The 54,338-nt window shown below is 69.2% G+C and carries 60 protein-coding genes (1 of these 60 running past the window's edge); 33 read left to right on the forward strand and 27 right to left on the reverse strand.

Annotated features, from left to right (window positions below; all coding sequences use genetic code 11):
- The 6 genes from AC1DXV_RS02810 to lepB form a co-directional block, all read right to left on the reverse strand.
- Positions 1-203 (reverse strand): hypothetical protein (locus AC1DXV_RS02810; protein ID WP_477932381.1); only part of this gene is annotated, 203 nt, incomplete at its 3' end.
- 18 nt (positions 204-221) lie between these two features.
- Positions 222-1,670, reverse strand: coding sequence for an MFS transporter (locus AC1DXV_RS02815; RefSeq protein ID WP_477932383.1), 1,449 nt, complete (start codon positions 1,668-1,670; stop codon positions 222-224).
- 55 nt (positions 1,671-1,725) lie between these two features.
- On the reverse strand, positions 1,726-2,208 hold the full coding sequence (locus AC1DXV_RS02820) for a MarR family winged helix-turn-helix transcriptional regulator (protein WP_477932385.1): 483 nt from the start codon (positions 2,206-2,208) through the stop codon (positions 1,726-1,728).
- A gap of 124 nt (positions 2,209-2,332) precedes the next feature.
- Complete coding sequence (dut, locus tag AC1DXV_RS02825; protein WP_477932387.1) at positions 2,333-2,782, reverse strand: dUTP diphosphatase; 450 nt, start codon at positions 2,780-2,782, stop codon at positions 2,333-2,335.
- Complete coding sequence (gene coaBC, locus AC1DXV_RS02830; RefSeq protein ID WP_477932389.1) at positions 2,779-4,020, reverse strand: bifunctional phosphopantothenoylcysteine decarboxylase/phosphopantothenate--cysteine ligase CoaBC; 1,242 nt, start codon at positions 4,018-4,020, stop codon at positions 2,779-2,781. The genes dut and coaBC overlap by 4 nt, the downstream gene beginning before the upstream one ends.
- Entirely contained in the window at positions 4,017-4,838 is an 822-nt protein-coding gene (lepB, locus tag AC1DXV_RS02835; RefSeq protein WP_477932391.1) for a signal peptidase I, read from the reverse strand. The genes coaBC and lepB overlap by 4 nt, the downstream gene beginning before the upstream one ends.
- A gap of 188 nt (positions 4,839-5,026) precedes the next feature.
- On the opposite strand from lepB, the gene egtD reads away from it, so the two are divergent.
- Positions 5,027-6,097, forward strand: coding sequence for an L-histidine N(alpha)-methyltransferase (gene egtD, locus AC1DXV_RS02840; protein WP_477932393.1), 1,071 nt, complete (start codon positions 5,027-5,029; stop codon positions 6,095-6,097).
- Between the two features lie 17 nt (positions 6,098-6,114).
- On the opposite strand, the gene AC1DXV_RS02845 is transcribed toward egtD, so the two are convergent.
- From AC1DXV_RS02845 to AC1DXV_RS02855, 3 genes are read right to left on the reverse strand one after another with little or no spacing between them, the layout of a single operon-like run.
- On the reverse strand, positions 6,115-6,516 hold the full coding sequence (locus AC1DXV_RS02845; protein ID WP_477869911.1) for a c-type cytochrome: 402 nt from the start codon (positions 6,514-6,516) through the stop codon (positions 6,115-6,117).
- Positions 6,513-6,851 (reverse strand): cupredoxin domain-containing protein, encoded by a 339-nt coding sequence (locus AC1DXV_RS02850; protein ID WP_477869910.1) that lies wholly within the window; start codon positions 6,849-6,851, stop codon positions 6,513-6,515. Before AC1DXV_RS02850 ends, AC1DXV_RS02845 begins: the two co-directional genes overlap by 4 nt.
- A gap of 17 nt (positions 6,852-6,868) precedes the next feature.
- On the reverse strand, positions 6,869-7,909 hold the full coding sequence (locus AC1DXV_RS02855; protein ID WP_477869909.1) for a cytochrome-c peroxidase: 1,041 nt from the start codon (positions 7,907-7,909) through the stop codon (positions 6,869-6,871).
- A gap of 252 nt (positions 7,910-8,161) precedes the next feature.
- Here AC1DXV_RS02855 and AC1DXV_RS02860 point away from each other — a divergent pair, with 252 nt between their 5' ends.
- The 4 genes from AC1DXV_RS02860 (at position 8,162) to AC1DXV_RS02875 (ending at position 14,311) form a co-directional block, all read left to right on the forward strand.
- Positions 8,162-10,246 (forward strand): methyl-accepting chemotaxis protein, encoded by a 2,085-nt coding sequence (locus tag AC1DXV_RS02860; RefSeq protein WP_477932395.1) that lies wholly within the window; start codon positions 8,162-8,164, stop codon positions 10,244-10,246.
- The gene (locus tag AC1DXV_RS02865; protein ID WP_477871863.1) at positions 10,243-11,466 is read left to right on the forward strand and encodes a sensor histidine kinase; all 1,224 of its coding nucleotides are present in this window, start codon (positions 10,243-10,245) and stop codon (positions 11,464-11,466) included. The genes AC1DXV_RS02860 and AC1DXV_RS02865 overlap by 4 nt, the downstream gene beginning before the upstream one ends.
- Before the next feature lie 215 nt (positions 11,467-11,681).
- Positions 11,682-12,122, forward strand: coding sequence for a YfiR family protein (locus AC1DXV_RS02870; protein WP_477871861.1), 441 nt, complete (start codon positions 11,682-11,684; stop codon positions 12,120-12,122).
- The gene (locus tag AC1DXV_RS02875) at positions 12,122-14,311 is read left to right on the forward strand and encodes an ATP-binding protein (RefSeq protein ID WP_477932397.1); all 2,190 of its coding nucleotides are present in this window, start codon (positions 12,122-12,124) and stop codon (positions 14,309-14,311) included. The genes AC1DXV_RS02870 and AC1DXV_RS02875 overlap by 1 nt, the downstream gene beginning before the upstream one ends.
- Before the next feature lie 47 nt (positions 14,312-14,358).
- On the opposite strand, the gene AC1DXV_RS02880 is transcribed toward AC1DXV_RS02875, so the two are convergent.
- On the reverse strand, positions 14,359-14,529 hold the full coding sequence (locus tag AC1DXV_RS02880) for a hypothetical protein (RefSeq protein ID WP_477873062.1): 171 nt from the start codon (positions 14,527-14,529) through the stop codon (positions 14,359-14,361).
- Positions 14,530-14,599: 70 nt separating this feature from the next.
- Between AC1DXV_RS02880 and AC1DXV_RS02885 the strand changes: the two genes are divergently transcribed.
- Positions 14,600-15,067 (forward strand): hypothetical protein, encoded by a 468-nt coding sequence (locus AC1DXV_RS02885; RefSeq protein ID WP_477932399.1) that lies wholly within the window; start codon positions 14,600-14,602, stop codon positions 15,065-15,067.
- Between the two features lie 83 nt (positions 15,068-15,150).
- The gene (locus AC1DXV_RS02890; protein WP_477867834.1) at positions 15,151-15,822 is read left to right on the forward strand and encodes a response regulator transcription factor; all 672 of its coding nucleotides are present in this window, start codon (positions 15,151-15,153) and stop codon (positions 15,820-15,822) included.
- On the opposite strand, the gene AC1DXV_RS02895 is transcribed toward AC1DXV_RS02890, so the two are convergent.
- The 4 genes from AC1DXV_RS02895 to AC1DXV_RS02910 all read right to left on the reverse strand — a co-directional run bounded on the left by AC1DXV_RS02895 (position 15,819) and on the right by AC1DXV_RS02910 (position 20,309).
- Complete coding sequence (locus AC1DXV_RS02895; RefSeq protein ID WP_477932401.1) at positions 15,819-17,435, reverse strand: response regulator; 1,617 nt, start codon at positions 17,433-17,435, stop codon at positions 15,819-15,821. The two genes, AC1DXV_RS02890 and AC1DXV_RS02895, sit on opposite strands and share 4 nt — an antisense overlap.
- Entirely contained in the window at positions 17,432-17,890 is a 459-nt protein-coding gene (locus tag AC1DXV_RS02900; RefSeq protein ID WP_477867838.1) for a response regulator, read from the reverse strand. The genes AC1DXV_RS02895 and AC1DXV_RS02900 overlap by 4 nt, the downstream gene beginning before the upstream one ends.
- A gap of 97 nt (positions 17,891-17,987) precedes the next feature.
- Entirely contained in the window at positions 17,988-19,289 is a 1,302-nt protein-coding gene (locus AC1DXV_RS02905) for a DUF4397 domain-containing protein (RefSeq protein ID WP_477867840.1), read from the reverse strand.
- Between the two features lie 30 nt (positions 19,290-19,319).
- Positions 19,320-20,309, reverse strand: a complete 990-nt coding sequence (locus AC1DXV_RS02910; protein WP_477932403.1) for a tRNA dihydrouridine synthase — start codon at positions 20,307-20,309, stop codon at positions 19,320-19,322.
- Here AC1DXV_RS02910 and AC1DXV_RS02915 point away from each other — a divergent pair.
- A complete protein-coding gene (locus tag AC1DXV_RS02915; protein WP_477932405.1) occupies positions 20,233-22,368 on the forward strand; it encodes a response regulator in 2,136 nt (711 codons plus the stop codon). The two genes, AC1DXV_RS02910 and AC1DXV_RS02915, sit on opposite strands and share 77 nt — an antisense overlap.
- Here the strand turns inward: AC1DXV_RS02915 and AC1DXV_RS02920 are convergent.
- The gene (locus AC1DXV_RS02920; protein ID WP_477932407.1) at positions 22,283-22,951 is read right to left on the reverse strand and encodes an N-acyl amino acid synthase FeeM domain-containing protein; all 669 of its coding nucleotides are present in this window, start codon (positions 22,949-22,951) and stop codon (positions 22,283-22,285) included. The two genes, AC1DXV_RS02915 and AC1DXV_RS02920, sit on opposite strands and share 86 nt — an antisense overlap.
- Positions 22,952-23,168: 217 nt before the next feature.
- On the opposite strand from AC1DXV_RS02920, the gene AC1DXV_RS02925 reads away from it, so the two are divergent.
- Positions 23,169-23,603 carry an FKBP-type peptidyl-prolyl cis-trans isomerase gene (locus AC1DXV_RS02925; RefSeq protein ID WP_082004684.1) on the forward strand — a complete coding sequence of 145 codons (435 nt, stop codon included), beginning with the start codon at positions 23,169-23,171 and terminating at the stop codon, positions 23,601-23,603.
- Between the two features lie 50 nt (positions 23,604-23,653).
- On the opposite strand, the gene AC1DXV_RS02930 is transcribed toward AC1DXV_RS02925, so the two are convergent.
- The 5 genes from AC1DXV_RS02930 to AC1DXV_RS02950 all read right to left on the reverse strand — a co-directional run bounded on the left by AC1DXV_RS02930 (position 23,654) and on the right by AC1DXV_RS02950 (position 26,199).
- A complete protein-coding gene (locus tag AC1DXV_RS02930) occupies positions 23,654-23,863 on the reverse strand; it encodes a hypothetical protein (protein ID WP_047511430.1) in 210 nt (69 codons plus the stop codon).
- Between the two features lie 311 nt (positions 23,864-24,174).
- Positions 24,175-24,357 (reverse strand): hypothetical protein, encoded by a 183-nt coding sequence (locus AC1DXV_RS02935; RefSeq protein WP_477871669.1) that lies wholly within the window; start codon positions 24,355-24,357, stop codon positions 24,175-24,177.
- A gap of 147 nt (positions 24,358-24,504) precedes the next feature.
- A complete protein-coding gene (locus tag AC1DXV_RS02940; protein ID WP_477871671.1) occupies positions 24,505-24,804 on the reverse strand; it encodes a flagellar basal body protein in 300 nt (99 codons plus the stop codon).
- A 67-nt stretch (positions 24,805-24,871) separates the two neighbouring features.
- The gene (locus AC1DXV_RS02945; protein ID WP_477871673.1) at positions 24,872-25,219 is read right to left on the reverse strand and encodes a GFA family protein; all 348 of its coding nucleotides are present in this window, start codon (positions 25,217-25,219) and stop codon (positions 24,872-24,874) included.
- Between the two features lie 14 nt (positions 25,220-25,233).
- Positions 25,234-26,199 carry a threo-3-hydroxy-L-aspartate ammonia-lyase gene (locus tag AC1DXV_RS02950; RefSeq protein ID WP_477932409.1) on the reverse strand — a complete coding sequence of 322 codons (966 nt, stop codon included), beginning with the start codon at positions 26,197-26,199 and terminating at the stop codon, positions 25,234-25,236.
- A 167-nt stretch (positions 26,200-26,366) separates the two neighbouring features.
- On the opposite strand from AC1DXV_RS02950, the gene AC1DXV_RS02955 reads away from it, so the two are divergent.
- The 8 genes from AC1DXV_RS02955 (at position 26,367) to AC1DXV_RS02990 (ending at position 32,566) form a co-directional block, all read left to right on the forward strand.
- Positions 26,367-26,954: a LysE family translocator gene (locus AC1DXV_RS02955; protein ID WP_477932411.1), complete on the forward strand. Its 588-nt coding sequence runs from the start codon at positions 26,367-26,369 to the stop codon at positions 26,952-26,954.
- Positions 26,955-26,968: 14 nt separating this feature from the next.
- A complete protein-coding gene (locus AC1DXV_RS02960; protein ID WP_477932413.1) occupies positions 26,969-28,405 on the forward strand; it encodes an aminotransferase-like domain-containing protein in 1,437 nt (478 codons plus the stop codon).
- Between the two features lie 35 nt (positions 28,406-28,440).
- A complete protein-coding gene (gene dbpA / locus AC1DXV_RS02965; protein WP_477932415.1) occupies positions 28,441-29,859 on the forward strand; it encodes an ATP-dependent RNA helicase DbpA in 1,419 nt (472 codons plus the stop codon).
- Complete coding sequence (locus AC1DXV_RS02970) at positions 29,856-30,179, forward strand: 2Fe-2S iron-sulfur cluster-binding protein (protein ID WP_477870821.1); 324 nt, start codon at positions 29,856-29,858, stop codon at positions 30,177-30,179. Before dbpA ends, AC1DXV_RS02970 begins: the two co-directional genes overlap by 4 nt.
- A gap of 7 nt (positions 30,180-30,186) precedes the next feature.
- Entirely contained in the window at positions 30,187-30,672 is a 486-nt protein-coding gene (locus tag AC1DXV_RS02975) for a DUF2127 domain-containing protein (RefSeq protein ID WP_477870819.1), read from the forward strand.
- Between the two features lie 131 nt (positions 30,673-30,803).
- Positions 30,804-31,010 (forward strand): hypothetical protein, encoded by a 207-nt coding sequence (locus AC1DXV_RS02980; protein WP_477870817.1) that lies wholly within the window; start codon positions 30,804-30,806, stop codon positions 31,008-31,010.
- A gap of 58 nt (positions 31,011-31,068) precedes the next feature.
- Positions 31,069-31,995 (forward strand): peptidylprolyl isomerase, encoded by a 927-nt coding sequence (locus tag AC1DXV_RS02985; protein ID WP_477932417.1) that lies wholly within the window; start codon positions 31,069-31,071, stop codon positions 31,993-31,995.
- Positions 31,996-32,041: 46 nt separating this feature from the next.
- Positions 32,042-32,566, forward strand: coding sequence for a hypothetical protein (locus AC1DXV_RS02990; protein WP_477873734.1), 525 nt, complete (start codon positions 32,042-32,044; stop codon positions 32,564-32,566).
- A 9-nt stretch (positions 32,567-32,575) separates the two neighbouring features.
- On the opposite strand, the gene AC1DXV_RS02995 is transcribed toward AC1DXV_RS02990, so the two are convergent.
- On the reverse strand, positions 32,576-34,432 hold the full coding sequence (locus AC1DXV_RS02995; RefSeq protein WP_477932443.1) for an ABC transporter ATP-binding protein: 1,857 nt from the start codon (positions 34,430-34,432) through the stop codon (positions 32,576-32,578).
- 932 nt (positions 34,433-35,364) lie between these two features.
- On the opposite strand from AC1DXV_RS02995, the gene AC1DXV_RS03000 reads away from it, so the two are divergent.
- Complete coding sequence (locus tag AC1DXV_RS03000; RefSeq protein ID WP_477932419.1) at positions 35,365-35,643, forward strand: hypothetical protein; 279 nt, start codon at positions 35,365-35,367, stop codon at positions 35,641-35,643.
- Between the two features lie 1,188 nt (positions 35,644-36,831).
- Here AC1DXV_RS03000 and AC1DXV_RS03005 read toward each other — a convergent pair.
- Positions 36,832-37,302 carry a BON domain-containing protein gene (locus AC1DXV_RS03005; RefSeq protein ID WP_477870811.1) on the reverse strand — a complete coding sequence of 157 codons (471 nt, stop codon included), beginning with the start codon at positions 37,300-37,302 and terminating at the stop codon, positions 36,832-36,834.
- Positions 37,303-37,557: 255 nt separating this feature from the next.
- Between AC1DXV_RS03005 and AC1DXV_RS03010 the strand changes: the two genes are divergently transcribed.
- The 3 genes from AC1DXV_RS03010 (at position 37,558) to AC1DXV_RS03020 (ending at position 39,859) form a co-directional block, all read left to right on the forward strand.
- Complete coding sequence (locus AC1DXV_RS03010; RefSeq protein ID WP_477932421.1) at positions 37,558-38,877, forward strand: PQQ-dependent sugar dehydrogenase; 1,320 nt, start codon at positions 37,558-37,560, stop codon at positions 38,875-38,877.
- Between the two features lie 70 nt (positions 38,878-38,947).
- Complete coding sequence (locus tag AC1DXV_RS03015) at positions 38,948-39,544, forward strand: YqhG/Tai3 family protein (RefSeq protein ID WP_477932423.1); 597 nt, start codon at positions 38,948-38,950, stop codon at positions 39,542-39,544.
- 84 nt (positions 39,545-39,628) lie between these two features.
- Entirely contained in the window at positions 39,629-39,859 is a 231-nt protein-coding gene (locus AC1DXV_RS03020; protein ID WP_477872256.1) for a DUF1161 domain-containing protein, read from the forward strand.
- 22 nt (positions 39,860-39,881) lie between these two features.
- On the opposite strand, the gene AC1DXV_RS03025 is transcribed toward AC1DXV_RS03020, so the two are convergent.
- A complete protein-coding gene (locus AC1DXV_RS03025) occupies positions 39,882-40,496 on the reverse strand; it encodes a nucleoside/nucleotide kinase family protein (protein ID WP_477932424.1) in 615 nt (204 codons plus the stop codon).
- 19 nt (positions 40,497-40,515) lie between these two features.
- Between AC1DXV_RS03025 and AC1DXV_RS03030 the strand changes: the two genes are divergently transcribed.
- The 7 genes from AC1DXV_RS03030 (at position 40,516) to AC1DXV_RS03060 (ending at position 48,757) form a co-directional block, all read left to right on the forward strand.
- Complete coding sequence (locus AC1DXV_RS03030) at positions 40,516-41,145, forward strand: pseudouridine synthase (protein ID WP_477872252.1); 630 nt, start codon at positions 40,516-40,518, stop codon at positions 41,143-41,145.
- Between the two features lie 20 nt (positions 41,146-41,165).
- Positions 41,166-41,747: a flavin reductase family protein gene (locus tag AC1DXV_RS03035; RefSeq protein WP_477932426.1), complete on the forward strand. Its 582-nt coding sequence runs from the start codon at positions 41,166-41,168 to the stop codon at positions 41,745-41,747.
- A gap of 28 nt (positions 41,748-41,775) precedes the next feature.
- A complete protein-coding gene (locus AC1DXV_RS03040) occupies positions 41,776-42,231 on the forward strand; it encodes a YybH family protein (protein WP_477932428.1) in 456 nt (151 codons plus the stop codon).
- A gap of 27 nt (positions 42,232-42,258) precedes the next feature.
- On the forward strand, positions 42,259-43,485 hold the full coding sequence (locus AC1DXV_RS03045; protein ID WP_477932430.1) for an MFS transporter: 1,227 nt from the start codon (positions 42,259-42,261) through the stop codon (positions 43,483-43,485).
- A 45-nt stretch (positions 43,486-43,530) separates the two neighbouring features.
- A complete protein-coding gene (locus AC1DXV_RS03050) occupies positions 43,531-43,749 on the forward strand; it encodes a hypothetical protein (protein WP_477871190.1) in 219 nt (72 codons plus the stop codon).
- A gap of 118 nt (positions 43,750-43,867) precedes the next feature.
- A complete protein-coding gene (locus AC1DXV_RS03055; protein WP_477932432.1) occupies positions 43,868-47,029 on the forward strand; it encodes an NAD(P)-binding protein in 3,162 nt (1,053 codons plus the stop codon).
- Between the two features lie 48 nt (positions 47,030-47,077).
- Positions 47,078-48,757: a GGDEF domain-containing protein gene (locus AC1DXV_RS03060; protein ID WP_477932434.1), complete on the forward strand. Its 1,680-nt coding sequence runs from the start codon at positions 47,078-47,080 to the stop codon at positions 48,755-48,757.
- Here the strand turns inward: AC1DXV_RS03060 and rsgA are convergent.
- Positions 48,738-49,832 (reverse strand): ribosome small subunit-dependent GTPase A, encoded by a 1,095-nt coding sequence (gene rsgA, locus AC1DXV_RS03065; protein ID WP_477873796.1) that lies wholly within the window; start codon positions 49,830-49,832, stop codon positions 48,738-48,740. The two genes, AC1DXV_RS03060 and rsgA, sit on opposite strands and share 20 nt — an antisense overlap.
- A 365-nt stretch (positions 49,833-50,197) precedes the next feature.
- On the opposite strand from rsgA, the gene AC1DXV_RS03070 reads away from it, so the two are divergent.
- Positions 50,198-50,956 (forward strand): SDR family NAD(P)-dependent oxidoreductase, encoded by a 759-nt coding sequence (locus tag AC1DXV_RS03070; RefSeq protein ID WP_477932436.1) that lies wholly within the window; start codon positions 50,198-50,200, stop codon positions 50,954-50,956.
- Positions 50,957-50,962: 6 nt separating this feature from the next.
- Here AC1DXV_RS03070 and AC1DXV_RS03075 read toward each other — a convergent pair whose 3' ends face one another.
- From AC1DXV_RS03075 to AC1DXV_RS03085, 3 genes are all read right to left on the reverse strand, one after another.
- Positions 50,963-51,232: a hypothetical protein gene (locus AC1DXV_RS03075; protein ID WP_477873819.1), complete on the reverse strand. Its 270-nt coding sequence runs from the start codon at positions 51,230-51,232 to the stop codon at positions 50,963-50,965.
- Positions 51,233-51,340: 108 nt separating this feature from the next.
- On the reverse strand, positions 51,341-51,616 hold the full coding sequence (locus tag AC1DXV_RS03080; RefSeq protein WP_477873818.1) for a hypothetical protein: 276 nt from the start codon (positions 51,614-51,616) through the stop codon (positions 51,341-51,343).
- A gap of 155 nt (positions 51,617-51,771) precedes the next feature.
- Positions 51,772-52,527 (reverse strand): 2OG-Fe dioxygenase family protein, encoded by a 756-nt coding sequence (locus tag AC1DXV_RS03085; RefSeq protein WP_477932438.1) that lies wholly within the window; start codon positions 52,525-52,527, stop codon positions 51,772-51,774.
- An 89-nt stretch (positions 52,528-52,616) separates the two neighbouring features.
- Between AC1DXV_RS03085 and trhA the strand changes: the two genes are divergently transcribed.
- From trhA to AC1DXV_RS03105, 4 genes are all read left to right on the forward strand, one after another.
- Positions 52,617-53,231, forward strand: a complete 615-nt coding sequence (trhA, locus tag AC1DXV_RS03090; RefSeq protein WP_047511377.1) for a PAQR family membrane homeostasis protein TrhA — start codon at positions 52,617-52,619, stop codon at positions 53,229-53,231.
- The gene (locus AC1DXV_RS03095; protein ID WP_477866405.1) at positions 53,228-53,731 is read left to right on the forward strand and encodes a cupin domain-containing protein; all 504 of its coding nucleotides are present in this window, start codon (positions 53,228-53,230) and stop codon (positions 53,729-53,731) included. The genes trhA and AC1DXV_RS03095 overlap by 4 nt, the downstream gene beginning before the upstream one ends.
- A complete protein-coding gene (locus AC1DXV_RS03100; protein ID WP_047588810.1) occupies positions 53,728-53,988 on the forward strand; it encodes a VF530 family protein in 261 nt (86 codons plus the stop codon). The genes AC1DXV_RS03095 and AC1DXV_RS03100 overlap by 4 nt, the downstream gene beginning before the upstream one ends.
- Before the next feature lie 182 nt (positions 53,989-54,170).
- Positions 54,171-54,338 carry the 5' portion of a porin family protein gene (locus AC1DXV_RS03105; RefSeq protein ID WP_477866407.1) on the forward strand. The gene runs 384 nt beyond the window's last position, so the window shows 168 of its 552 coding nt (coding positions 1-168); it begins with the start codon at positions 54,171-54,173; its stop codon lies off the right edge, out of view.

Below are 54,338 nucleotides of genomic sequence, written 5' to 3' on the forward strand. Positions count from 1 at the left end.
CTGCCGGTCGCCTCGAGCGTGACCTCGTAGTCGCGCTGCTGCGCGCGCACGGTGCTGACGCTGACCGGCGCGCCGGACGCGGCGGCCGACGGCGCACCGGCCGCTGCACCGCCTTCGCCCTTGCCACGCATGGCCACGCCGTAGCCGACGCCCGCCGCCACCACCACCGCGGCGATCACCCAACCCACCAAGCTCTTGTTCATGGACTGCCCGTCGTCAAGTCATTCGGAAAAATCGGTCCGGCCCTCGGGCCCGGGATGGAAGCGCAGCGCCGGCACCCGGCTGGCGGCCCAGGCGGCCAGCGCGCACACGGCGGCGGCACAGCCGAAGGCGACCACGAAGGCGAAGCGCAGCGCCTCCTGTGCATGCGGATCCTGCGCTGCGTGCAGCGCGTCGCTGCTCCCCATCAACCCGAAGATCAGCGCGCCGAACGCGCTCGCGCCGATCGAGGAACCGAGCGTGCGTGCCAGCGACATCGTGGCCGCCGCGGCACCCAGCCGCGCCGGGCCGGAGGCGGTCTGGGTCACGATCTGCATCACCGACATCACGCTGCCCAGGCCGAGCCCGGTGGTGAATCCGAGGGCGACCAGCGTGCGCTTGTCGGGCGGCAGCAAGGCCATGCCGAGCAGGCTGCAACCCGCCAGCAGCAGCCCGCCCACCGGCAGCGCCGTCGGGCGGCCGGTCCAGAGGATCAGCCGCGACGTGAAGGTGGCGCCACCGACGATGCCGGCCGTCAGCGGCAGCAGCAGCAGGCCGGCCTCGGCGGCATCGGAGTGCAGCGACAGCTGCAGGTAGATCGGCAGGTAGAACACCATCGCGAACATCGCCGATGCGAAGCCGACCACCGTGAGCGCCGCGTAGCGCACCGGCGGCAGCCGCAGCAGGTCGATCGGCAGGAAGGGCCGCGCCGCCAGCCGCTCGACGCGCAGCAGCACGGCCCACAGCGCGACGATCGCCACCAGCAGCGCGCCGCTGGCCGCCGACACCCAGCCGAAGCGGTGCCCGGCCGACGACAGCCAGAACAGGCTCAGCGCCATCGCCACCGCGAACAGCAGCATGCCCTGCACGTCCGGCGGCCCGGCGCGGGGGTGCGGCACGTCGTCGGCCCGCAGCGCATGCAGCCGCCACAGCGCCAGCGCGCACAGCGGCAGGTTGACCAGGAACAGCCAGCGCCAGCTGGCGTGGTGCACCACCAGCCCGCCGATCACCGGGCCACCGACGCTGGCCAGCGTGAAGACGATCGCGAAATAGCCCTGGCTGCGCGCCCGCCGCTGCGGCGAGACGACCTCGCCGATCAGCGCCTGCGACAGCGTCATCAGGCCGCCGCCGCCCAGCCCCTGCAGCGTGCGCGCGGCCACCAGCCACCACAGGCCGGTCGCCAGGCCGCAGCCCAGCGAGCCGAGCGCGAACAGCAGCGTGGCCAGCGACAGCAGCTTGCGCCGCCCGAACTGGTCGCCCAGCTGGCCGTACAGCGGCACCACGATCACCGAGGCCAGCAGGTACGAGACGGCCAGCCAGGAGGTGTCGCGCAGGCCGCCGAACTCGCGGCTGATGACCGGCGTCGCGGTGGCCAGCAACGTCTGGTCGACGGCGGCCAGGAACATCGGCAGCATCACCGCGCCGAACAGGCGGCGGAAGCGGCGGCGGCCCTCGGCGATGCGCTGGGCCACCTGCCCGGAAGTCGGCGCAGAGCCTGGCGCGGCACGTTCCGCGGGCGATCCTGTGTCAATCATGGACGAACCTCGCCTTGAGGATCGCCAGACCCTGCATCACGAGCGCCAGTTCCGCCGGCGTCGCGTCGGACAGCGTGTTCGCGAGGTCGGCCCGGGCGCCACGGCGGATGTCGTCGAGCAGCGCCTTGCCTGCGGCGCTCAGCCGCAGCTCGGTGCGGCGGCGGTCGGCCGCGGCGGTGCTCGGCGAGACGTAGCCGCCGCGCACCAGCCGGTCGACCATCGCCGACGCGGTGGCGAGCGTCACGCCGAGGAAGCCGGCGACATCGCTGATCGAGCAGCCGGCATGGCGGCCGATGAAGCCCAGGCAGCGGAACTGCGGCACCGAGAGCCCGTCGTCCAGGCTGCCGCGCATGCCCATGCGGATGGCGTTCATCACGTCGGGCACGACGCTCAGCACCTCGGCCGCGACGCGGCTGGCGTCGGGCGCCGGGGGAGGCGAATCTGGCTTGGCTGGAGATCTGGAAAGAGAGGCCACGGCGGGACGCTGCCTTCGCAGGACTTGTGGAGATGCTTAGCCTATCAAAGCATTTCGACAAGTTTATTGCGGGTCGGTAAACGCACCGCCGGCCGCCGCGAGGATTTCACGGCGCCACGAAAGATCAATGCTTGCCGGTCGAGCCGAAGCCCCCTGCCCCGCGGTCGGACACACCGAATTCCTCGACCACCCGGAAGCTCGCCTGCACCACCGGCACGATCACCAGCTGCGCGATGCGCTCCATCGGCGCGATCGTGAACGCCGCCTGGCCACGGTTCCAGCAGCTCACCATCAACTGGCCCTGGTAGTCGGAATCGATCAGGCCGACCAGGTTGCCGAGCACGATGCCGTGCTTGTGGCCCAACCCCGAGCGCGGCAGGATGATCGCTGCCAGCCCCGGATCGGCGACGTGGATCGCGAGGCCGGTGGGAATCAGCTGCGTCTGGCCGGGTTCGAGCACCAGGGGCGCGTCGAGGCAGGCACGCAGGTCGAGGCCGGCGCTGCCGGGGGTCGCGTACGCGGGCAGTTGCTCGGCCATGCGGGGGTCGAGCACCTTCAGGTCGATCGGGGTCATGCGGGTCGGGAGGTTGAAGCGGAAGAAGACAGCCGGGCCGCGATCTCCTGCACCAGCGTGCGCGCGAGCGTCAGCTTGTCGGCATGCGGCAGCTGGCGTTCGCCCTGCGCATCGACCAGCAGCAGCGCGTTGTCGTCGCGCCCGAAGGTGGCCGGGCCGAGGTTGCCGACGACCAGCGGCACGTTCTTGCGCTGGAGCTTTTCGCGGGCGTGCTTGGACAGATCGTGGCTCTCGGCCGCGAAGCCGACGCAGAACGGCCGGTCCGGCAGCTTCGCGACGGCCGCCAGGATGTCGGCGTTCTCGGTCAGCTCGAAGGTCGGCGCGACCTTGCTGCCGTTCTTCTTGATCTTGTGGTCCGACAGCGACGCCGGCCGCCAGTCGGCCACCGCCGCGGTCGCGACGAACACGCTGTGCTGCGCCGCCTGCGGCAGCACGGCGTCGTACATCTGCTGCGCCGTCTGCACGTCGATGCGGCGCACGCCGCGCGGCGTCGGCAGGTGCACCGGGCCGGCGATCAGCGTCACCTCGGCGCCCGCCTCGTGCGCCGCGCGGGCGATCGCGAAGCCCATCTTGCCGCTGGAGCGGTTGGTGATGCCGCGCACCGGATCGATCGGCTCGAAGGTCGGCCCGGCGGTGATCAGCAGGCGCTGCCCGGCCAGCCGCTTCGGCGCGAAGAACGAGACCACGTCCTCCAGCAGCTCCAGCGGTTCGAGCATGCGGCCATCGCCGATCTCGCCGCAGGCCTGGTCGCCGTTGCCGGGGCCGAGCACGGTGGCGCCGTCGGCGCGCAGCTGGGCGATGTTGCGCTGCGTCGCCGGGTGCGCCCACATCTCGCGGTTCATCGCCGGCGCCACCAGCAGCGGGCAGCGCTCGATMGGCCGTGCGAGGCACAGCAGGCTCAGCAGGTCGTCGGCGCGCCCCTGCACCAGCCGCGCGATGAAATCGGCGCTGGCCGGCGCGATCAGCACGGCATCGGCCTCGCGCGTCAGGTTGATGTGGGCCATGTTGTTGGCCTCGCGCGCATCCCACTGGCTGGTGAACACCGGGCGGGTCGACAGCGCCTGCATCGTGACCGGCGTGATGAACTGTTCGGCCGCCTCGGTCATCACGACCTGCACCGAGGCGCCGGCCTTCACCAGCGCGCGCGTCAGCTCGGCGGCCTTGTAGCAGGCGATGCCGCCGGTCAGGCCGAGCACGATGCGCTTGCCCTGCAGATCAGTCGAAGTCGCAGTGCTCACAGCGGTGTCCAGAAACGAGACATGTCGGAGAGATTGAACAGCACGCGCACCGCCTTGCCGTAGACCTCGGCGTGCGGCAGGAAGCCCCAGCGGCGCGAGTCTTCCGAGTTGTCGCGGTTGTCGCCCAGCATCAGGTACTGGCCGGCCGGAACCGTGCAGTGCCACGCGCCGCGGCGCTCGTTGACGCAGTGCTGGCCGAGCTCGGGCTGCTGCAGGTCGAGCGCCATGCTGCCGAGCACGAACGGGTTGACCTTGATCAGGTGGTCGCGCCCGGGCAACGATTCCTTCTGCAGCCACTGCCCGCGGTCTTCCTCGCGCACGCCGGGCTCGCTGCCGTCGCTGACCGGCTCGACCTCGAACGGCGCGCCGTTGATGCTGACCGCGCCGTCCTGGAATCGCACCAGGTCGCCGGGCATGCCGATCAGCCGCTTCACGTAGAACTCGGAGACGTTGCGCGGAAAGCGGAACACGACGACGTCACCGCGCTGCGGCTTGCCGAACTCGATCGCGGTGTTGGTGAACGGCAGGCGCGGGCCGTAGGCCAGGTGGTTGACGAGCAGGTAGTCGCCCACGCGCAGCGTCGGCTCCATCGAGCCGGACGGCACCTTCGGCCAGTCGGCCACCGCGACGCGGCAGGTGAACATCAGCGCCACCACGAAGAACAGCTCGGCGCCGAAGCTGACCCACAGCGGCTTGCGCACCGGGGCGGGCAGGTCAGCCGGAAGACGTGCGAGGCGGCGCCTCCAGGCGAACCAGCAGGCGCCGCTGGCCAGGCTCAGCAGGCACAGCACTTCGTTGATGGAAAAACCGATCTGCATCGAGGGCGCTTTCCGGGTGGATGTTCACGGGTTTCACACGGGCAAGGGCCCGGCGGGGATTATGGCTGCGCCGCGCGCCCCTCCCGGGCGCCGGATTCCTACACCTCGACGGCTGTAAGTCCTACGTCCCTCGGTCGACAACGTTTACCGGCATCCGGCAAGATGCCCCCCATCCCGAGGAGACCTGCATGGACCCGTTGTTGGCATTGCGCAATACCACTGGCACCCCCACTGGCACCCGAGAGGCCTCCCCCGCCGGCTCGAGCCGCCGCCCCACGCTCGTCGGTCTGCCCGGCCGCCCGGTGGCGCCGCTGCAGCCGCAGTTCATGCAGAACAAGCTGCCGCCCGAGACGGCCACGCTGGCCGAAGTGACGGCCGGCCTGCTGAAGGCACGCGCCGAGGTCGCGCCCAAATACTTCTACGACAGCCTGGGCTCGCACCTGTTCGAGGCGATCACCGAGCTGCCGGAGTACTACCCGACGCGCACCGAGGCCGCCATCTTCGACCTGCACGGCCGCGAGATGGCCGAAGCCATCGGCACCGGCATGACGCTGATCGACCTGGGCGCCGGCAACTGCGCGAAAGCGGTGCGGCTGTTCCCCGAGTTCCGGCCGTCGCGCTACGTCGCGATCGACATCTCGGTCGACTTCCTGCGCGAGGCGCTGGCCGGCGTGCAGCGCGCGCACCCGGCGCTGAACGTCACCGGCCTCGGCATGGATTTCGCCAATGCGCTGACGCTGCCGGCCGAGCTGCTGCGCGAGCGGCCGGTGTTCTTCTACCCCGGTTCGAGCATCGGCAACTTCACGCCCGAGCAGGCGTCGCGGCTGCTGGCCAGCGCCCGCGAGCAGGCGCGTGGCGGCGGCATGCTGATCGGCGTCGACCTGGTGAAGCCGGCGCATCTGCTGGAGGCGGCCTACGACGATGCCCTGGGTGTCACCGCGGCGTTCAACCGCAACCTGCTGCCCCACCTGAACCGGCGCATCGGCACCGATTTCCGGCTGCCCGACTGGCAGCACGTGGCGCGCTTCGACAGCGGGCTGTCGCGCATCGAGATGCACCTGCAGGCGGTGCGCGAACTCGACGTGCGCTGGCCCGGGCACTCCCGGCACTTCGCGGCCGGCGAGYGCATCCACACCGAGAGCTCGTACAAGTACACGGTGGCGAGCTTCGAGGCGCTGCTGCGCGAATCGGGCTTCCGCCAGATGCGGCACTGGACCGATCCGCAGGGCTGGTTCGCGGTGTTCTGGGCGCAGTCCTGACGAATCGGGTCGAAGAACTACGGAGAGGCCTGCTCCCGCAGGTTCAGCGAGCGCACGTAGGCGACGAGGTCGCGCATCTGCTCCTCGGTGAGCTCGGCGCCCCACGGCGGCATGAACGGCGATCGGCCCAGCGCCTGCCCGCCCAGCTTGACGATCAGCCCGAGGTAGGCGTCGTTCTTGTCGGTGGTGCGCAGGTTGGCCGGCCGCGGGTCGTACAGGCGGGCGGCACGGCCGTTGCCGTCGGCGTTGATGCCGTGGCAGGTGACGCAATAGTTCGCGAACACCAGCCCGCCGCGGAACACCGACGCATCGCGGCTGTCGCGCGGCAGCGGCTGGGCATGCACGCCGCCGGCCCAGCTCAGCAGGCACGCGACGATCAGCGCGCCGATCCACAGGGCGCGGCTGTCGTGCGGCTTCACTTGCTGACCTCGATCACCATGCGCATGTCCGGGTGAACCGCGCACTCGACCTCCACGGTGCCGGGCTTGTCGAGCGTGACCGTCTTCGAGCCGCCCTGGCCGAACGAGCCGAGGTCGAAGCTCTTCGCGTCGGACAGCGAGAACACGTTGTGCGCGAACGGATCCTCGTTGACGAACTTCACCGTGTCGCCGACCTTCACCTGGAGCTTCTTCACCGAGAACGCCTTGCCCTTCTGCGCCAGCACGTGCTCGGCGGCACCGGCCGACAGGCCGGTGAACAGGCAGGCGGCAGCCACGGCGAGCGAGCCGATGCGGGACTGGGGATGGAACTGCATGGAAGGCTCCTCGGGGCTCAGTTGGCCGGCAGCGTCGGCAGCGTGAACGGCCGGGCCGGCGTCGTCAGCGCCTGCATGAAGGCGACGATGTCGCGCATCTCGTCGTTCGACAGCGACAGCGGCTTGACGCTCGCCGACAGGTTGCTGCGCACCTGGCCACCGCGGTTGTAGTGCGCCACGACGTCCATCAGCGTCGCCGCCGATCCGTCATGGAAGTAGGGCGCGGTCAGCGCCACGTCGCGCAGCGTCGGTGTCTTGAACGCGCCCTTCAGTGACGGCACCGGCTTGATCGCGTAGCGGCCGACATCCGGGTTCTCCTGGCCGTACGAGCCCAGGCCGATGTTGTGGAAGCCGTTGTCGGTGAAGTTCGGGGCCTGGTGGCAGCCGGCGCAATTGCCCTTGGCCGGATCGGCGAACAGGCGGAAGCCCTTCACCTGCTGCGCCGTCATCGCGTGGCGGTCGCCACGCAGCCAGCGGTCGAACGGAGAGTCGCTGCTGACCACCGTGCGCTCGAAGGCCGCGATCGCCTTCGAGGTCGTCGTCTTGTCGATCGCCTCGCCCGGGTAGGCCGCGGCGAAGGCGGCCTGGTAGCCCGGGTTGACGGCCAGCCACGCGAACAGCGCGTCGAGGTTCATCGCCATCTCGTCCATCGACTCCATCGGCCCCATCGCCTGGTGCTCGAGCGTCGCGCGGCGGCCGTCCCACATCTGGATGGTGTTGTAGCCGCTGTTGACGATGGTCGGCGATGCCCGTCCCAGCACCTTGCTGCGGAAGCCCTTGGCGGTGCCGAGGCCGTCGGACCAGCCGTACAGCGGGCTGTGGCAACCGGCGCACGACAGGTTGCGCTCGGACGACAGGCGGGCGTCGAAGAACAGCATCTTGCCGAGCTCGACGCGCGCGGCGGTCGGCGCGTTGTCGTCCGGGTGCGGCGGCACCGCGGGCAGCAGCCACTGCCGATCCTGCGGCGTCGCCGCCAGCGGGTCGTCGGCTGCCGGGGCAGCGCTCCATCCCAGGGTCGACAGGCAGAGGGCCAGGGCCCACGGACGCATCCAGTTCATGGCGAATTCCTTTCTTTTGGGGCAACAACGTGCGACGGAAATGTGGACCTGATTTCGTCGCCGTGCGCGCCAAACGAACCCCTGCTTTGTCAACAATTGCCAACCGGCCTGCGGGCGCGGCGAGGGGTCCAGCCAGTTGTCATTCGTTGACAAATGAGGCGTTCACCAAAAGGCCGTGGGCGGCGATATTTGTCACCAGTCGGAGACGAAAACCTTCCGACGCGTGATCATCTGGAACAGAAAGCAGCACCCATGACATCCGCGACACCCGCCGCAGACGGCCCGTCAACGCCCGTCCGCCCCGCCGAGCACGGCGTGTCGCTGGACAGCGGTCCGCCCGGCGACCGGCTGTTCGAGTTCTTCCGCTACCACGGCATCTGGGCGCCCGGCGTCCGGCTGTTCCGCCGCCTGTCCTTCAACATCAAGGCCTTGATGATCTCGGCGGTGTTCATGGTGCCGATCACGATGCTCGGCACCGTCTGCCTGCGCGACATGGCGGCCGCGTCGGCCGCCACCGAGCGCGAGCTGCAGGGCGTGCGCTACCTGCGCGACGCGCTGCCGCTGGTGCGCTTCACGCAGGGCCAGCGCCAGCGCGCGATGCAGGCGGCCGGGCTCGACGCGGCGGGCAGCTGGCCGAAGGACCAGGCGGACTACCGGCAATTGTTCGCCCGGCTGCAGGCCACGCACCGGTCGCTGGAGCCGGTCTTCGACGCCGCCGCCCCGTTCCAGGCCCTGGCCGCAGAGTTGCCGGCCGCGCCGTCACGCGGCGCGGACCCGACCGAACTGTACGAGCGCTACACGCAGATCGTCGCCGACCAGCAGGCGCTGCTGCGGGTCGTGATGGAGCAGTCCAGCCTGTCCCAGGACCCGGACCTGACGACCGGGCGCCTCGTGGCCGGTGCGGTGGCCGCCATTCCCGAGCTGGCCGACCGGATCGGCCAGGCGATGTCGCTGGGCGAGCAGGCGCTCTCGGCCGGCGAGATCTCGGCGCCGCAGCAGCGCCTGCTGTCCGATGCGCTGCCGGTGATGGAGTACCTGGAGGCGCAGGCCGGCGATCACCTCGACAAGGCCTTCAAGCTGAGCGAGCCGCTGCGCGCGGAACTCGGGCTCGACAAGGGCGTGCCCGCAGCGGCCGAGTTGCGCGGGCTGTCGCGCCGCTACCTGCTGGGCAGCAGCGTCAAGGGCGACGTGTCGCGCTTCAAGGCCGCCGGCACACGCGCGTTCGAAGGCTTCTGGGCACTGAACGCACAGGCGCTGTCGACCACCGAACGGCTGCTGCAGCAGCGCCTGCACGACACCGGCGTGCGCCGCAACACCGTGATCTCGATGCTGCTGGGCAGCCTGTTGCTCGCCGCGTACCTGTTCTGGTCGTTCCGCCTGGCCACCCAGGGCGGGCTCGAGGTGGTCGCCCGCCACATGGCGCGCATGCAGCATGGCGACCTGACCGGCTCGCCGATCGCCTGGGGGCGCGATGAAGCGGCGCGGCTGATCGTCGCGGCGAAGGCATTGCAGCAATCGTTCTCGGGCATCGTCGGCGACGTGCGGCAGGTGAGCGGCCACGTGCTCGACGCGAGCGCGAACCTCGACGGTCACGCCCGCCAGCTGGTGGCCGGCAACGAGGAATCGCGCGGCCACATGCAGCAATGCGCGCACGCGATGCAGCGGATCTCGCAGGCCGCCGGGCACACCCGCAGCGTGGTCGACACGGCCGCCCGCCTGTGCGATGCGAACGTGCAGGCCGCCCACGCCGGCCAGCATGCGGTGCGCAGCCAGGTACAGACCATGGCGGAGCTGCGCGAGCTGTCGGCCACGATCGCCGACGTGACGCGCGTCGTCGACACGATCGCCTTCCAGACCAACCTGCTGGCGCTGAACGCGGCCGTCGAGGCGGCCCGCGCCGGCAGCGCCGGCAAGGGATTCGGCGTCGTGGCGGCCGAGGTGCGCACGCTGGCCGACCGCTCGGCATCGGCCGCACGCGAGATCCGCGGCCTGATCGACACCAACGTGCAGCGGGTCGAGAGCAGCACGCGCATCAGCAGCGAGGCGAGCCTCAAGATGAACGAGCTGGTGGCCAATGCGCAGCAGCTGACCGGCTTGCTCGGCTCCATCTCGAACGCCGCCGACGAACAGAACCGTTGCATCGGCCATGTCGACACCGCGCTGGTGTCGCTGGAACAAGGCGCGCGCCAGAGCACCGACCGCATCGACCGGACGGCCGAGGCGGTGCGCTCGCTGCGCGCCTCGTCGGACGCGCTGCGCCAGCATGTGGAGACCTTCCGCATCGATGCACACACTGATGCACACACCAACGCCGCCACTTCGGGAGCCGCGCCATGACCTCCACCACCTTGCAAGAAGCGCCGCGCACCCCGGCCCTGCCGCACGACGCGGATGAAGCGCCCGCGGGTGCCCCGCAGACGATCCTCGTCGTCGACGACCTGCCGGCGAACCTGGAAGCMGCCGCACGCTTCCTCACGCACCACGGCTACCGTGTCGCCGTGGCGCAGGACGGCGAGGATGCGATCGAACGCGCCGCCCTGGTCCACCCGGACCTGATCCTGCTCGACGTGATGATGCCCGGGCTCGACGGCTTCGAGACCTGCCGCCGCCTGAAGGCCTCCGCGGCGTCGAGCCACGTGCCGGTGATCTTCATGACGGCGCTGGCGGAGACCCCCGACAAGCTCACCGGGTTCTCGGTCGGCGCCGTCGACTACGTGACCAAGCCGCTGGACGTCGCCGAAGTCATCGCCCGCATGCGCCTGCACCTGACGCTGCACCAGCTGCAGCGCCGCGTCGAGGCCCGCAACGCCAGCCTGCGCGAGGAGATCGCCGCGCACGAGCGCACGCAGGCCGCGCTGCAGCGATCGAACTCCGAGCTGGAGCAGCTGGCCTACGTGGCCTCGCACGACCTGCAGGAGCCGTTGCGGATGATCGCGAGCTACCTGCAGCTGGTCGAGGAGCGCTACCAGGACCGGCTCGACGACGACGGCCGGGAGTTCATCGGCTATGCGGTGGATGGCGCGAAGCGCCTGCAGAAGCTCATCAACGACCTGCTCCACTACTCGCGCCTCGTCAGCAAGGAACGGCCGCTGCAGCAGACCGAATGCGCCGAGGTGCTGCAGCTGGCGCTGCGCAACCTGCACGTCGCCATCCAGGAGAGCCAGGCCAGCGTGACGCACGACGAACTGCCGGCCGTGGCGGCCGACCAGACGCAGCTGGTGCAGCTGTTCCAGAACCTGATCGGCAATGCGATCAAGTTCCGCAACGGCCCGGGCCCGCGGGTGCACGTGGGGGTGCGGCGCGAAGGCGACGGGTGGCAGTTCAGCATCAGCGACGACGGCATCGGCATCGCGCCGGCCCACTTCGAACGGGTCTTCGTGCTGTTCCAGCGGCTGCACAGCCGCTCCCGCTACGACGGCACTGGCATCGGGCTCACGCTGTGCAAGAAGATCGTCGAACGCCACGGCGGGCGCATCTGGGTGAGTTCGCTGCCGGGCGAGGGCACGACCTTCCATTTCACGCTCGCATCGCAAGGGAACAGCCTTGCCGCGCCATGACCGGYGGACCCGGCCGGGCCTCTTCGCGCCCCATGGCAAGATGATCTCCCCCGGTCGTCTTCGATGCCGCTCAGCCAGGAAGCCCACTGAACCACGCCGCCGCTCCCGGAACAACGACGCAGACCCTGCGGCGCGGCCTCGTCGCCATCCTGTGTGCCGCGTCCCTGTGCGTCACATCGGCCCAGGTCGACACGGCGCAGATCGACCCGATCCGGGTGGCCTTCACGCTGAACTTCGCGCGCTACGTCACGTGGCCCGACAGCGCGCCTGCAGATGCGTTCCGGCTGTGCGTGTCGGCCGGCGATTCGCTGTACGGGGCGTTCTCGTCGGCCGATGGCACGATGGTGCGCGGCCGGCCGGTGCGGCTGCGCCGCATCGGGCCCGGCGCGGCCGATGTCGCGCGCTGCGACCTGCTGTACGTCGCCAGCACGACGGAAAGCCGCAACGCGCTGCTGCAGGCGGCCGCATCGCTGCCGGTCCTGACGGTCGGTGACGATCCGGCCTTCCTGCGCAGCGGCGGCACGATCCGCCTGTTCGCGGGCGACCAGCGCATGCAGTTCGACATCAACCTGACGCAGGCCGAACGCACCCAGCTGGTGCTCTCGCCGCAACTGCTGCGGCTCGCCCGCACCGTCAACCAGGACAAGACGCCGTGATGCAGCGACTGCAACGCATCTCGAAGAACGTGCTGGCCCTGGCCTCGCGCTGGTTCGGCCGGCAGCACCTGCCGCTGCGCCGCAAGACGGTCCTGCTGCTCGCGGTGAGCCTCGCCTGCGGGCTGCTGGCGCTCGGAAGCTGGCAGGTCGGGCGGCAGATCGCCGAACAGCAGCTTGCCGCGCGCCAGCAGATGCAGGCGCTGGCCGCCGTGATGGCCGAAGGCACGGCCGCGGCGCTGGCGTTCGGCAATGCGGCCGCGGCCGCCGAGACGCTGGCGGCACTGCGCGGCCAGACCTCGGCCAGCCGTGCCGAACTCTTCGACTCCCGCGGCCGGCTGGTCGCCTCCTATACCTCGCCACCGCCGGACCACGGCCTGGATGGCATCACGCTGACGGTTTCGCTGGACGTGATGCTGGACGGCGTGCGCACCGGCGAGCTCCGGCTGCTCGGCACCTCGCCCTCGGCCATGACGCAATGGCAGCGGCAATCGCTGCCGCTGCTGGCCGCGCTCGGCACCTCGCTTGCGATCGGGCTGGTCTTCGCGACCGTGCTGCTGCACGCCAGCCTCTCGCAGATCGAGGACCTGGCCCGCGTGGCGCGGGACATCCACCAGGGCCTGCCGCCCCGGCGCGTCGTGCGGCGCAGCCAGGACGAGCTGGGCGACCTCGTCGAGCAGTTCAACGCGATGCTCGGGCAGCTCCAGCTCAACCAGACGAACCTCGAGATCACGGTGCGCGAGCGCACGGCCGAACTGCGTTCCGCCAAGGAATCGGCCGAAGTCGCCAACCGGGCCAAGAGCAGCTTTCTCGCCAACATGAGCCACGAGCTGCGCACGCCGCTGAACGCGATCATGAGCTACGCCCAGCTGTTCCAGATCGACACGCGGCTGGACAAGGAGCAACTGCAAGGCGTGCGGACCATCCAGCAGAGCGCGGAGCACCTGCTGCTGCTGATCAACGACCTGCTCGACCTCTCGCGCATCGAAGCCGGCCGGCTCGAACTCTTCCCCGAGCCGGTGATGCTGAAGACCTTCCTCGGCGCCATCACCGACATCATCCGCATCCGTGTCCAGGAAAAGGAACTGAAGTTCCGGTTCGAGGACCACAGCGCCGAAGGCACCATCGTCTCCGTCGACAGCACTCGGCTGCGCCAGATCCTGCTGAACCTGCTCAGCAACGCGGTCAAGTTCACCGACGACGGCGAAGTCAGCCTGGTGGTCCACGAGACGCAACGCACGGCGCGCGAAGTGCGCCTGCGCTTCGAGGTGCACGACACCGGCATCGGCATCGACCCGGACAAGCTCGGCGCCATCTTCCGGCCGTTCGAACAGGCCGCCGACGTGCAGCGCCGCTTCGGAGGCACCGGGCTGGGCCTGGCGATCAGCCGCCAGCTGGTGGCGCTGATGGGCAGCGACATCGTCGTCAGCAGCCGGATCGGGCATGGCAGCCATTTCTGCTTCGAACTCGACCTGTCGCTGGCGAGCACCGACCTCACGACCGTCGCCCCCACGGAGCGCCAGGTGCAGACCATCGCCGGCTACCGCGGCCCGCCCCGCAAGGTGCTCGTCATCGACGACACCGAAGCCAACCGCCGGCCGTTGATCACGTTCCTGCGATCGCTGGGCTTCGACATGCTCGAAGCGCCGGATGGGGCCGCGGGCCTGCGGGTCGCGCTGGAGCATCGGCCGGACCTGATCCTGATGGACAGCGTGATGCCGGTGATGGACGGCTTCGAGACCACCCGGCGCCTTCGCGAGATGCCGATGCTGCGCGACGTGCGCATCGTCGCCATCTCGGCGAGTGCCTCGGCCACCGACCACCAGCACACGCTGGATGTCGGAGCCGATGCCTTCCTGCCCAAGCCGTTCACGCTGACCGCCCTGATCAACGCCATCGGCCGCCTGCTGCAGCTGGAGTGGGTGGAATGGGACAGTGCCCGCGAGGTCGCGTCGGATGAGGCGCCCAGCGACCCTGCATTCGACCAGTTGCCCGATCGGGCCCGACTCGAGTTGCTGCTGCAGCTGGCCGAGTTCGGCAACATGCAGGACCTCGCGAAGCAAGCCGCCGAGCTGGCGGAGACCTCGTCGACGTGCCGCCCCTTCGCGCTGCGCCTGCAGCGGCTGGCCGAGCAGTTCCAGTCCAAGGCGGCGCTGCAGCTGGTCCGCAGCGCGCTGCGCGACGACGCCTGACCTGTCCATCGCGGGCCGGCGCCGAGCCGCTGCCAAACGGACACCTGTCACTTGTCAATTGTTGACAAACAGTGCAGCGAGGTCGGAGTCAAATCGCTCAACGGTTCAACATGACTCTTGTGCATTTCAGTGACCGATTGCAGTTGGCATTTGTTGACTTTGGCCTGCACCCGACGCGGCATTTGTCCATAGCCAAACGCCGCTGCGATCGAGATCATGACGACACCCTAGACAGCAACCTGACAGGTCACTGAACCCCAGCGACCGTCTCACCGAACGGGAAAGACCATGGACTTTTCTCCGAGCCCCCTGGCCAGCCTTTCAACACTGCCTGCGACATGGCTGATGCTCCTCCCGATCCTGATCGCCGTGTGGTGGCTGGCGCATCACTGCTTCGACAAGCGACTGTCCGTGCTGAGGCGCCAGTTCGACGCCCAGCGGGCCGCCACCCGCGAATTCCTCCAGCACGCGAACAGCCAGATCGATCTGCTGCAGAGCGAGCTGGCCCAGGCCCGGCGCCGTGAAGACATTCTTCGCGCACGGCAGGCGGCCAAGGCGCACGAGCACACCAGCGCGCGCCACAAGACCGGCACCGGCTCCAAGACCTTGCTGTCCGTGCTTCGCGAACAAGCAACAGTCACATCGCACAAGCATCCAGAGACACCCATCGCAGGATGTGCAGACAAGATGCACGAATCACCCATGCTGCCTGCACACGGCAGATCCAACATCGGTGTCAAGGCTCAAGCAGCCTGACTCCAGAAGATGACGCCGCCGCGAAGTGGCATCACACCAAGATCCAGGGACCGGACTCTCATCTTTTCAACATCGAGGCAGGTATGACAAGCAGTAGTGGAATAGCAAGGATTCTGATCGTCGATGACCACGAGATCGTCAGGGACGCCGTGAGCCTGTTGCTGAACAAGCTCGAGCGGCCGGTGATCACGTTGGCCGCAGGCGATTTCCAGACGGCACGCAACATCCTTTCGAACGAGACCGTCGACCTGGTGCTGCTCGGCATCTCGTCGCCCATCGGGCCCAGCCTGAATGGCGTGGTGTTCCTCAGGAAGCTTCCGGCCTGCCCGCCGATCGCCGTGTTCTCGACGCACACGACGCGACGCTTCGTGTCGAGCGCCGTGGCCGTGGGCGCCTCCGGGTTCATTCCCAAGTCGCGCTCGGCTGCCGACATCCTGCAGGCGGTGACCTCGCTGCTGGGCGGCAACAAGTACATGCCGACCGAAGACGAGATGACGCATGTCGCCGCCACGTCCGAGATCGAGGCCAGCGAGCAGACCTACGCGGAAGAGAACCTCGCTGCCGCCTACGACCTCGCGCCGCGCGAAGCAGCCGTGCTGAAGTGCGTCTGCCAGGGCATGCCCAACAAGCGCATCTCGACCGAGCTGAACATCTCGCCGAATACCGTGCGCAACTACCTGTCGCGCATCTTCAAGGTGATGAACGTGCGCAACCGGACCGAAGCCGTCGCTCGCACGCAGAACATCCTGCGCTAGTTCGTGGCTGCGCCCGGGACCGATGGCAGCGCACTGGTTTCCTCGACCCATTCCAGGTCGAGCAGTGCGCCCATCTGGTCCAGCAGCGCTTGCAGGTTGATCGGCTTCGTCAAGAACGCGTTGGCACCGGCCGACAGGCTCCTTTCCTTGTCGTCCACCATCGCCCCTGCCGAGATCGCGATCACCGGCAGCTGCGCATGGGTCCGCCGCAGAAGGCCCAAGGTTTCAAGGCCTCCGAGGCGGGGCATCCGGATGTCGAGCAGGATCAGGTCCGGCTTGCTGCCGGCGAGCATGGACAACGCCTCGGCGCCATCGCCGGCCTCGCACAGATCGAAGCCCAGGCCGCCCAGCATGTCGAGCAACAAGGCGCGGTTGGTCACCACGTCGTCCACCACCAGGATCCTGCGCCGCCCCCCGGCATAGCCGACCACGCAGCCAGGTGCCGAAGGGGGTGCGGACGGGCCGTCCTGCGCAGCGGGCTCCAGCGCCAGGTCGAACCAGAAGCGCGTGCCTTCGCCCTTCGCACTCTGGACATGGATCTCGCTGCCCATCAGCCGCACGAACTGCCGGCTGATCGCCAGGCCCAGGCCGGTGCCGCGGTTTCGGTCCTCGAGCCCGCCCACCTGCTCGAACGGTTGGAACAGCCGTGACAGCTGCGCGGCATCCATGCCGGCGCCGGTGTCCTGCACTTCGAAGCGCAGCGCGTTCGAGGCGCCGGTCCGCACCCGCAATGTCACCGTGCCGTGCTCGGTGAACTTGACGGCGTTGTCGAGCAGGTTCAACAACACCTGCCGCAGCCGCTTCTCGTCGGCCCGGAAGGTCGCCGGCAGGTCGGCGGACAGTTCCGCGCCCAGCTGCAACGCGGGCTTCTGCCTGGCCCTGACGCCCATCAGCTCGACCAGGCCGTCGAGGTAGCGAGGGAGATCGAATACCGTCGGGCACAGCTCGAACTTGCCGGCTTCGATCTTCGCGAGATCGAGGATGTCGTTGATCAAGGTCAGCAGGTGTTCGCCGCTCTGCCGGATGGCATTCACGCCCGCCTGCTGCCGCTGCGTCAGGTTCCTGTCCCGTTGCAGCAGTTGCGCGAAGCCCAGCACGCCGTTGAGCGGCGTCCTCAGGTCGTGGCTCATCGCCGCGAGGAACGCGCTCTTGGCCCGGTTGGCCACCTCCGCCCGATCCCGTGCGATCACCAGTTCGGCGGTATGGGCGTGGACCAGGTCCTCGGCGTGGCGCCGCCCGATCGCATAGCGGATCGCTCTCGACAGCAAGTCCGCGGTCACCTCGCCCTTGACCAGGTAGTCCTGCGCGCCGGACTGGATCGCCTCCAGCGCGACCGCCTCGTCGGTGAGTCCGCTCATCACCACCAGGGCGGGCACCTTCACCGGCTGCGCAAGCAACTGGCGCATCGTGTCGAGACCCCAGGTGCCGGGCAGGCCGAGGTCGAGCAGCAGCACGTCGAAGTGCTGCTGCGCCAGCGCCTGCACGCCGGCATCCAGGTTCTCGCACCAGGTCAGCGTGAACTCATCGGTCCGCACTTGCGACAGCATGTCCTTGATCAATCGCGCGTCTCCCGCGCTGTCCTCGATCAGCAGGACACGGCGCAGGCCGTTCACGCCACGCCCCCGCGACCGACGAGGCTCACCGTCTGCAGCCAGAAGCGCTCGATGTTGTGGATCACCTGGTTGAACTCGTGCAGGTCGGCGGGCTTGCTGATGAAGCAGTTCGCCTGCAAGTCGTACGCATGGGACACGTCGTCGTCCGACTGCGAGGTGCTCAGCACGATCACCGGGATGGACCGCAGCGCTGCATCGGACTTGATTGCCGCGAGCACGTCTCGACCGCCCATCAACGGCAGGTTCAGGTCGAGCAGGATGAGGTCGGGCCGCGGTGCCGTTTCGTAAGGGGTCTCGCGATGCAGGAACCGCATCGCCGAGATGCCGTCCTCGGCATGGTGCAGGCGCAGGTCATGCCCGTTGCGGCGCAGTGCTTCGCGCGTCAAACGAACATCGCCCGGGTTGTCTTCGACCATCAAGACATCGACGGCCCTGAACGCGCGCTGCAACAACATCGCCGCACCCTCCGGATGCGGACGACTATAGCCCCATCGCCCRTCGAAGAGTCCCCCTGGAGCCGGTGGAACTCCGAGGGGGAAACCCTGAACCGCCTCAGCGGTCGGCGCGCATCAGGCTGGAGGTGCCCACCGTCGACGTGTTGCCCAGCAGGAAGACACTGTAGACCTTGCCGGTCGTCAGCGTCTGGTCCGTGGCCTGCCAGAGCCTGGTCGACCCGGCGTTGGCCACGATCGTCGCCAACGCCGCGCTGGTCGCCACCGTGGCCGGCGCCGAGGCGGTGCCGAACGCGACGTCGTCGCCGATCACGTCGCTGTCGAGCGTCAGCGTCGCGCTGCCCGTCAGGCCGTTGACGGCATTGACCAGGCGCAGCTTGACCGGCTCGGAAGCGCTGGTCGACGGCGTGTTGTCGTCGGTGAGCACCGAGAGCTTGGGAGACGCCACGTCGCCGGTCACGAGCAGTGTCAGGTCGCCGCCGGCAGGAGCCGTCGACGTGCCGACGTCCACGGCCGCACCGTTGACGGTGACGTTCAGGGCGCCAGCCGTCACCAGGCGGTAGCTGCCCACCGAGGCCGGCGGGAGGTTGCTGCCGACGGTCGTGCCGTTGACCGCGACGTTGATCGTGTCGGTCGCCACCAGGGTGTTGGCCACCACGCGCACGCGCGTCGACAGATTGGCGCTCGGCGTCACCGCCCCTTGCTGGTTGACCAGCAGCCCGTTCACCAGCACGCCACCGCTGCTGCGGGTCAGCACGAGCGTGGCGACCTGCTGGTTGCCGAGCGCCAACGCCGGGATGTCCAGCCGCACGTCGGTCCTGCTGCCGGCGGCGGTCACGCACACGTGGTAGGTGCCGGCGACGAACGCGGTGTAGGCGGTCGGGGCCGTCGCCGAGGTCGCGGTCGACAGCCCGCTCGCGGCCGCAATGGAGGTGGCACCCAGCGCATTGCACGCCGCCTGGCCGACGTACACGTCGACGTTGCCGGCTTCGAGACCGGCGGTGTTCATGAAGCGCAGCTTGGCCTGGCCCGAGCTCGGCGCGCCTTCGTCTTCGGTCAGGTAGCTGACCTGCAACGCAGACCCGCTCGCATAGGCCAGCAACGCATAGTGCGAGCCCGCCGACACCGAGCCCGACAGGCTGGCCGCCGTGACGCCGGAGCCGCTCTGGGCGATCTTGAAGGTGTAGCTGTCTTCGTCGAGGTTGGCATAGCCGCTGCCGGCCCCGGCGGCCACGTTGCTGATGATGCCGCTGTCGTCGCGGTAGGCGTCGAGCTGCGCGAAATCGGAGGTGGCATTGATCAGGCGCACAGAGCCCTGGTCTTCGTCGCTGTTGCCGCCACAGGCATGCAGCAACGGGAGCAGGAGAGCGGTGATCAGCAAGGCACGGGTCGGGCGTTTCACGAGTCGGGATCCTCGAAATGGTTCAGGTCATTATGCGGGCACGTCTGCAATCGCTTGATGTCTCGCGTGTGAAGCTGTATGACTCGCGCCGCACCACTGTTGCAGATGCAATTCCAGCAGTTGCGGGTCATTGATGGTGCGCACCGCCTGGTAGGCCGCTTCGGCCTCCGGGTGGCGGCGCCGCAGGTAATTCAACCACTGCTTGAGGCGACCGGCGCGATGACGCGGCTCGACATGCCCGCCCACGAGCTGCCAGAAATGCAGCATCAGCGGCAGCAGCTGCGCCCAGCCGAGCGAACTGCCCGGCCGAGCGATGGCACGCGCCAACCCCGGGTCGGCCACCATGCCGCGGCCGACCATCAGCGCATCGCATCCCGACACCTGGCGACAGCGATGCGCATCGGCCACCGTCCAGATCTCGCCGTTCGCGATCACCGGAATCGGCACGGCCATGCGCACCGCATGCACGCGGTCCCAATAGGCCGGCGGGCGGTAGCCGTGCGCCTTGGTGCGTGCGTGCACGACCAGCTCCGCCGCGCCGGCACCCGCGATGGCCTGCGCGCATTCCACGGCCCGCAGGTCGTCGTCGAAGCCGAGGCGCATCTTGGCCGTCACCGGCATCGTCATCGRCACCGCACGCCGCACCGCGGCGACGATGCGCGCCAGCAGCTCCGGATCCTGCAACAGCGCGGCGCCGCCGCCATGCCGGTTCACGACCTTCGCCGGACAGCCGAAATTGAGATCGATGCCGGCCGGTCCCAGCGACGCCAGGCGCGCGGCATTCTCGGCCAGGCAGCCCGGATCGGAACCGAGCAGCTGCGCGCTGACCGGCACGCCACTCGGCGTGCGCCCGCCATGGCGCAATTCCGGAACGATGCGCAGGAACACGCGCTCCGGCAGCAAGGTGCCGGTGACGCGGATGAACTCGGAGACGCAACGGTCGATGCCGCCGGCGCGGGTGAGCACGTCACGCAGCGTGAAATCGAGCAACCCCTCCATCGGGGCCAACAGGATGGTCATCGGATCGTTGTGGACTGGCAATCCAACAGTGTACGTATGTCCCGAAATGAAGCGACCGGCCGGCGCCGGCCGCCCGCCAGCGGCCCACCGGCCCGGCCCGGTTGCATACTGGCGCGCGGGGAGACAACACATGGCACTGCATCGCACGTCGGGTGAGATCCCGGGCCTTGGCGCTCCTGGCGAGGTTGGACCCATCCCCCCGCTGGACGCCGCCCACGCCGAACACGTCGCAGCCGAACTGCTGCGCATGGTGCTGCTGCACACACGCGCCGGCACGCTGCTCGCGACGGCATTCGCCGTGCTGCTGGCGATCTACTGGTCGGGCTCCACCCCGCTCGACTGGGTGCGCGGCTGGATGATCGTCAAGCTGACGGTGTCGGCCCTGCGGATCTTCACGGCCCACAGGCATGCGCGCGCCGGGCAGCCGGCCACCCGAGGCTGGCGGCGCCTGACGTACGGCCTGCTGGCACTCGACGGCGCGGTCTGGGGGGTGGCGGGCCTCTGGCTGATGCACCAGCCGGTGCAGGTCTCGTCCTTCGTCGCGGCGGCCCTGGCCTGCGTGACCTGCGTCGCCACCTTCGGGCTGCAGGCCCGCCTGCTGGCCACCGCGGCCTATGTGGGGCCGATCATCGTGCCCACGGCCCTCGGGCTGGCGCTGCGGGCCGATGAAGTCGGCGTGGTCGGCAGCCTCGGATTGCTGATGCTGCTGGGCCTGCAATTGCTGACGGCCCGCGCCGGCGAACGACGCCTCACCGCCAGCATCCTGCTGAGGGTCGAGGCCCAGGCGCTGGCCCGGGAGAAGGCGGCCGCACTCGAGCTGGCGCAGCGGCAGATCGAGGTCAAGAACCAGTTCCTCGCCAACATCAGCCATGAGCTGCGCACGCCGTTGCACGGCATCCTCGGCGTCGCACGGCTGCTCCATCTCGAGGCGAGCGAACCTGCCGTGCAGCATCGCCTCGAGCTGATCGAGTCATCGGGCACCCACCTGCTGAGGTTGATCAACGACCTGATCGACGTCTCGCGCATCGAGACCGGGCACTTTCCGATCCGGCACGAGGTGTTCGACATCGTCACGCAGGCGGGCCTGGTGGGCGACGTGTTCGCCCTGCGTGCCGCCGACAAGGGCCTCGATTTCTCGATGACGCATGCGTTTGCGCGGCCGAGCTGGGTGGTGGGCGACGCCGCGCGGTTCAGGCAGGTGCTGCACAACCTGCTCGGCAACGCCATCAAATTCACCGAGAGGGGCCGCGTGGAGATGAACCTCGTGCGCACGAGCGAGCCCGACATGGTGAAGGTCGAGGTGAGCGACTCCGGCCCGGGCATCGCGCCGGCCGATCAGGATCACCTCTTCGATGCGCCCACTCCACCATTGCCCGCCACCGACGGCGCGCCGATGAGCAGCCGTGCCGGCCTCGGCCTCACCATCGCCCGCGAACTGGCCGAAGCGATGGGCGGCTCGCTGAGCGTGCACAGCCAGACGGGCGTCGGCTCCCAGTTCGTGTTCATCGCCCGGCTGCCCTCCACGACAGCGCCCGGCGAAGCACGGGATGGTGCAGCGCCGGCGCCCCCCGTGATCGACCTGCGGCGCGTGCTGGTCGCGGAGGATGATGATGTCTCCGCGCTGATCCTTTGCGCCTACCTGAAACAACAGGGGCTGATCCACGAACGCGTGGGCAATGGGCGCGACGCCGTCGGGCGGGCGCTGCGCGAGTCGCAGCGGCCCGACATCGTGCTGATGGATTGCCAGATGCCCACGATGGACGGACAGGCCGCCACCCGTGAGATCCGGGCGCAGGAGCGCACCCTGCTCCTTCCCAGGGTGCCGATCATCGCGATCACGGCCACGTCGACCGACGAGGATCGGCGCGCCTGCGCCGATGCCGGCATGGACGACCTGCTCGCCAAGCCCTTCAACCGCCAGGAACTGATGCAGGTCCTGGCGCAATGGAGCGGCGTGCTGCCGTCGCCGGGCGTCACGCCGCCACACGAGCCTCGTGCTGAGGCAGCATGGATTCTTTCGGGAACAGGTTCAGATCCGGATGGAAGGTCTCGATCATGAACGGATACAGCCCGTGGCCTGACGCCAGCCAGGTGCGTTCGGCCGCCGTGACATCGAAGGCCAGGATGCGGTGCGGCAGGTTGCCGGCATGCGCGAGCGGTACCCGGTCGTCGGGCCCGAGCACATCGGTGAATCCGAGCCCCTGGTAGATCCGGATCAGCGCATTGCTGCGCGCACCGATCACCATCCAGCGCACCTGGCTCGCCAGGCAGTACAGGTAGGCGGCCTTCATCAGGATGAGCCGGGTCTGCGGATCGGCACCCGGCATCACGGCCAGCCGGGTGAGCTCGGCGCGCGGCTCGTCGGCCAGCCATCGCGGCAGGATCACGCTGCCCTCCAGCTGCAGCGGCATCGCCACATTGCGCTGGATCCGCGCGGTTCCGGTGGCGGCACCGGTGGCCTTGTCGCGGCAGACCAGGATGGCCGTGCCGCGCCGGCCGTCCAGGGCATCGGGGACGGCCAGGGTTTCCTGCATGGCGGGCAGATGATGCCCATAGGCGCAGGCACGGACGCCGCAGACATCCTGCAGGTCAGCAGCCGTGGCGGCGAGTGAAACGCTGAAAGTGAGGTGGCTTGTCGTCATGATCGGACAGGAGGTTGAGATACCCCCTGTGTGGCGTGGCACATCGCCACGTACCCACCCTATAGACAGGGACTCTTGTCGATGCCGTTGAAAAGGACACGACCCAACACGAGTCGTAAGCCTGTGTTCCAAGTGCGTCGCCATGCATCGATGTTGCCGGCCCATGGCGCGGTTCGGCGATGATGGTCGCCCCTCATTTGACCTCGGGAGTCACGGTTTGAAGACACCATTGATCGGCCTCACGGCCTGCCTGATCAGCCTGTCAACTTTTGCACAGGCCGATCTGGCTGCCAGCGCGGCGAAGGCGCAGGGCGCGCTGGTCACGCCGACCGGCCTCGTGTATCGCTCGCTGAAGGAGGGGTCGGGACCGAGCCCGGCGGCCACGGACCGTGTCCGCGTCCACTACCGCGGCACGTTCGCCGACGGCAAGGAATTCGACAGTTCCTACGCTCGCAAGGAGCCGGCGGAATTCCCGTTGAACCGGGTGATCAAGTGCTGGACGGAAGGCGTGCAGCGCATGAAGGTGGGAGGCAAGGCGCTGCTGGTGTGTCCGCCGGCCATCGCCTATGGGGAAGCCGGTGCCGGGGGGGTCATCCCGCCGAATGCCACCTTGCAGTTCGAGGTGGAGCTGCTGGGCATCGCCGGCAAATGAGCCACCGCGGCTTTGTGCGCTGACGCGCACAGCATGCCGGGCGGCGTTGCTCAGTGGAGGTCGCTGCGCATCACGGCCGGCGTCGCGTACTCGCGACCGACGACGGCTCGGGCATACAGGTAGTTGGTGCGGGCCCGGTCGCTGAGTGCGTCCATCTGCACATGCCCCTCGGCATCGCAGGGAAAGGCCAGGGCCCGGCCTTCGTTGAACAACGACTGGAACCGGATTTCGTAGCGGGCGATCTGCGATGTAGAGCTCATGTAAGCCTCCGTGGAGCACCTTGCCTGGGAGTGGTCGTCGACCTCAACAAGCCCAAACTCGATGACTGAAGATTAGGCGTTGCCCGACGACTGCGCTGTCGGGGCCCCTCGTTGCAGGGGGTCAGAAAAACTCCAATCCCCGTGTCAGTGCGAAGGGTCCGTCCGACAGGGCGAGCAGCCATTGCCTGACAACCTTCCAATCCAGACTAGGCCGCCGCGCCCGTCGGCACCCGTCGCCGACCGAAGATCGCGATGGCCAGGCGAAAAAAAGCCGGGCAAGCCCGGCTTCTTCATCTCAGGCCGGGGCCTGATTACTTGGCAGCGGCCGACGCAGCCGGTGCAGCGCCTTCGGCCTTCTTGTCAGCCTTGTGGTGCTTCTTGTGGGCTGCCTTCTTGGCGGGAGCCGAAGCGGCAGCGGCCGGCGCAGCGGCTTGAGCGAACGAACCCACGGCGAAAGCGGACAGGACGGCGGCAACGATCAGAGACTTGGTCATGGTGTATCCCGAATTGGATGGAAGTCGTTCTGCCCGACTTCCTGAAGCTGGCCCGGCTGTCGCCCGGCTTGTGTCCACAACGGGTCTTGTTGACGATTGGTTGACGTTAAGAACCGCAAAGGCAAGTACGAGATATATGTCGTCACGTTACGCCACGGCGTCCAACAATGACCCCAGCACCTCGTCCTGCACCTTCACGGTGCGCAGGTTGGCCTGATAGGTGTAGCTGGCCGACATCTGCTCGACGGCATCGGCCTCCAGCGAACCGCCGACCTGCCGCTGCGCAGCGATCTCGGCCCGCACGCCGCCTTCCGGCTGCGCCTGCTGGACGACCTGCTGGCGCCGAAAGCCCGGCGTCTGCGCATTGGCGACGTTGTGGGCGGCGCTGTCGAGCCGCAGCTGAGCGGCGTTCAGGCCGGACAGGCCGATGGAGAAGGTGTTGGACATGGCAAGGCCTCGCTTGCGGCGATATCGGCCGTTCCTGCGCCGACTTGAGCGATTCCAGGCATCGAGTTCAAACCATCGCCGCACCCACCGTCGCCCGCACCGGAATGCCGGCCGGGTCGAACCCCTCCAGGCAGAACACGTTGATGCCGACGAAATCGGGCGTCACGCGCTTGCGATGGAACGGATAGATGCCGCAGGTGCTGCAGAAGAAATGCCGCGCGGTGCGGGTGTGGAAGCGGTACTCGCTGAGCGACGCCTCGCCGGCGAGCAGCGTGAAGCGGCTCTCGTGCACTTTCACCATCAGCGCGTTCTTGCGCCGGCAGATCGAGCAGTCGCAGGTGGTCAGCTCGGGAAAGTCGGTCTCGATCGCGAAGCGCACCGCACCGCAGTGGCAGCTGCCCTGCCACGTCTTCACGGGCCGTCCGCTGCTCATGCGGCAGCCACCAGCTCGCCATACCGCCCGAGGTCGATGTTGCCGCCGCTCAGGATCACACCGACCCGCAGGCCGGCCAGCGGCAGCACCCCCTCGAGCACCGCCGCCGCGCCCAGGCAGCCGGTCGGTTCGACGACCAGCTTCATGCGCTCGCCGATGAACCGCATCGTGCGCGCCAGTTGCGCATCGCTGACGGTGAGGATGTCGCGCACCCGGCGCTGGATCACCGGAAAGGTCAGCGCACCCACCAGTTGCGTCTGCGCCGCGTCGGCAATGGTCTGCGGCACCGGGATGCTGACGCGTTCACCGCGCCGGAACGATCGCTGCACATCGTTGCCGGCCTCCGGCTCGACGCCGTACACCGCGCAGTCGGGCGACAGGTGGTGGGCGGCGGTCGCGCTGCCGCTCAGCAGCCCGCCGCCGCCGGTGCAGACGAACAGCGCATCGAGCGGGCCGACCTCCTCGATCAGCTCCTTCGTGGCCGTGCCCTGCCCCGCCATCACCAGCGGATGGTCGTACGGCGGAACCAGCGTCAAGCCACGCTCGGCGGCAAGCCGCTGGCCGATCGCCTCGCGGTCGTCGCGGTAGCGGTCGTACAGCACGACCTCGGCACCATAGCCGCGGGTCGCGGCAATCTTGAGGGCGGGTGCGTCCTGCGGCATCACGACCACCGCCGGCATGCCCAGCAGGCTGGCGCACAGCGCGATCGCCTGGCCATGGTTGCCCGACGACCAGGCGATCACGCCGCGGCGGCGCTGCGCGGCGTCCAGCTGCACCAGCGCGTTGTAGGCACCGCGGAACTTGAACGCCCCCATGCGCTGCAGGTTCTCGCACTTGAAGAACACCTGCGCGCCGGTGCGCTGGTTCGCGGTGCGCGAGGTGGCGACCGGCGTGCGGTGGGCCACCCCTTCGAGGTGAGAAGCAGCGATGTCGACATCGCGCCAGGAGATCGGCAGGTCCATCGTCGGGGTCCGGAAAACAGAGGGTGCGTCGAGCGTAGCCCAGCCTGCGCGTGCCGTGACTGTGCCCCCGCAGCGATTGATACAGTGCCTCGGCCCGACCCCCTGCCCTGTAGCTTCCCGCGCGGCGGCGGCGCCCCCAAGCTCGTCTCCACCGTGAAGGAGACGCGATGAACGACCTGCTGCCCCTGTTGAGCTACTCGCTGCTGATGTCGGCGACGCCCGGCCCGAACAACATCCTGCTGACCACCTCGGGCGCGAACTTCGGCTACCGGCGCAGCCTGCCGCACCTGCTCGGCGTCAGCATCGGCGGGGGCGTGCAGACCTGGCTGGCCTGCCTCGGGCTGGGCACGCTGCTCGCGGACCACCCGGCGGTCCACGACGCGCTGCGCATCGCCGGCGCGCTGTTCCTGCTGTGGATGGCGTGGAAGCTGACGACGCCGGTGGTGTTCGGCTCCGAGCTCGCGCAGCCGGTCGGCTTCTTCGAGGCGGCCGCGTTCCAGTTCGTCAACCCGAAGACCTGGCTCAAGTCGGTCACGGTCGCGACGGTCTTCATGCCGACGGGCATGCCGACCGGCATGGCCGCGCTGGTGGTGCTGGCGATCACGCTGGCCACCAACTTCCCCTGCATCTCGATGTGGACGCTGTTCGGCGCCGGGCTGCGCCGGGTGCTCACGCGCCCCGGCTGGCGCGAGGCATTCAATGCCATCATGGCGGGATCGCTGGCCGTGCTGGCGATGCTGCTTCTCGCCCGCTGARCCTCCCGCTGAACATGTTCTCCCTCGACCGCGACTCCCCCGCGCCGCTCGCCGACCAGATCGAGACCCGGCTGCGCGCGCTCGTCGACGATGGCCGGCTGTCGGCCGGCGCGAAGCTGCCGTCGATCCGCACGCTGGCGCGGCAGCTCGGCGTGAGCCCGAACACCGTGGTCACCGCCTACGACCGGCTGGTCGCGGCGGCCGTCGTCGAATCGCACGGCACGGCCGGCTTCTACGTCTGCGAGACGGCGGCGCCCCCGGTGCTCGATGCCATGCTCGAAGCCGGCGAGGAGCAGGACGCCGTCTGGCTCGTGCAGCAGGCCCACGACCAGCGCGCCGGCGTGCTGCCGGTGAGCGCCGGTTCGCTGCCGGTGTCGTGGCTCGAAGACGCGATCCCCGCCATCGTCGTGCAGCGCGGCCTGGCGCGCGCCAACGGCGGCATGGCCGCGCGCTGCCCGCCGCAGGGGCTGCCCGAGCTGCGCGAGCGCATTGCCACGCTGATGCGCGGCCAGGGCATCGCGGCCGATGCGAACCGCATCCTGACCACCTACGGCGGCACCCACGCGATCGACCTGATCTGCCGCGCCTTCCTGCAGGCGGGCGACGCGGTGATGGTCGACAACCCCGGCTACCACCTGCTGTTCGACCGGCTGCGGCAGATGGGCGTGCGCATCGTGCCGATCGCGCGGCGCCACGACGGCCCCGACCTCGCGCAGATCGAGGCCGCCTGCACCGCACACCGGCCGCGCATGTTCTTCGTGCAGAGCGTGCTGCACAACCCGACCGGCTGGAGCAGCAGCGCGGCCAACCTGCACCGCATCCTCGGGCTGGCCGACCGGCACGGCTTCCTGCTGGCCGAGGACGACGTGCAGAGCCACTTCCACCCCGGCCACCCGACGCGCCTCGCCCAACTGTCGGAGCTGCGCAACGTCATCTACTACTCCAGCTTCTGCAAGGCGCTGAGCCCGGCGCTGCGCCTGGGCTACGTCGCGGCCGAGCCGCAGTGGCTGAAGCCGCTGCTGCGCGAGAAGATCCTCTCGGTGCTGACCACCGCCTCGCTGAACGAGCACGTGCTGCTCGAGCTGCTGTCGACCGGGCGCTTCCGCAAGCACGTCGACCGGCTGCAGCAGAAGCTCGGCACCGCGCGCGGCCTGGCGACGCGCCAGCTGCGCCAGGCCGGCGTGCTGCTCGACCACCCCGGCGAGGGCGGGCTCTTCCTGTGGGGCACGGTGCCGCACGGCATCGACATCGACGAACTCGTGAAGGATGCCTACCGCAACGGCATCCTGCTGGTGCGCGGCGCCACCTTCATGGCCGACAACGCCGGCGACCCGCACCTGCGCTTCAACGTGGTGTTCAGCCAGCACGTGCGGCTGGCCGAGTACCTGACGCAGCGGCTGTCGGCGACCTCGGCCGCGAGCCGCGTGCTGGCCCGCGCCGCCGCCCGCTGAGCGCCCTTCGAAGGCGCGCACCGATAATCGGGCGCATGACCCAAGCGCCCCCGCCCTCGCCCTCAGCCGCATTCAGCCAGCTGCCGCTCTCCGCCGCGACCCTCGAGAACCTGTCCCGCCTCGGCTACGAGACGATGACGCCGATCCAGGCCGCCAGCCTGCCGATCGCGCTGGCCGGCCACGACCTGATCGCGCAGGCCAAGACCGGCAGCGGCAAGACCGCCGCCTTCGCGCTCGCGCTGCTGGCCCGGCTCGATGCGAAGCGCTTCGACGTGCAGGCGCTGGTGCTGTGCCCGACGCGCGAGCTGGCCGACCAGGTCACGCAGGAGATCCGGCGCCTCGCGCGCGCCGAGGACAACGTGAAGACGCTGACGCTGTGCGGCGGCGCGACGATGCGCCCGCAGATCGCGAGCCTGGAGCACGGTGCGCACATCGTCGTCGGCACGCCGGGGCGCATCCTCGACCACCTGGAGCGCGAGACGCTGTCGCTCGCCGCGCTGAACACGCTGGTGCTCGACGAGGCCGACCGCATGCTCGACATGGGCTTCTTCGACGACATCGTCGCGGTGGCCAAGCGCTGCCCGAAGCAGCGCCAGACGCTGCTGTTCTCGGCCACCTACCCCGACGGCATCGCCAAGCTGAGCCAGCAGTTCCTGCGCGAGCCGCGCGAGGTCAAGCTGGGCGAGCAGCACGCGGCCGCGAAGATCCGCCAGCGCTTCTACGAGGTGCGCGACGACGAGCGGCTGCATGCCGTCGGCCTGCTGCTGAACCACTTCCGCCCGGCCAGCACGATCGCGTTCTGCAACACCAAGCAGCAGTGCCGCGACCTGGTCGAGGTGCTGCAGGCGCAGGGCGTGCAGGCGCTCGCGCTGCACGGCGACCTGGAGCAGCGCGACCGCGACCAGGTGCTGGTGCAGTTCGCCAACCGCAGCTGCCCGGTGCTGGTGGCCACCGACGTGGCGGCACGCGGCCTCGACATCGCGCAGCTCGAGGCGGTGATCAACGTCGACATCACGCCCGACCCCGAGGTGCACACGCACCGCATCGGCCGCACCGGCCGCGGCGACGAGGAAGGCTGGGCCTTCAGCCTGGCGAGCATGGACGAGATGGGCCGCGTCGGGCAGATCGAGCAGGTGCAGGGGCGCGAATCGCAATGGCACAAGCTCGCCGAGCTCACGCCGAGCGGCGGCGGGCCGCTGACCGCGGCGATGCGCACGCTGCAGATCCTCGGCGGGCGCAAGGACAAGATCCGCCCCGGCGACGTGCTGGGCGCGTTGACCGGCGAGGCCGGCTTCACCGCGGCGCAGGTCGGCAGGATCCAGGTCGGCGAGTTCTCGACCTACGTCGCCGTCGATCGCGCGATCGCGAAGCAGGCGCTGCAGCGGCTGAACAGCGGCAAGCTGAAGGGCCGCAAGGTGAAGGTGAGGTTCCTGGACGAGGCCGCCGCCGAATGAGCGGCGACAGCGCGGCACCGCTCGCAGCAGCGCCGTTCGAAGCCGTCGTCGAACCGGGCGGTTTCCGCTTTGCGGCGCCTGCCAGGCAAGGCCTCGTGAAATCGGCGCAACTGGCCGGCCTGCGGCTGCCGAGCTCGTGCCGCAACGGCACCTGCCGCGCCTGCATCTGCAAGCTCGTCAGCGGCCGCATCGAATACCCGATCGACTGGCCGGGGCTGAGCGCCGAAGAGAAGGCCGAAGGATTCATCCTGCCGTGCGTGGCGCAACCGCGCAGCGATCTCGTAATCGACGCACCCGCCGCACGGCCGCTGACGTCATGAGCACATCGTGACAGCGCGCCCCCATCCGCCGCGCACGATGCAGCTGGTCGCGCTGTTCGAGGCGATCAAGGGCCTGGCCGTGCTGGCTGGCGGCTTCGGGCTGCTGTCGCTGCTGCACCGCGACGTGCGGCACCTGGCCGAGGCGCTGGTCGCCGGGCTGCACCTCGACCCGGACCGGCACTTCCCGCACATCTTCCTCGAGGCGAGTTCGCAGCTCACCGATGCACGGCTGTGGCTGCTGGCCGGCCTGGCGGCGCTGTATGCGAGCGTGCGGCTGGCCGAAGCGTATGGCCTGTGGCGCGGCTACCGCTGGGGGGCCTGGCTGGGTGCGGCGGGCGGCGCCATCTACGTGCCGGTGGAGCTCTACGAGGTGCTGCAGCGCGTGAGCGCGCTGCGGGTCGCGACGCTGCTGCTGAACATCGCGATCGTGGTCTACCTGCTGTGGATGCTCGAGCGGCAGCGGCGCGCGGCGCCGGTCATCAACGTCGGATAGCGGCGCTTCGGCCCCACGCCGAACAGACTGATACCCGCCCTTTACCTCGCAGCAACGCGGGGGCGTCAACATCGGGGCGACCGCACCCGTTGTCATGGCGAGGCCGCTGTACGGCCTACAGGAGACCCACGATGAAACGCTTTCTGAACCGCCGCATGCTGGGCCTGGTCGGCATCGTTGCCGCGACGCAATTGCTGAGCGCCTGCATCGTCGTGCCACCGCGCGGCTACCGCCAGCGCACCGTAGTGGTCGAACCGGCGCCGTACTACGGCCCAGGCCCCGGCCGCGACTGGCGCGACCGCGACCACGACCGGCGCGACTGGGACGGCCGCCGCTGATCTCGTGATTGATAGGGGCTGATATCGTGGCCGCTCCCTGTCCTCACGGAGCCGGCCCATGCCCCCTTCCCGTTCCTTCCCGCGCGCGCTTTGCGCCGCACTGGCCTTGATCGCGGCGCCCTGGGCCGGCGCCGCGCCACCGACCGTCGCCGAGGTGATCGAACGCTCGGCAGCCGCCGACTGGCGCCCGCTGGTGGCTGCCGACACCCTCGTGATGGAACTCGCCGATCCGCGCAGCGGGCCGATCGTCATCGAGCTCGCGCCGCGCTTCGCGCCGCGGCATGTCGAGAACATCCGCACGCTGGCGCACGAGGGCTTCTTCGATGGCCTCGCGGTCGTGCGCGTGCAGGACAACTACGTCGCGCAATGGGGCGACCCGGATGCCGAGTCGGCCGACAAGGCCCGGCCGCTGGGCAGCGCGCAACGCCAGCTGCCGGCCGAGTTCTCGGTGCCGCTGAAGGGCCTGCCGCTGACGCGCCTGCCCGACATCGACGGCTGGGCGCCGGTGACCGGCTTCGTCGACGGCCTGCCGGTGGCGGCCGATCCGCGCGGCGGCCGGGCGTGGCTGGCGCACTGCTACGGCATGGTCGGCGCGGGCCGCGACATGGCGGTCGACAGCAGCAACGGCAGCGAGCTGTACGCGGTGATCGGCCAGGCGCCGCGCGGGCTGGACCTCAACATCACGCTGGTCGGGCGGGTGCTGCAGGGGATCCAGGAGCTGGCCTCGCTGCGGCGCGGTACCGCGGAGATGGGCTTCTACGCGCAGCCCGACCAGCGCGGCGGCATCCGCCGCGTGCGGCTGCTGGCCGACATGCCCGATGCCGAACGGCCGGCGATCGAGGTGATGCGCACCGACACCGCGACCTGGCGTGCCCTGCTCGACGCCCGGCGGGTGCGGCGCGAGGACTGGTTCGTGCACAGCCCGCGGCACATCAATGTCTGCAATGCGACGGTGCCGGTGCGGGTGAAGAAGCGGAACGATTGAGCAGATGCCGGCCACTCAGGGAGTCTTTCAACCTGGTGATCTCACAATGAACCGACTCAGGCAACGGGTCCAGGGCTACAGCCTCCTGCACCACACTCCGTTGAACGCCCCGGCAAGCATCGGCCGGCGAATGAGTCAGTGCCGCGCCTCGCTGAAAGATGGCTTGGTCCGTCACGGGCTTCTCACGAGCCGCCAGCAAAAGCACGACCGACAGGTGGCGCGTCAGCAGGACTTGTTCAAGCGCGTCGCCGACATCCTGAACGGGTATGGCGGAGGTTCGGCGCTGCAGGCCGTTGCCGTCGACGCGAAACTCCGCTATGCGGTGGCGCCCAAGCCCTTCAAGCAATCCAGGCCGGCGGATGGCCGAGCACCGCAAACGACATGGGTTGGCCTGGAAATTCGCGATGATGGGCAGGTCGCCCCTTATCTGAAAAGCCTTGCGGTCGGCCAGATGCCTGCACAGCTCAACGTCTGCAATTCCCCGGATTTCGACGAGTCGGGGAAGGAGAACCTCGCAGCGGAACTGCGATCCCTCGTGATTTCCGATGCCTTCTCGGAGATTGGCTTCTAGCAGCGTTGTCTAGGCAGACATCGTCTCCGGCACGTCCTCCGCCTCCTCCCCCAGGAACCCCCCGCTCTGATGCGCCCACAGGCGCGCATACAGCCCGCCCTGCGCCAGCAGGCTGCGGTGGTCGCCCTCCTCGACGATGCGCCCCTTGTCGAGCACGATCAACCGGTCCATCGCCGCGATCGTCGACAGCCGGTGCGCGATCGCGACCACCGTCTTGCCTTCCATCAGCCGGTACAGGCTGGCCTGGATCGCCGCCTCGACCTCGGAGTCGAGCGCGCTGGTGGCTTCATCGAGCAGCAGCACCGGCGCATCCTTCAGCATCACGCGGGCGATCGCGATGCGCTGGCGCTGGCCGCCGGAGAGCTTCACACCGCGCTCGCCGACATGCGCGTCGTAGGCCTGGCGCCCCTTCGGGTCGGTCAGCCCCTGGATGAACTCGTGCGCCTCGGCACGCTTTGCGGCCGCCACCATCTGCAGGTCATCGGCATCGGGCCGGCCGTACAGGATGTTGTCGCGCACCGAGCGGTGCAGCAGCGAGGTGTCCTGCGTCACCATGCCGATCTGCGCGCGCAGGCTGTCCTGCGTCACGCCGGCGATGTCCTGGCCATCGATCAGCACGCGGCCCGATTCGACGTCGTAGAAGCGCAGCAGCAGGTTCACGATGGTCGACTTGCCGGCGCCCGAGCGCCCGACCAGGCCGATCTTCTCGCCGGGGCGGATGTGCAGCGACAGCCCGTCGATCACCGGCTTGCTGCCGCCATAGGCGAAGCCCACCTGCTCGAAGCGGATCTCGCCGCGCGTCACCGACAGCGTGCGCGCATCGGGCCGGTCGACCACCGCCTGCGGGCGCGACAAGGTGTTGATGCCGTCGTGCACCGTGCCGATGTGCTCGAACAGCGACGCCATCTCCCACATGATCCAGTGCGAGATGCCGTTCAGGCGCAGCGCCATCGCGGTGGCGGCAGCGACCGCGCCGATGCCGAGCTCGCCCTGCACCCACAGCCACAGCGTGGCGCCGGTGGTCGACATGATCAGCCCGATGCTCAGGCTGTGGTTGACGATCTCGAAGGCGCTCACCAGCCGCATCTGCGCATAGGCGGTCTGCATGAACTCCTGCATCGCCGAGCGCGCGAAGCCGGCCTCGCGTTGCGCGTGCGAGAACAGCTTGACGGTGGCGATGTTGGTATAGGCATCGGTGATGCGGCCCGTCATCAGCGAGCGCGCATCGGCCTGCGCCTGCCCGATCTTGCCCAGCCGCGGCACGAAGTACCGCAGGGCCGCGACGTACAGGCCCAGCCAGGCGAGGAAGGGCAGCAGCAGGCGCGCGTCGAAGGTGCCGACCACCGCGGCCATCGTCGTGAAGTAGATGATGACGAAGACGAGCACGTCGGTGAGGATCATCACCGTGTCGCGCACCGCGAGCGAGGTCTGCATCACCTTGGCGGCGACGCGGCCGGCGAACTCGTCCTGGTAGAAGTTCATGCTCTGCGCGAGCATCAGCCGGTGGAAGTTCCAGCGCAGGCGCATCGGGAAATTGCCGGCCAGCGCCTGGTGCTTGAAGAGCGTCTGGAAGGCCGCGGCGATCGGGCTGGCGAGCAGGATCGCGGCCAGCAGCAGCAGCGTGAGGCTGTGCGTGGGCCACAGCTCGGCGGGCTTCGTCGTGCTGAGCCAGTCGACGACACGGCTCATCATGCTGAACAGCATCGCCTCGAACACGCCGAAGGCGGCGGTCAACAGCATCATGCCGAGCACGAAGCGGCGCGAGCCCAGCGTGCACGCCCAGACGAAGGCGAAGAAGCCGCGCGGCGGCGGCACGGGCACGGTATCGGGGTAAGGGTGCAGCAGGTTCTCGAAGTAGCGGAACACGCGAGGGATCTCCACGGGTGGGGCGGGAACGCGAAACAGGGTGGCATGGTGGCGCCGAGGGCGGGAGCTTATCCGCTCGCTGCTGCCATCGACTGACAAGCGTTGCTTTCCTTACCCTTTTCGAACGATGGGCGCGCGCGGAGCACGGCACAATTCCATCCCATCAAGGCGACAAACCGACCGCACCACTGGGCGGAATCCGGAACCCGTACCCGGCGCCAAGACCCCCGTCTCGTTCGTCTCCGAGCGATGTTCGGTAGCTACAAGGGCCACCCTGCGGTGGCCCTTTTGCTTTTCAGCTTCCAGATGGAACCGCTGCGACAGCGTGGTGACTCAGTGCTCGTTGTTTCTGACCGAGCATGTTGCTCCATGGAGTTGCTGTGACACCCAAAGAGAAGTCCCCTCGTGCGATCCACCACCAGGCGGCAAGATGCAGTTCCGAGGCCAGGCAGCGCGGGCCGTCCATCGCCGAACAGTTCAAGCGAAACCGATTCGACGCATCTTCGATAATCGGCAAGACACTTCCACCCACCAAAAGGCCTGAGGTCACCATCACGGGTACCGCCAAGCCAACGGCCACCAAGACCGGCTCCCTGCGCCCCAGCCCTCGCCCTCGCCCTGAATCGACAGAACTCGGCAAGAAGGGCCCCAAGGTTCGGTTCAAAAAAAATGAGGAGAGCGGGGGGCGCGCGACGCATCGCCCTCGCCTCCAGACAAGTCCCAATCAATCCAGGCACCGCAGGGACGAGCCGAAGTCCCCTGAATCGCGGACGCCGGAAGAGTCCCCTCGCAAGGCTTCTCCCATCAAGCGGCTTCTCAGCCGGACCGCCAGCAGCAGCCCTCGAGGACAGAATCGCGCCAGGACGAGCAGCCAGTCACCCAGGGCGCAGGAATTGACACGACGTACATCGCTTCCCGAAAGAAAGCACGCAGTGCCCAGGCTGGTCAACCTCCCCTTCCTCGAACGCATCAACAGGGAGACCAATACCTGCAGCGGTACGGAGCACGTCGACACGGTGTTGCCACCGCGTCCCGAACGACCTGAAGACAAGATTCTGCGGTTGAAGGGCGACAAGAAGAAATTGAAGCAGCAACTCGAGATCGCACTGGCCGAGATCTCGGCGTTGAAATTCCAATTGAACGCGCAACAGGATCRACCCTCGACGCTGCCGTCGGACCCGATGTCAGGTACCAGCTCCACGAATCAGTGACGAGGCAGCCGGGAGCGAATCCCATCAAGCGCTGGAACTCCCGGTCGATCGCGTCTCACTCATCCACGTCATTCCCATTCCAACGAGGAGTCCGAGGATGCATCCAACGAACAAGGTCAAACGCTGCCTCAGCCAAGGTGCATCGCCGGCCCGCGAATCTGGCGAGGAGTTTCCGTCCACCGAGCCCATCGGCGCTGTTCGAGCACACGCCACCCGCACGCTTGAGCATCTCGGGTTGACGAGGGACAACAAGCGGGCCCTTCCGCGCAGGTGCAGAGAGAGAAAAACCGAGGAGGGCAGCGGATCACCGGGYAGCGAACATTTGCGCAGTCACAGCGCCTCAGCGTCCACAAGAGATCCCTTGCCGCCCTTGACGCCACCCTCCCATGCCAAGCCGCCCGCCACGCAACGCATGTCCGTGCCGAGCTCACCGGAACGAAATCCGGGCTCGCCTTCCCGCGCAGCATCAAGATTTCGCAACGTCCGTCTCGCCCAATCGATCCGCGCCGCCAGGCGAGAGCGTCAGAAAAGAGACGACTGGAAAAACAAGCACCGCTCCAGCCCACCTCTTCGCCGAGACAAACAGGCAGCCGATCCACATCCGATTCGACAGAACTCGACGAGACAGATCCAAGGGCAGATTCCCTCCCGCAGGCCGATGAGCGACCTCAGAGAGATAGTCGCCCCCGGCCGCCGACGTGTGGCGTCTCAGCCCCCAAGCGATCCGCGCCAATCCACCGATGCACTGCTGCGGCTGGCGATCGAGCTATGCGGTCCGCGAGCGGACGCCACGTTGATCCCGCCGAGATCACCCGAGGAACTCACTGCACTGCGACGGGTGCAACAGCTGTCGAGACAGCCAAACCGCAAATCCCTGAATCCCTCATTCGAGCCTCGAAGGCTCGCTGAATCGCACCCCGGATTGACGAAGGAAGCGGATCAGTCAACCGCCTCCAAGCCCGCTGCTGGCAAGACCAGATCCAGCCCGTCTTTTCTTCGCAAGAACGATGATGGAAAGGTCGAGACCCGCCCTGCGTTCACGCTGCCTGTGCGTCAGCAGACTGCGACCCTGGAGGAAATGGTCCAGGGCGTGTTGGCCAGCGAGGGACACATCGATCCTTCGCGGGACGGAGCAACAACGAACACCCCGCCCCGCGATGATCAAGACTGAAGTTTGAAGCCGCGGCCTCAGCCCTTCGCCGGCTCCACGCTCAATTGGTTGTCGACGCTGACGACCCCCTTCACGTTCGACGCCAGCTGAGTCGCGCGCTCACGCGCCGCCTCGCTCGGCGCCGTGCCACGCAGCGCGACGCGCCCGTTGGCGGTGTCGACGTTGATCTTCAGCGCGCTCAGGCTCGAGTCCTTCGCCAGCTCGGCGTTCACGCTCGTCGTGATCACCGCATCGGCAACCTTGTCGCCGGCCTTGTCGGTGGCCGACTTGGCGTCCTGCGCCAGGTCACGGCCGGCCTGCTTGGCCTGGTCCATGCCGCGCGACGCATCGGCCTGCATGTCGCGGCCCTTCTGCTCGGCCTGCGCGATCACGCTGTCGTTCGTGTTCGCCGCGGTCGATTCCGCTGCGTCACGCTTGCCGCAACCGGTGAGGGCCACGCCCGCGAGCAGGACTGCAGCGGCCGTCGTCGTCAGAGTGTGCTTGTTCATGGTTCTCTCCTGTCATGCGCCCGAGGGCGCTCTGGTTGAGCTGATCTGGTTGAGCGATTTGCGGCGGCACCGTCGCCGTCGCAGCCTTGTCCTGAGACGGCTCAACCTTAGGCGCAGCAGCGTGCGGCCGCCGTCAGTCGGAGGCGGCGATGCCTGTCGGACGATGCCCACAGGCCCTGCATCGAGGCGCTGTCTGACAGCAAGTCGGCCCGCCCGCCTACATCCGCCTTCCGCGCGCGCCCGGACAGTGGCTCCATGACTCGCCGCCCGCTCACTCTCGCCACATCCATCGCCCTCGCGCTGGCCGCGTGCGGCGGCCCCGCCACGCTGCAGGTCGCCGACGGCACCGGCCCGAACCCGAAGCTGCCGCCGCCAGACAAGAGCCTGATCCCGCTGGTCAACATCGCGCCCGCCACCGGCTGGCCGAGCGGCGTCAAGCCGACCGCGGCCCCGGGCACCGAGGTGCAGGCCTTCGCGAGCGGCCTCGAGCACCCGCGCTGGCTCAGCGTGCTGCCCAACGGCGACGTGCTAGTCGCCGAAACCAACGCGCCCCCGAAGCCCGACGACGGCAAGGGCATCCGCGGCTGGTTCATGAAGATGACGATGAAGAAGGCCGGTGCCGGCGTGCCCAGCGCGAACCGCATCACGCTGCTGCGCGATGCCGATGGTGATGGCATCGCCGAGACGCGCAGCGTGCTGCTCTCGAACCTGCAGTCGCCGTTCGGCATGGTGCTGGTCGGCAACAGCTTGTACGTGGCCAACACCGATGCCGTCGTCCGCTTCGACTACTCGCCCGGCGCGACCACCCTGCAAGGCAGCGGCACCAAGGTGGTCGACCTGCCCGCCGGCACGCTCAACCACCACTGGACCAAGAACCTGATCGCGAGCGCCGACGGCAGCAAGCTCTACGTGACGGTCGGCTCCAACAGCAACGTCGGCGAGAACGGCCTCGCCGCCGAGGAGGGCCGCGCAGCGATCTGGGAGGTCGACGCGAAGACCGGCGCGCACCGCGTGTTCGCCTCCGGCCTGCGCAACCCGAACGGGCTCGCCTTCGAACCGCAGACCGGCGCACTGTGGACCGTCGTCAACGAGCGTGACGAGATCGGCAGCGACCTGGTGCCCGACTACCTCACCTCGGTGAAGGACGGCGCCTTCTACGGCTGGCCGTTCAGCTACTACGGCGCGCACGTCGACGAGCGGGTGAAGCCGCCGCAGCCCGACATGGTGGCGCGCGCGATCGCGCCCGACTACGCGCTCGGCCCGCACACCGCCTCGCTCGGCCTTGCGGCCGCCCGCGGCAATGCGCTGCCGCCCGCCTTCGCCGACGGCATGTTCATCGGCCAGCACGGCTCGTGGAACCGCAAGCCGCACAGCGGCTACAAGGTGATCTTCGTGCCGTTCGCGCAGGGCCGGCCAGCCGGGCCGCCGATCGACGTGCTGACCGGCTTCCTGTCGCCCGAAGGCAATGCGCAGGGTCGCCCGGTTGGCGTCGCGCTCGACAGGCAAGGTGCGCTGCTGGTGGCCGACGACGTCGGCAACGTGATCTGGCGGGTGCGGCCGACGGCAACACGCTGACACGATGAACCGGCGCGCGGCGTGAATTGCTGACGCGCTGCGCTCCCCACCGGCCGGGGACAATCCGCGGATGCACCGCTCCGCCCTGCTGACCCTCGCCCTGACACTGGCCGCCCAGGTCCCCTCGCACGACGCCAGCGCTGCCGACGCCACCGCGAGCCCGCAGACCGCCGTGCAGGCCTTCTACGAGTTGCGCATCGCCCAGCTGCCGAACGGCGGCGCGCCCGACGGGCCCGCCCTGAAGCTGATCGCCGGCCTGCTGACACCGCGCCTGCAGTGCCTGCTGCAGACGGCGCACCGCTACGACGAGGCCTTCCTCGCGACGCAGCCGGGCGACAAGCCGCCGTTCGTCGAGGGCGATCTCTACTCCAGCCTGTTCGAGGGCCCGAGCCGCGTGAAGGCCCAGCCGGCACGGCTGGCCCGCGACATCGCCTGGGTGCCGGTGCGCATGTTCTTCGACGCCGGCGGCAAGCTCGACGCGACCGGCTGGACCGACACCGTGGTGCTGAACCGCGTCGACGGCCGCTGGCTGATCGCCGACGTGAACTACGGCGGCAATTTCGCGTTCGGCAACAGCGGGCGGCTCAGCGGCGTGCTCACCGACCAGCTGGAGCGCCCCSATCCGGCGCTGAAGTGGAGCGGCCGCGAATTGCGCAGCTGTCCCTGAAACGCAGGGCCGCGCGCGGCGTGGCACCATGCGCGCCGGACCACCGTCCGAAATCATTCAAAGACAACCCCACGGAGAACCCCGATGAAAGCCACCTTCACCCTGGCCCTGGCCGCCCTGACCCTGGCCGCCGGCCCCGCCTTCGCCGCCGGCAAGTCCTGCGACGAACTGAAGACCGAGATCGCCGCCAAGCTCGACGCCAAGCAGGTCACCGGCTACGTGCTGGAGATCGTCGACGCCGACAAGGTGGGCGACGCCAAGGTGGTCGGCAGCTGCGAGAGCGGCGCGAAGAAGATCACCTACGGCCGCAAGTAAGGCGACCGGCCAGCCGTCCGGCTCAGACCGCGCAGCGCCAGTCGGCGCGCGGCGCGGTCGCAGCGATCAGCTCGGCATTCGGCTGGTCGGTGCCGGCCTCCCAGGCGCGGGCTTCGGGCTCGCTGCGGCCGAATCGCATGTGGCGCTCGACGAGCCGGCGCCGGCGCAGCGCGTCATCGACGTCGACATACCAGGCCTCGTCGAGCAACGGCTTCACGCCGGCCCAGCCGTCGCACTCCAGCAGCAGGTAGTTGCCTTCGGTGATCACCAGCGGAGTCTCGGGCGGGATCGGGATCGCCGAAGCGATCGGCTCCTCGATCTCGCGGCGGAATTCCGGCGCGTAGACGATGCCGCCTGCGGCCTGCTGGCCGCGCACCCGCTGCAGCAGGGCCACATAGCCGCCGGCATCGAAGGTGTCCGGCGCCCCCTTGCGGCCGGCGCGGCCGAGCCGGGCCAGCTCGACGTTCGCCAGGTGGAAGCCATCCATCGGCAGCAGCACCGCGGCGCCGTCCAGCGCATCGACCAGTTGCTGCGCGACGGTCGACTTGCCGACGCCCGGTGGGCCGACCAGGCCGAGAATGCGGCGGCCGCCGCGTGAGATCAATGCCCGTGCGCGGGCCAATGCCTGTTCGTTCATGCCCGCCAGTGTTGCACCGATGAGCCCCGCTTTCCTGTACCTCGACGATTCGATGCTGGTGGTCGACAAGCCGAGCGGCCTGCTGGCCGTGCCCGGCCGCGGCGAGGCCGGGCTCGACAACCAGGCCGCGCGCGTGCAGGCCGCGGTGGCCGACGCGCTGGTGGTGCACCGCCTCGACATGTCGACCTCCGGGCTGATGCTGTTCGCCCGCGGCAAGGAGATGCAGCGCCGGCTCAGCCATGCCTTCGCGCAGCGCGAGGTGCACAAGGAATACATCGCGGTGGTCGATGGCCTGGTCGGCACCGAGCACGGCGAGATCGACCTGCCGCTGCTCACCGACTGGCCGAACCGGCCGAAGCAGAAGGTCGACTTCGCCGATGGCAAGCCCGCGCTGACCCGCTACACCGTGCTCGAGCGCGATGCTGCACGCGGCACGACGCGGGTGCTGCTGGAGCCCGTCACCGGCCGCTCGCACCAGCTGCGCGTGCACCTGCTGGCGCTCGGCCACCCGATCGCCGGCGATGCGCTCTACGCCCCGCCCGAAGCCCTTGCGAAGGCACCGCGATTGCTGCTGCACGCACAATCGCTGGCGCTGCCGCACCCGGTCGACGGGCGGCCGATGCGCTTCCACAGCCCCGCCCCGTTCTGACCCCTGCTCTTGCTCCCACGATGCACACCGCCGTCGAGCTCGCCAAGTCGTACCGCCTGCTGAACCACGGGCCCACCGTGCTCGTGAGCGCCGCACACGGCGGCCAGCGCAACATCATGGCGGCCGCCTGGTCGATGCCGCTGGATTTCAGCCCGCCGAAGGTCGCCGTCGTGCTCGACAAGAGCACCGTCACGCGGCAGCTGGTCGAGGGCTCCGGCACGTTCGCGCTGAACGTGCCGACGCGGGCGCAAGCCGAGGCGACGCTGGCGGTCGGCGGCATCTCGGCCCGCGAGCTGCCGGCGGGCCAGGACAAGTTCGCCGCGTTCGGCCTGACCGCCTTCGCGGCGAGCCGCATCGAGGCCCCGCTGCTCGAAGGCTGCGCCGCCTGGCTCGAATGCCGGCTGCTGCCCGAGCCCCACCTGCAGAACCAGTACGACCTGTTCCTCGGCGAGGTGATCGCCGCCTGGGCCGACCCGCGCCTGTTCGCCGACGGCCACTGGCTCGACGCCGCGGCCGGCAGCACGGTGCACTACATCGCCGGCGGCCGCTTCTTCGCCACCGGCGAGGCCTTCGACGCCCAGGCGCTGCCGCGGCGGTCGTAACATCGCTCCCTTCACGCCCCACCCCTCCATGCCGTCCCCCGCCCRCTCCCGCCGCCGCCTGTCGCTGGCGATCGCATCGGCGCTGTGGCTGTCGGCCTGTGCGGCACCCGTCGTGCCGCGCGCCACGCTGGAGCAGCAGGTCGCCGACACCGAGCGCGCATTCGCGAAGACGATGGCCGACCGCGACCACGCGGCCTTCACCGCCTTCCTCGCCGACGACACCGTGTTCTTCTCCGGCCCCACGCCGCTGCGCGGCAAGGCCGCCGTCGCCGCGTGGTGGAAGCGCTTCTACGAGGGCGACAAGGCCCCGTTCTCGTGGCGCCCCGACAAGGTCGAGGTGCTCGATTCCGGCGAGCTCGCGCTGAGCACCGGCCCGGTGTTCGACCCCGACGGCAAGCCGGTCGCGAGCTTCACCTCGGTGTGGCGCCGGGTCTCGCCGGGCGTCTGGCGCATCGTCTTCGACAAGGGCTGCAACTGCCCCTGACCACTCTCTTCTTCCTTCCCACGCTTCGTGTCCACACTCCCCGCCGTTCCGCTGTCGCTGTTCTCCCTGCCCGCCTTCATGCGCTTCTGGTATGCGCGCGTCGCGGCCACCATGGCCAACCAGATGCTGATGGTGGCCGTCGGCTGGGAGATGTACGAGCTCACCGGCAGCGCCTGGGACCTGGGCCTGGTCGGGCTGCTGCAGTTCCTGCCGGCGTTGCTGCTGACGCTGGTGGCCGGCCACGTCGCCGACCGGCACGACCGCAGCCGCATCCTCGCGCTGTCGATGGCGGTGCAGCTGGCGATCGCCGGCGTGCTGGCCACTGCCACGCACGGCCACTGGGCGAGCCGCGAGCTGCTGCTGGTGCTGTCGATCGCGATCGGCTGCGCGAAGGCCTTCCAGATGCCGGCCCAGCAGGCGATGGTGCCGCTGCTGGTGCCGGCCGACACCCTGCCGCGCGCGATGGCCTTCAGCTCGGGCGGCATGCAGGCCGCCATCATCGGCGGGCCGGCGCTCGGCGGCTTCATCTACGTCGCCGGTGCCGACGTCGTCTACGCCGTCTGCGGCGCGCTGTTCGCGGTCGCCGCGGTGCTGTTCCTGCGCATCGGCCATCCGCACGTGCCGCCGCCGAAGGAGCCGGTGACGCTGCGCACCGTGCTGGCCGGCGTCGGCTTCATCTGGAACCGGCCGGTGGTGCTGGGTGCCATCTCGCTCGACCTGTTCGCGGTGCTGCTGGGCGGCGCCACCGCGCTGCTGCCGATCTTCGCGCGCGACGTGCTGCACACCGGCCCGTGGGGCCTCGGGCTGCTGCGCGGCGCACCGGCCGTGGGGGCGCTCGCGATGTCGGTCGCGCTGACGCGCTGGCCGCTGCAGCGCCGCGTCGGGCACCTGATGTTCGCCGCGGTCGCGGTGTTCGGGCTCTCGACGCTGGTGTTCGCGGTGTCGAAGGTGTTCGTCGTCTCGCTGATCGCGCTGTGGGTCAGCGGTGCGGCCGACATGGTCAGCGTCGTGATCCGGCAGACGCTGGTACAGCTCGAGACGCCGAACGAGATGCGCGGCCGCGTCAGCGCGGTCAACTCGATCTTCATCGGCGCATCGAACCAGCTCGGCGAGTTCGAATCGGGCGCCACCGCGGCACTGCTCGGGCCGGTCGGCTCGGTGTTGCTGGGCGGCGTGGGCACGCTGGTCGTCGCCGGGTTGTGGATGAGGCTGTTCCCGGCGCTCGCCCAGCGACAACGCCTTACCGGCGATTGACACCCGCCTGCGACAATCCGCGGTTGTTGCATTGGAATGTCGATGATGTCCTGGATGTTGATCGCGGTGGCCCTGCTCGCCGCGCTGGCCCTCGCGGGCCTGTGGTGGGTCCAGCGCCGCGCGGCGCAACGCCGCGGGTTCGTGCCCTTCTCGCTGCCCGGCTTGCCGCAACCGGTGGCCGTCGGGCGGCGCTTCCGTGGCGGCGGCGCACCGGCCACCGGCTGGCCCTCCACGCTCGCCAGCATGCAGTTCGACGATCGCTGATCGAGCGTCGTCCATCGCGATTCGCGATGGCGATGTGCCGCAGCCCGTGAAATCCTGCCACCCCTGGAACGGGTGACAAAGCGTGACTTATCCGACATAGCGGTAATACTTCGGCCCCATGACCGAAGCAGCACCGAACCGCCCTGATTTCATCTACCCCGGCGGTTCGCCGCTGATGCACCCGCCGCTTCGGCTGAACCGCTCGCGGATGTATGGCTTCTTCGTGCACGGCGAGCTGGCGCGCCTGCAGGCCACCGTCGACGAGACGCTGACCGCGGTGGCCGGCGGCACGATGAGCTTCAAGGTGCTGTCGCCGTTCGTGATGCTGACCTTCACCAAGGTGCAGCATGCGCAGTCGGCCTGGCCTTCGGACGCCGCCAAGGGCTGGGGCGAGGAGACCGACATCGTCACCTGGGTGATGGTCGGCCAGGTGCTCGCCGGCCAGGCCGGCGTGAGCCGCGTCTTCTTCTACCCCTGCCACATCTGGGTCGACGACTGCATGGCGCTGATCAACGGGCGCGAACTGTTCGGCTACCCGAAGTACCAGTGCGAGTACACGATGCCGGCCGACGGCGCGCCGGCCACCCGTTTCACGCTGGCGGCCAAGGGCTTCCAGCCGTTCAGCCCGGAGTCGGTGCTGCAACTGCACCCGCTGCTCGAGGTCGAGGCGACGACCGGCCACGGCACGCGCCACGAGCTCGGCGGCCTGCCCGAGCTGATCGAGCAGGCGATCGAGCTGCTGGCGGCCAACCTGCCCGGCTTCCTGTCGCTCGACCGCGCCGGCTGGGCGCAGATCGCGCAGATGCTGCGCAGCCCGAACGTCGCGCAGATCTTCCTGAAGCAGCTGCCCGATGCAGCAGGCCTCAAGGCGGTGTACCAGGCGTTGATCGCCGCGCCCGCCACCGTGAAGGCGGTGCGCCAGGTACAGCTGCTCGGCGACGACTACCAATGCACGCTGCACCCGTTCGCGAGCTTCCCGCTGGACCGCACGCTCGGCCTGCAGCTCGGCGCGCAGCCGGCGATCCTGCCCTTCCACATCGACATGGACTTCGAGGTGCCGGCCGGCGAGGAGCTGTACGACAACTCGCGCATCGCGCCGAAGAAGATCGCGATCCTCGGCGGCGGCGTCGCGGCGATGACGGCGGCCTTCTACCTCACCGACCAGCCCGGCTGGCGCAATGCGCACGACATCACCGTGTACCAGATGGGCTGGCGGCTCGGCGGCAAGGGCGCGAGCGGGCGCAATGCCGCGCTCGGCCAGCGCATCGAGGAACACGGGCTGCACATCTGGTTCGGCTTCTACGCCAACGCCTTCAAGACCATCCAGCGCGCCTACGAACTGCTCGAGCGCCCCGAAGGCGCACTGCTGCGCACCTGGCGCGATGCCTTCAAGCCGCAGCAGTTCATCACGCTGACCGAGCAGGTGAAAGGTGACTGGAAGCTGTGGCCGATCGAGACCCCGGCGATGCCCGGCGAGCCCGGCCAGGGCAACGAGACGCTGGACCTGTGGCAGATCGTGCAGGTCGGCTATGGGTGGATCAAGCAGTGGCTGGGGGAGTTGAAAGAGGCCGATGCGCATGGCGAGTTGAGCCCGGCGCACCGGGCGATCCCCGCCGAGACCCATGCCGGCAGCTGGCTGCACCGGCTCGCCGCGCACGTCGAGGACGACGTGCTGTCGCTGTGCAGCGATGTCGGCGTCGCGTTCGCCGCGCTGCAGCGCTTCAGTGCCGAGCTGCCGGCCGCGCTGCGCGACCACGACCCCGAGCACCACCTGCTGCAGTMGAGCGCACTGAAATGCGTGCGCACCTGGCTGCATGCGCGCTTCAACGGCCTGCTGGCCGGCAGCAGCGTCGCCGACGACCTGCGCCGCCTCTACATCTGCGCCGACCTGGGCCTGACCAGCATCATCGGCATGATCGAGGACGAGGTGCTGACGAAGGGCTTCGACGTGATCAACGGCGAGGACTTCCAGGCCTGGCTGACGCGCCACGGCGCGAACCCGCAGGTGACGGTGCGCTCGGCACCGGTGGTCGGCTTCTACGACCTGGTGTTCGCGTACGAAGACGGCAATTTCGACAAGCCGGACATCGAGGCCGGCACGATGCTGCGCGGCATGCTGCGCGTGGCCTTCGACTACCACGGCGCGATCATGTGGAAGATGCAGGCCGGCATGGGCGACGTGGTGTTCACGCCGTTCTACCAGCTGCTGAAGGAACGCGGCGTCAAGTTCGAGTTCTTCCACAAGGTCGACGAGCTGGTGCCCGATGCGGCCGGGAAGCAGGTCGCCGAGATCCGCATGACGCACCAGGCGGCGCTCGCCGACCCGGCCCGGGGCTACGACCCGCTGGTCGACGTGAACGGCCTCGCCTGCTGGCCGAGCGCGCCGCGCTTCGAGCAGCTCGACGCCGCGCAGGCCGCGCTGATGCGCCGCCACGGCATCAACCTCGAATCGAACTGGAGCGACTGGCCCGAGGTGTATGCCGACGCGTTCAAGCAAGCGCTGCCGACGCGCACGCTGAAGCTCGGCGAGGATTTCGACCAGGTGATCTTCGGCATCTCGGCCGCCTCGGTCGCGCAGTTGTGCCCGCAGCTCGTCGCGCGCAGCCCGGCGCTGGCCGCCTCGTGCGAGCACGTGAAGGCGGTCGCGACCCAGGCCTACCAGGTGTGGCTCAACCAGGACCTGCGCGAGCTCGGCTGGACGCTGACCGGCCCCGACGGCCAGCAGCCGGTGCTCAGTTCGTTCAGCGAGCCCTTCGACACCTGGGCGCCGATGGACCAGCTGCTGTGCCGCGAAGCCTGGCCGCCGGCGATCGCGCCGAAGAACGTCTCGTACTTCTGCAGTGCGTTGCCGATCTCAAGCTACCCGCCGTACAGCGACCATGCGTTCCCGAAGCGCATGGCCGAGCAGGTCAGGCAAGGCGCGATCGAGCAGCTGCAGCGGCGCATCGGCACGCTGTGGCCGAAGGCCGTGACGGCGGAAGGCTTCCGCTGGCCGCTGCTGGTCGACCCGAGCGATGCCCGCGGACCGGCGCGATTCGACAGCCAGTACTGGCGCGCCAACGTCGACCCGTCGGAGCGCTACGTGCTGTCGGTGGTCGGCAGCAGCCAGCACCGGCTCGCGACCGACGGCACCGGGTTCTCGAACCTGTTCGTCACCGGCGACTGGATCCGCACCGGGCTGAACGCCGGTTGCGTCGAGGCGGCGACGATGGCCGGCATGCAGACGGCGCGCGCCATCTGCGGTCACCCGGCGCTGATCGTCGGCGAGCGCGACGTTTAAGAAGCCTTCAGGCTGCGGCTGATTCCTGTTGTTACAGTCGACGACCTCATGAAATTCCCGACGTTCGTGGCCTGGATCGCCGGCCTGCTGTTGTGGCTGACGGCGGGGCCGGCGTTCGCGCAATCGACGTTGTCGCCAACCGAGCCACTGGAGCTCACGCGCGGCGGGCAGTTCTACCTCGCCGAGGCCAACGAGGAGCCGCCCGATGTCGACCGGCTGGCCGACTGGCTGGCACGCAAGACGCCGGTGGCGCATGTCTCGCTGCTCGGCGGGCGCTACTGGTTCCATGCCACGGTGCGCAACGACTCACCCGCGACGCAGTGGGTGATCGACCCGCATGCGAGCCTGATGGAGCACATCGGCGGCTGGATCTACGTCGGCGGCCAGCCGCCGCAGACCTTCGTGACCGGCTACCACGCCGACACGCCCTACATGCTGCACTACGGCAGCGACATCACGCTGCCGCGCGGCAGCTCGGCGCACGTGCTGCTGCGCATCGACAGCCGCTACTTCGCGCGGCTGCCCGGCATCGACATCCAGACCAAGGCCGAGTACCGCCGCACCGTGATCTCGGAGAACGTACTGGCGCTGTTCGCGCTCGGCGCGTTGCTGACGCTCGCGCTCTACAACCTCTTCATGTTCCTCGGCACGCGCGACAAGGCGCTGCTGTACTACGCGCTGTACCTGCTGGCGGCCACCGCCGGCTGGGGGTTGACCTTCCACATCCCGGCGCAGTGGCTGGGCTGGCACGGGCTGCAGTGGCACTACCTGCCGTTCTTCCTGATGGTGGTGTTCAACACCCTCTTCTACATCGAGTTCCTGCAGCTGCGCGAGGCCAACCCGAGGCTGGCCTGGGCGGGCTATGCGAACCTGGTGCTGGCGCTGGTGCTGCTGCCGGCCTGCTTCATCGCGATGTCGTGGGCGCACACGCTGGCGACGATCGTGATCTCGATCTCGCTGACGCTCGCGCTCATCGCCGGGCTCGTGCGGCTGTGGGCGGGCTACCTGCCGGCGCGCTACTTCCTCGCGGCCTTCCTCGCGCTGCTGCTGCCGGCGCTGGTGATCCTGCCGGCCAACCTCGGCCTGAGCCAGGACATGGTGCGCAACCCGGAGCTGATCGCGCTGCTGGGCAGCACGGCCGACGCGATCCTGCTGGCCTTCGCGCTGGCCGACAAGATCCGGCTGCTCGCGCTCGAGAAGGACGGCTACATGGTGCAGCTGCACCGCGCGCTCGACCAGGCCAGCACCGATTCGCTGACCGGCATCGGCAACCGCCATGCGTTCGACCGCACGCTGTCGAGGCTGACCGCCGCCGACTCGTCGGCCGGGCTGATGCTGGTGATGATCGACCTCGACGGCCTGAAGCGCATCAACGACGAGCGCGGCCATGCGCACGGTGACGCGCTGCTGTGCGAGTTCTCGCGCCAGCTGCAGACGCTGCACGACCGAGAGATGACGGTGTTCCGGCTCGGCGGCGACGAGTTCGCGGTGCTCGGCGACATGCGCCACGAAGACGAGACACGGCGCGACATGCGGCGCTTCGAGGAGCGGCTGCACGCCGCCGGCTTCGAGGGCTGCGGCATCAGCTTCGGCATCGCGTTCGGCTCGGAGATCACGTCCAGCAGCCAGCTGCTGATCCATGCCGACGCGCGCATGTACCGCCACAAGTCGACCAAGCGCGACGCCCCGGGCAGCGCCGCGCAGCCCTTCAATCCTCGCCGCGCTTGAGCTTCATGCGCTCGCGTGCCAGGCGGCCGCGCGCCTTCCACTGCGACAGCTGCTGGTGCCGCTCGAGCACGGTCAGGGTGTCGCGCCGCACCTCGCGTAGCAGCTTGTGGTAGTTGCGCACGCGGTCGGCGCCGACGCCTTCACGCACCGCGCAGCCGGGCTCGTCTTCATGCCGGCAGTCGCGGAAGCGGCACTGCAGCGAGAGCGTCGCGATGTCGTCGAAGCTGAGCGCGAGCCGCGCCTCGTCGGTGTCGGGCCGCAGCGTGCGCAGCCCCGGCGTGTCGATCACGCAGGCGCCGCCGGGCAGGCGGTGCAGCGATCGCGAGGTGGTGGTGTGCTTGCCGCGGCTGTCGTGCTCGCGCACCGCGCCGGTGTCCTGCAGGTTCGCACCCGCCAGCGTGTTGGTGAGCGTGGACTTGCCGGCACCCGACGAGCCCATCAGCACGACCGTCTGGCCGGCTGACAGCCACGGCTGCAGCGCTCGCGCGGCCTCGGCGCTGCGGCCGTTGAGGGCCAGCAGTTCGACGTTGGCCGGCAGCCGGCCGCGCAGCTGCGCGCGGGCGTCATCGAGGGCCTGGGCCGAGACCGCATCGGCCTTCGTCAGCACGACCACCGGCTGCACGCCGCTGCCCTGCACGAGGATCAGGTAGCGCTCCAGGCGGCGCGGGTTGAAGTCGTCGTCCAGCCCCATCACCAGGAAGGCAGTGTCGACGTTGCTGACGACCGGATGGCGGCGCCCGTCGGCATCGCGCCGCGCGATGTGGCTGAGCGGCGGCACGCACTCGTGCACCCACAGCTGGCCGTGGGCGTCGGCTGCGCCGAGGATCCAGTCGCCGACGGCGAGGCCAGTGTCGTCGTCGTCGAGCGCGCGCATCAGGCGCGGCAGCACGCGCGCACCGTGCGAGTGCTCGCCGTCGTGCAGCTCGACGGTCTCGCGGTGCACTTCGGTCAGGCGCATCAGGCGTGCATCGGGGGGGAAGGTTTCAGGAAGGGAGGTGGAAAAGGAGACGGCCTCGGCGGCCATCGCGGGCGTGAGCCCCATCGAGCGCAGGCGCTCGACATCGATCTCGATCATGGTGGGTCGTGTCTTTCATCATCGCAGCCGGCGCACGCGCCGAGCCAGGAGCCCCATGCGGCAAAGGCCGTGCGGGGGCAACGAAGGAATGAAAGCTGTGCCGCGGCGGCAGGGGCGCCGGCGGGGAAGATCAGGACCCGAAGAGGGAAGTGGGTTCGATCAGCGCAGGCGGGAAATGCGATCCGCGGACAGCAGGAGGGCAATGTCAGTGGTTCTCATCGCGTGGTCTCCTTGTGACTGTGGGGCGGACCCAGCCGGGGCGGCTGGGGACTTCGGGCGCGCAGTGTGGCATGCCACGCATCCGCGCGTCAATGCCATTGCAAAGGCGCGACAATGCGGCTCCCCTGCTGGATTGGAGCGTTGGGATGATTCGATCGCTTTACATCGTCACCGGCGCATCGCGCGGCCTGGGCGCGGCGATGGCGGAACGACTGCTCGCCCCCGGCACGCACCTGCTGTGCATCTCGCGGCGCACCAGCGAGGCGCTGGCCTTGAAGGCCGGCACCGCCAATGCACGCTGCGAGCAATGGGGGATGGACCTCGCGACGCCGCTGCCGGTGGCGCACCGGTTGTCGGCCTGGCTCGCGCAGATCGACCACACCTCGTTCGACACCGCGACGCTGATCAACAACGCCGGCGTGCTGACGCGCGTCGGCCCGCTCGGGCATGTCGACGGCACCGATGTGTCGAACGCGCTGCGCGTCGGGCTCGAGGCACCGCTGCTGCTGACCGCCGCGTTCCTGCGCGCGACGCTCGCGTGGCCGACGCGGCGGCGCGTGCTGCAGATCTCGTCAGGGCTGGGTCGGCGCGCAATGGCGGGCCAGGCGATCTACGCCGCGGCCAAGGCCGGGCTGGATCATGCGGCCCGCACGATCGCGCTCGACGAAGCATTGCAGCCGAACGGCGCGAAGATCGTCTCGCTGGCGCCTGGCGTGATCGACACCGAGATGCAGGCCCGGCTGCGCGACAACCCGGCGGATGGCTTCCCCGACCAGTCGCATTTCGTGAACCTGCAGCGCAACGGCGGGCTGGCGTCGCCGGCCGAGGCCGCGGCCAAGGTGCTGGCCTACCTGGATCGCACCGATTTCGGCAACCAGCCCGTAGCAGACGTCAGGGACGCCTGAGGCTGCTCAGGACCGGTCGAGCCGCGGCGGTGCAGCAGGCACCTCGCGCGCTTCGACGTCGACGACATTGGCCGGATCGACCGCCGCGCCACCCCGCGTGAAGCCGCCGAACGGCTGGCGCGGATCGACCTTGAAGCGCCGCACCTGGGGCTTGCGGCCGCGCAGCAGTGCCCACGTGATCAGCGTCAGCGTGAGGACGATTCCCAGCAGCAGCAGCCCGGCCGCGAAGATGGCGCCGATCACGATGGCGACCAGGCGAATCAGGAAGGCGAACACGCGGCGGAAGATCATGGACAAGGGGCACCTCGTTGGCGAGCCGGCATTATCAGGCCGGCACAGGCGCAGGGTCTTTCAGGTCATTCAGCGTTGAACCTGGCGCTGACTTCAGCCGCGCTCGCCGCGGGCCGCACGGGCCTGCTGCGCGAGCTGCACGTCGCTGGCCTGCAGGTTCGTCGATTCGCGCTTGCCGGTCACGACCACCTGCGGCATCACGATCACGGGCATCTTCCTGCCGGTGATGGTGACCATCGGCATCGTGATCACTTCCGGCGCCGCGGCGGCGACCTGGGCGCCGGCCTGGACCCGCGGCTGGCACAGCAGCACGGCGGCGGACAGCGTGGCAACGATCAGCGTCAGTTGGGTCAGGCGGGTGGTGGTCATGTCGGGCTCCAGTCGGTGGTTTGTGTCGTCGATGGAGTCAGTATCGGCAGCCGCCCCGCCCTCTCCCAGCGCCTTGCGACGGCCCGGCCCGTCGCGCGGACGAACTGCAGCCGGGCGCGACGAACCGGCCGCGCCGCAGCCCTCGCCCTGCGGGCTCAGGCCCCCGCCGGCCCCTGGAACCCGCCCTGGCGGAAGGTCAGCACCAGCGTGTCGCGGTGCGCGCTGTGCTGCGCATCGGCCGACAGCGGCTGGATCGGCGTGCTCTCGTGGATCACGCGCTCGTCGTCGAGCATCAGCGTGGTCCACGGCTCGCTCATCGTGAAGCGGATGCCGTTCGGGCCCTCGGCTTCGAAGACCCGCGTCTCGCCGCCCTTCACGCCGCGGCGGCCGACCAGCAGCACCGCGACGAAGTCGACGCCGTCGCGGTGCGCGCCCTCCGGCGTCGGCCGGCCGATGCCGTCGGTGGTGTCGATGCGGAACTGGTGCGCCTCGACGAACCACGGCTGCACGCCCTTCAGCGCGCTGCAGGCCTCGGCCATGCGCAGCAGCAGGCGCGCCCACACCGGCTGCGCGACGACCGCGGCGGCCATCGGCTCGAACCAGCGCTCGATGCCGCCGTGCAGCGCGTTGTAGGCCACCGGCTGCCAGTGCGCGCGGTGCGGCGAGGCCGTGAGCGTGGCGCCATCGACCACGAAGCAGGAATGGCGGCGGCGGCGGTAGCGGCCGCCATCGCGCAGGTAGCCGTCGGGCGGCAGGTCGTCCCAGCTGGCCTCCAGCGCCTGCAGCTCGGCCGCGTCGGCCGCGAGCCAGTCGCGCAGGCCGGCCGGGCTGATCACGCCATGGCCCTTGGCGCGCAGGTCGGGCACGAGTTGCGAGGCGGTGACGTAAGGGGGCAGCATGCGTTCGGTCATGCCGCGATGATGCCAGCCCGAAAGCGTCATCGTGCTGCCGCTATGCTTGCGGCCTGCGCCTCCTCAAGCCTTTTCAGAAAGCGGGTTTCATGTATCACGGCGAGCGTTTCAACAGCTTCACGCACCTGGCCGGCCTGCTGCTGGCGATCGGCGGCGGCACGGTGCTGATCGTGCAGTCGTCGCTGCACGGCGATGCCTGGCAGATCGTCGGCGCGAGCATCTTCGCCGCCACGATGATCCTGCTGTACGGCGCATCGACGCTGTACCACAGCGTGCGCGGCGCGGCCAAGCGCGTGCTGGTGAAGTTCGACCACTGCGCCATCTACCTGCTGATCGCCGGCACCTACACGCCGTTCGCGCTGGTCACGCTGCGCGGGCCCTGGGGCTGGTCGCTGTTCGGCGTGGTGTGGGGGCTCGCGGTGGTCGGCATCGTGAAGGAACTGAGCCTGGGCCGCGAGCGCATTCCTTCCGTGCCGCTGTACGTGGCGATGGGCTGGCTGGCGCTGATCGCCGCGGTGCCGCTGGTGCGCGAGCTGCCGTGGGCGGCCCTCGCGTGGCTGGTGGCCGGCGGGCTCTGCTACACGGGCGGCATCGTGTTCTATGCGAACGACGAGCGCTGGCGGCATGCGCACGGCGTGTGGCACCTGTTCGTGCTGGCGGGCACGGCCTGCCACTTCGTCACCGTGATGCTGTACGTCGCATGAGCGGTGCCGACCTTCATCCGCGTGCGGCCGAGTTGATCGCGCTGCTGCAACTGCAATCGCATCCCGAAGGCGGGCACTACCGCGAGTTCTTCCGCGCGGCGTCATCAATCACGCCGGGCGATGGCCGCCCGCCGCGCAACGCGTTGACGAGCATCGATTTCCTGCTGGCCCGCGGCCAGTTCAGTGCGTGGCACCGCGTCGCGTCGGACGAAGTCTGGCACCTGCTCGAAGGCGGGCCGCTGCGGCTGTGGCTGATGCCGCCGTCGCTGGACCGCATCGAATCGGTGACGCTGGCGCCGGTGAGCACCACGACGCAGCCGCGCTTCACGGTGCCGGCGCACTGGTGGCAGGCTGCCGAGCCGCTCGGCGACTTCGCGTACGTGGGAGCGACGGTGGCACCGGGCTTCGACTTCGCCGACTTCTCGTTCCTGCGCGAGCACGCCGATGCGATGTCGGCGGTGCGCGCATTGAAACCCGATCTCGCGAGGCTGACCGGATGAGCGACACGCCAGCCCAACCCCGCAATCCACTGCACGGCCTCACGCTCGAGGCCTTGCTGACCGAGCTGGTCGCGCACTACGGCTGGCCGGGCCTGGCCGAGCGCGTCCAGCTGCGCTGCTTCAGCATCGAGCCGAGCATCTCGTCGAGCCTGAAGGTGCTGCGCAAGACGCCGTGGGCGCGCGAAAAGGTCGAGAGCCTCTACCTCTTCATGTTGCGAGAAAGAGACCGCGCGGCCCGCGCGAGCAAGCCGCGCTGAGCTGGGCCTTCGAGCCGGCCTGGCCGGTGAAGTTCCGTTGATCTGCTGCACTGCAACATCATGTTGCAGGCCCTCGAAAAACTTCACGTTGAGGAGGTGCCGCGTTCACATGCGCGGCCGATCCTGCTTTCATGTCGGACAAGCGATCCGGCAGTCCTACTGAGAGAAACAGGAGTGAAAGCATGATCAAACTGAGCAGCAAACTCATCATCGCCTCGGCCGCCTCGCTGATGGCGCTCGCAGCGCACGCCCAATCGGTGCAACCGGGGCCGTACATCGGCGGCAGCGTCGGCACGACGAAGTTCCACGGCGACAACATCGGCGGGCTGGACATCGACACCACCGACACC

This window comes from Rhizobacter sp. P3_C12, assembly GCF_056402735.1.

Excerpts from the sequence above, each read along its gene's own strand:
- dut (WP_477932387.1), bottom strand. The coding sequence starts at position 2,782 with ATGACCCCGATCGACCTGAAGGTGCTCGACCCCCGCATGGCCGAGCAA.
- lepB (WP_477932391.1), bottom strand. The coding sequence starts at position 4,838 with ATGCAGATCGGTTTTTCCATCAACGAAGTGCTGTGCCTGCTGAGCCTG.
- AC1DXV_RS02850 (WP_477869910.1), bottom strand. The coding sequence starts at position 6,851 with ATGCAGTTCCATCCCCAGTCCCGCATCGGCTCGCTCGCCGTGGCTGCC.
- AC1DXV_RS02855 (WP_477869909.1), bottom strand. The coding sequence starts at position 7,909 with ATGAACTGGATGCGTCCGTGGGCCCTGGCCCTCTGCCTGTCGACCCTG.
- AC1DXV_RS02860 (WP_477932395.1), top strand. The coding sequence starts at position 8,162 with ATGACATCCGCGACACCCGCCGCAGACGGCCCGTCAACGCCCGTCCGC.
- AC1DXV_RS02875 (WP_477932397.1), top strand. The coding sequence starts at position 12,122 with ATGCAGCGACTGCAACGCATCTCGAAGAACGTGCTGGCCCTGGCCTCG.
- AC1DXV_RS02880 (WP_477873062.1), bottom strand. The coding sequence starts at position 14,529 with ATGATCTCGATCGCAGCGGCGTTTGGCTATGGACAAATGCCGCGTCGG.
- AC1DXV_RS02885 (WP_477932399.1), top strand. The coding sequence starts at position 14,600 with ATGGACTTTTCTCCGAGCCCCCTGGCCAGCCTTTCAACACTGCCTGCG.
- AC1DXV_RS02890 (WP_477867834.1), top strand. The coding sequence starts at position 15,151 with ATGACAAGCAGTAGTGGAATAGCAAGGATTCTGATCGTCGATGACCAC.
- AC1DXV_RS02900 (WP_477867838.1), bottom strand. The coding sequence starts at position 17,890 with ATGTTGTTGCAGCGCGCGTTCAGGGCCGTCGATGTCTTGATGGTCGAA.
- AC1DXV_RS02915 (WP_477932405.1), top strand. The coding sequence starts at position 20,233 with ATGCCGCCGGCGCGGGTGAGCACGTCACGCAGCGTGAAATCGAGCAAC.
- AC1DXV_RS02920 (WP_477932407.1), bottom strand. The coding sequence starts at position 22,951 with ATGACGACAAGCCACCTCACTTTCAGCGTTTCACTCGCCGCCACGGCT.
- AC1DXV_RS02930 (WP_047511430.1), bottom strand. The coding sequence starts at position 23,863 with ATGAGCTCTACATCGCAGATCGCCCGCTACGAAATCCGGTTCCAGTCG.
- AC1DXV_RS02935 (WP_477871669.1), bottom strand. The coding sequence starts at position 24,357 with ATGACCAAGTCTCTGATCGTTGCCGCCGTCCTGTCCGCTTTCGCCGTG.
- AC1DXV_RS02940 (WP_477871671.1), bottom strand. The coding sequence starts at position 24,804 with ATGTCCAACACCTTCTCCATCGGCCTGTCCGGCCTGAACGCCGCTCAG.
- AC1DXV_RS02950 (WP_477932409.1), bottom strand. The coding sequence starts at position 26,199 with ATGGACCTGCCGATCTCCTGGCGCGATGTCGACATCGCTGCTTCTCAC.
- AC1DXV_RS02955 (WP_477932411.1), top strand. The coding sequence starts at position 26,367 with ATGAACGACCTGCTGCCCCTGTTGAGCTACTCGCTGCTGATGTCGGCG.
- AC1DXV_RS02960 (WP_477932413.1), top strand. The coding sequence starts at position 26,969 with ATGTTCTCCCTCGACCGCGACTCCCCCGCGCCGCTCGCCGACCAGATC.
- dbpA (WP_477932415.1), top strand. The coding sequence starts at position 28,441 with ATGACCCAAGCGCCCCCGCCCTCGCCCTCAGCCGCATTCAGCCAGCTG.
- AC1DXV_RS02970 (WP_477870821.1), top strand. The coding sequence starts at position 29,856 with ATGAGCGGCGACAGCGCGGCACCGCTCGCAGCAGCGCCGTTCGAAGCC.
- AC1DXV_RS02980 (WP_477870817.1), top strand. The coding sequence starts at position 30,804 with ATGAAACGCTTTCTGAACCGCCGCATGCTGGGCCTGGTCGGCATCGTT.
- AC1DXV_RS02985 (WP_477932417.1), top strand. The coding sequence starts at position 31,069 with ATGCCCCCTTCCCGTTCCTTCCCGCGCGCGCTTTGCGCCGCACTGGCC.
- AC1DXV_RS02990 (WP_477873734.1), top strand. The coding sequence starts at position 32,042 with ATGAACCGACTCAGGCAACGGGTCCAGGGCTACAGCCTCCTGCACCAC.
- AC1DXV_RS03005 (WP_477870811.1), bottom strand. The coding sequence starts at position 37,302 with ATGAACAAGCACACTCTGACGACGACGGCCGCTGCAGTCCTGCTCGCG.
- AC1DXV_RS03010 (WP_477932421.1), top strand. The coding sequence starts at position 37,558 with ATGACTCGCCGCCCGCTCACTCTCGCCACATCCATCGCCCTCGCGCTG.
- AC1DXV_RS03020 (WP_477872256.1), top strand. The coding sequence starts at position 39,629 with ATGAAAGCCACCTTCACCCTGGCCCTGGCCGCCCTGACCCTGGCCGCC.
- AC1DXV_RS03025 (WP_477932424.1), bottom strand. The coding sequence starts at position 40,496 with ATGAACGAACAGGCATTGGCCCGCGCACGGGCATTGATCTCACGCGGC.
- AC1DXV_RS03030 (WP_477872252.1), top strand. The coding sequence starts at position 40,516 with ATGAGCCCCGCTTTCCTGTACCTCGACGATTCGATGCTGGTGGTCGAC.
- AC1DXV_RS03035 (WP_477932426.1), top strand. The coding sequence starts at position 41,166 with ATGCACACCGCCGTCGAGCTCGCCAAGTCGTACCGCCTGCTGAACCAC.
- AC1DXV_RS03050 (WP_477871190.1), top strand. The coding sequence starts at position 43,531 with ATGTCCTGGATGTTGATCGCGGTGGCCCTGCTCGCCGCGCTGGCCCTC.
- AC1DXV_RS03060 (WP_477932434.1), top strand. The coding sequence starts at position 47,078 with ATGAAATTCCCGACGTTCGTGGCCTGGATCGCCGGCCTGCTGTTGTGG.
- rsgA (WP_477873796.1), bottom strand. The coding sequence starts at position 49,832 with ATGATCGAGATCGATGTCGAGCGCCTGCGCTCGATGGGGCTCACGCCC.
- AC1DXV_RS03070 (WP_477932436.1), top strand. The coding sequence starts at position 50,198 with ATGATTCGATCGCTTTACATCGTCACCGGCGCATCGCGCGGCCTGGGC.
- AC1DXV_RS03080 (WP_477873818.1), bottom strand. The coding sequence starts at position 51,616 with ATGACCACCACCCGCCTGACCCAACTGACGCTGATCGTTGCCACGCTG.
- AC1DXV_RS03085 (WP_477932438.1), bottom strand. The coding sequence starts at position 52,527 with ATGACCGAACGCATGCTGCCCCCTTACGTCACCGCCTCGCAACTCGTG.
- trhA (WP_047511377.1), top strand. The coding sequence starts at position 52,617 with ATGTATCACGGCGAGCGTTTCAACAGCTTCACGCACCTGGCCGGCCTG.
- AC1DXV_RS03095 (WP_477866405.1), top strand. The coding sequence starts at position 53,228 with ATGAGCGGTGCCGACCTTCATCCGCGTGCGGCCGAGTTGATCGCGCTG.
- AC1DXV_RS03100 (WP_047588810.1), top strand. The coding sequence starts at position 53,728 with ATGAGCGACACGCCAGCCCAACCCCGCAATCCACTGCACGGCCTCACG.